45 protein-coding genes and 1 pseudogene are annotated in these 52,832 nt (G+C 70.4%); 29 read left to right on the forward strand and 17 right to left on the reverse strand.

Translation table 11 applies throughout. From position 1 onward, the window contains the following. The first annotated feature begins 94 nt into the window (after positions 1 to 94). The 3 genes from ACLQ24_RS11705 (at position 95) to ACLQ24_RS11715 (ending at position 3,892) form a co-directional block, all read left to right on the forward strand. A complete protein-coding gene (locus ACLQ24_RS11705; protein WP_425891195.1) occupies positions 95 to 1,816 on the forward strand; it encodes an RICIN domain-containing protein in 1,722 nt (573 codons plus the stop codon). Between the two features lie 193 nt (positions 1,817 to 2,009). Next, on the forward strand, positions 2,010 to 3,608 hold the full coding sequence (locus ACLQ24_RS11710) for an arabinofuranosidase catalytic domain-containing protein (protein ID WP_425891123.1): 1,599 nt from the start codon (positions 2,010 to 2,012) through the stop codon (positions 3,606 to 3,608). A 110-nt stretch (positions 3,609 to 3,718) separates the two neighbouring features. Further along, positions 3,719 to 3,892, forward strand: a complete 174-nt coding sequence (locus ACLQ24_RS11715) for a hypothetical protein (RefSeq protein ID WP_425891125.1) — start codon at positions 3,719 to 3,721, stop codon at positions 3,890 to 3,892. 157 nt (positions 3,893 to 4,049) lie between these two features. On the opposite strand, the gene ACLQ24_RS11720 is transcribed toward ACLQ24_RS11715, so the two are convergent. After that, positions 4,050 to 4,619, reverse strand: coding sequence for a hypothetical protein (locus ACLQ24_RS11720; RefSeq protein WP_425891127.1), 570 nt, complete (start codon positions 4,617 to 4,619; stop codon positions 4,050 to 4,052). Positions 4,620 to 4,908: 289 nt separating this feature from the next. Next, a complete protein-coding gene (locus ACLQ24_RS11725; RefSeq protein WP_425891129.1) occupies positions 4,909 to 6,405 on the reverse strand; it encodes an arabinofuranosidase catalytic domain-containing protein in 1,497 nt (498 codons plus the stop codon). A gap of 640 nt (positions 6,406 to 7,045) precedes the next feature. Here ACLQ24_RS11725 and ACLQ24_RS11730 point away from each other — a divergent pair. Both ACLQ24_RS11730 and eccCb read left to right on the forward strand, forming a co-directional pair. Further along, the gene (locus tag ACLQ24_RS11730; RefSeq protein ID WP_425891131.1) at positions 7,046 to 7,534 is read left to right on the forward strand and encodes a hypothetical protein; all 489 of its coding nucleotides are present in this window, start codon (positions 7,046 to 7,048) and stop codon (positions 7,532 to 7,534) included. A 3-nt stretch (positions 7,535 to 7,537) separates the two neighbouring features. After that, positions 7,538 to 11,884: a type VII secretion protein EccCb gene (gene eccCb / locus ACLQ24_RS11735; RefSeq protein WP_425891133.1), complete on the forward strand. Its 4,347-nt coding sequence runs from the start codon at positions 7,538 to 7,540 to the stop codon at positions 11,882 to 11,884. 13 nt (positions 11,885 to 11,897) lie between these two features. On the opposite strand, the gene ACLQ24_RS11740 is transcribed toward eccCb, so the two are convergent. Genes ACLQ24_RS11740 through ACLQ24_RS11750 form a run of 3 tightly spaced genes read right to left on the reverse strand, consistent with a single transcriptional unit; the run spans position 11,898 to position 13,000 of the window. After that, entirely contained in the window at positions 11,898 to 12,419 is a 522-nt protein-coding gene (locus ACLQ24_RS11740) for a hypothetical protein (protein WP_425891135.1), read from the reverse strand. Further along, a complete protein-coding gene (locus tag ACLQ24_RS11745; protein WP_425891137.1) occupies positions 12,416 to 12,682 on the reverse strand; it encodes a hypothetical protein in 267 nt (88 codons plus the stop codon). The genes ACLQ24_RS11740 and ACLQ24_RS11745 overlap by 4 nt, the downstream gene beginning before the upstream one ends. Positions 12,683 to 12,733: 51 nt before the next feature. Continuing rightward, positions 12,734 to 13,000, reverse strand: a complete 267-nt coding sequence (locus ACLQ24_RS11750; RefSeq protein WP_234582878.1) for a helix-turn-helix domain-containing protein — start codon at positions 12,998 to 13,000, stop codon at positions 12,734 to 12,736. Positions 13,001 to 13,101: 101 nt separating this feature from the next. On the opposite strand from ACLQ24_RS11750, the gene map reads away from it, so the two are divergent. Next, positions 13,102 to 13,920, forward strand: a complete 819-nt coding sequence (gene map, locus ACLQ24_RS11755) for a type I methionyl aminopeptidase (RefSeq protein WP_425891139.1) — start codon at positions 13,102 to 13,104, stop codon at positions 13,918 to 13,920. A 23-nt stretch (positions 13,921 to 13,943) separates the two neighbouring features. On the opposite strand, the gene ACLQ24_RS11760 is transcribed toward map, so the two are convergent. The 7 genes from ACLQ24_RS11760 to ACLQ24_RS11790 all read right to left on the reverse strand — a co-directional run bounded on the left by ACLQ24_RS11760 (position 13,944) and on the right by ACLQ24_RS11790 (position 20,305). Further along, positions 13,944 to 14,939 carry a sensor histidine kinase gene (locus ACLQ24_RS11760; RefSeq protein ID WP_425891140.1) on the reverse strand — a complete coding sequence of 332 codons (996 nt, stop codon included), beginning with the start codon at positions 14,937 to 14,939 and terminating at the stop codon, positions 13,944 to 13,946. Beyond that, positions 14,936 to 16,108, reverse strand: a complete 1,173-nt coding sequence (locus ACLQ24_RS11765; RefSeq protein WP_425891141.1) for a DUF418 domain-containing protein — start codon at positions 16,106 to 16,108, stop codon at positions 14,936 to 14,938. Before ACLQ24_RS11765 ends, ACLQ24_RS11760 begins: the two co-directional genes overlap by 4 nt. Positions 16,109 to 16,180: 72 nt before the next feature. Then, on the reverse strand, positions 16,181 to 16,825 hold the full coding sequence (locus ACLQ24_RS11770) for a LuxR C-terminal-related transcriptional regulator (RefSeq protein WP_425891143.1): 645 nt from the start codon (positions 16,823 to 16,825) through the stop codon (positions 16,181 to 16,183). Between the two features lie 41 nt (positions 16,826 to 16,866). After that, complete coding sequence (locus tag ACLQ24_RS11775) at positions 16,867 to 17,694, reverse strand: PIG-L family deacetylase (protein WP_425891145.1); 828 nt, start codon at positions 17,692 to 17,694, stop codon at positions 16,867 to 16,869. Further along, positions 17,676 to 18,419: an AbfB domain-containing protein gene (locus tag ACLQ24_RS11780; protein ID WP_425891146.1), complete on the reverse strand. Its 744-nt coding sequence runs from the start codon at positions 18,417 to 18,419 to the stop codon at positions 17,676 to 17,678. Before ACLQ24_RS11780 ends, ACLQ24_RS11775 begins: the two co-directional genes overlap by 19 nt. Positions 18,420 to 18,458: 39 nt before the next feature. Then, the gene (gene prfH, locus ACLQ24_RS11785; RefSeq protein WP_425891147.1) at positions 18,459 to 19,121 is read right to left on the reverse strand and encodes a peptide chain release factor H; all 663 of its coding nucleotides are present in this window, start codon (positions 19,119 to 19,121) and stop codon (positions 18,459 to 18,461) included. Beyond that, positions 19,118 to 20,305, reverse strand: coding sequence for an RNA ligase RtcB family protein (locus ACLQ24_RS11790; RefSeq protein ID WP_425891148.1), 1,188 nt, complete (start codon positions 20,303 to 20,305; stop codon positions 19,118 to 19,120). Before ACLQ24_RS11790 ends, prfH begins: the two co-directional genes overlap by 4 nt. A 558-nt stretch (positions 20,306 to 20,863) precedes the next feature. Between ACLQ24_RS11790 and ACLQ24_RS11795 the strand changes: the two are divergent. Beyond that, positions 20,864 to 20,989, forward strand: a pseudogene (locus tag ACLQ24_RS11795) (helix-turn-helix domain-containing protein); the annotation flags it as partial. 161 nt (positions 20,990 to 21,150) lie between these two features. Here ACLQ24_RS11795 and ACLQ24_RS11800 read toward each other — a convergent pair. Continuing rightward, positions 21,151 to 21,447 carry a hypothetical protein gene (locus ACLQ24_RS11800; protein WP_425891198.1) on the reverse strand — a complete coding sequence of 99 codons (297 nt, stop codon included), beginning with the start codon at positions 21,445 to 21,447 and terminating at the stop codon, positions 21,151 to 21,153. Between the two features lie 35 nt (positions 21,448 to 21,482). Here ACLQ24_RS11800 and ACLQ24_RS11805 point away from each other — a divergent pair, with 35 nt between their 5' ends. Further along, positions 21,483 to 21,671, forward strand: a complete 189-nt coding sequence (locus ACLQ24_RS11805) for a hypothetical protein (RefSeq protein ID WP_425891150.1) — start codon at positions 21,483 to 21,485, stop codon at positions 21,669 to 21,671. Between the two features lie 405 nt (positions 21,672 to 22,076). Here ACLQ24_RS11805 and ACLQ24_RS11810 read toward each other — a convergent pair whose 3' ends face one another. Next, complete coding sequence (locus ACLQ24_RS11810; RefSeq protein ID WP_425891152.1) at positions 22,077 to 23,171, reverse strand: ice-binding family protein; 1,095 nt, start codon at positions 23,169 to 23,171, stop codon at positions 22,077 to 22,079. Positions 23,172 to 23,718: 547 nt separating this feature from the next. Between ACLQ24_RS11810 and ACLQ24_RS11815 the strand changes: the two genes are divergently transcribed. From ACLQ24_RS11815 to mmsB, 17 genes are all read left to right on the forward strand, one after another. Next, positions 23,719 to 24,930 (forward strand): FUSC family protein, encoded by a 1,212-nt coding sequence (locus tag ACLQ24_RS11815; RefSeq protein WP_425891154.1) that lies wholly within the window; start codon positions 23,719 to 23,721, stop codon positions 24,928 to 24,930. A gap of 66 nt (positions 24,931 to 24,996) precedes the next feature. After that, positions 24,997 to 25,524: a hypothetical protein gene (locus ACLQ24_RS11820; protein WP_425891156.1), complete on the forward strand. Its 528-nt coding sequence runs from the start codon at positions 24,997 to 24,999 to the stop codon at positions 25,522 to 25,524. A gap of 58 nt (positions 25,525 to 25,582) precedes the next feature. Next, on the forward strand, positions 25,583 to 26,425 hold the full coding sequence (locus ACLQ24_RS11825; protein WP_425891158.1) for a DUF4097 family beta strand repeat-containing protein: 843 nt from the start codon (positions 25,583 to 25,585) through the stop codon (positions 26,423 to 26,425). Between the two features lie 35 nt (positions 26,426 to 26,460). Continuing rightward, positions 26,461 to 27,438 carry an ATP-binding cassette domain-containing protein gene (locus ACLQ24_RS11830; RefSeq protein ID WP_425891160.1) on the forward strand — a complete coding sequence of 326 codons (978 nt, stop codon included), beginning with the start codon at positions 26,461 to 26,463 and terminating at the stop codon, positions 27,436 to 27,438. Continuing rightward, on the forward strand, positions 27,435 to 28,223 hold the full coding sequence (locus ACLQ24_RS11835; protein WP_425891162.1) for an ABC transporter permease: 789 nt from the start codon (positions 27,435 to 27,437) through the stop codon (positions 28,221 to 28,223). The genes ACLQ24_RS11830 and ACLQ24_RS11835 overlap by 4 nt, the downstream gene beginning before the upstream one ends. A gap of 445 nt (positions 28,224 to 28,668) precedes the next feature. After that, positions 28,669 to 30,351, forward strand: coding sequence for a ribulokinase (araB, locus tag ACLQ24_RS11840; protein ID WP_425891164.1), 1,683 nt, complete (start codon positions 28,669 to 28,671; stop codon positions 30,349 to 30,351). After that, positions 30,348 to 31,040 carry an L-ribulose-5-phosphate 4-epimerase gene (locus tag ACLQ24_RS11845; protein WP_425891166.1) on the forward strand — a complete coding sequence of 231 codons (693 nt, stop codon included), beginning with the start codon at positions 30,348 to 30,350 and terminating at the stop codon, positions 31,038 to 31,040. Before araB ends, ACLQ24_RS11845 begins: the two co-directional genes overlap by 4 nt. Positions 31,041 to 31,169: 129 nt before the next feature. Continuing rightward, positions 31,170 to 32,159, forward strand: coding sequence for an ABC transporter substrate-binding protein (locus ACLQ24_RS11850; protein ID WP_425891168.1), 990 nt, complete (start codon positions 31,170 to 31,172; stop codon positions 32,157 to 32,159). A 191-nt stretch (positions 32,160 to 32,350) separates the two neighbouring features. After that, the gene (locus ACLQ24_RS11855; RefSeq protein ID WP_425891169.1) at positions 32,351 to 33,892 is read left to right on the forward strand and encodes a sugar ABC transporter ATP-binding protein; all 1,542 of its coding nucleotides are present in this window, start codon (positions 32,351 to 32,353) and stop codon (positions 33,890 to 33,892) included. Beyond that, positions 33,889 to 34,959, forward strand: coding sequence for an ABC transporter permease (locus ACLQ24_RS11860; protein ID WP_425891170.1), 1,071 nt, complete (start codon positions 33,889 to 33,891; stop codon positions 34,957 to 34,959). The genes ACLQ24_RS11855 and ACLQ24_RS11860 overlap by 4 nt, the downstream gene beginning before the upstream one ends. Beyond that, positions 34,956 to 35,948, forward strand: coding sequence for a galactofuranose ABC transporter, permease protein YjfF (yjfF, locus tag ACLQ24_RS11865; protein WP_425891172.1), 993 nt, complete (start codon positions 34,956 to 34,958; stop codon positions 35,946 to 35,948). The genes ACLQ24_RS11860 and yjfF overlap by 4 nt, the downstream gene beginning before the upstream one ends. Before the next feature lie 26 nt (positions 35,949 to 35,974). Continuing rightward, positions 35,975 to 37,477, forward strand: coding sequence for an L-arabinose isomerase (gene araA, locus ACLQ24_RS11870; protein ID WP_425891174.1), 1,503 nt, complete (start codon positions 35,975 to 35,977; stop codon positions 37,475 to 37,477). Between the two features lie 357 nt (positions 37,478 to 37,834). After that, on the forward strand, positions 37,835 to 39,985 hold the full coding sequence (locus tag ACLQ24_RS11875) for a family 43 glycosylhydrolase (protein ID WP_425891176.1): 2,151 nt from the start codon (positions 37,835 to 37,837) through the stop codon (positions 39,983 to 39,985). Between the two features lie 406 nt (positions 39,986 to 40,391). After that, positions 40,392 to 41,381, forward strand: a complete 990-nt coding sequence (locus ACLQ24_RS11880; protein WP_425891178.1) for a LacI family DNA-binding transcriptional regulator — start codon at positions 40,392 to 40,394, stop codon at positions 41,379 to 41,381. Positions 41,382 to 41,700: 319 nt separating this feature from the next. Next, positions 41,701 to 42,846: a multiple monosaccharide ABC transporter substrate-binding protein gene (gene chvE / locus ACLQ24_RS11885; protein WP_425891180.1), complete on the forward strand. Its 1,146-nt coding sequence runs from the start codon at positions 41,701 to 41,703 to the stop codon at positions 42,844 to 42,846. Positions 42,847 to 42,933: 87 nt separating this feature from the next. Then, on the forward strand, positions 42,934 to 44,472 hold the full coding sequence (gene mmsA / locus ACLQ24_RS11890) for a multiple monosaccharide ABC transporter ATP-binding protein (protein ID WP_425891181.1): 1,539 nt from the start codon (positions 42,934 to 42,936) through the stop codon (positions 44,470 to 44,472). Next, entirely contained in the window at positions 44,469 to 45,719 is a 1,251-nt protein-coding gene (gene mmsB, locus ACLQ24_RS11895; RefSeq protein WP_425891183.1) for a multiple monosaccharide ABC transporter permease, read from the forward strand. The genes mmsA and mmsB overlap by 4 nt, the downstream gene beginning before the upstream one ends. A gap of 324 nt (positions 45,720 to 46,043) precedes the next feature. On the opposite strand, the gene ACLQ24_RS11900 is transcribed toward mmsB, so the two are convergent. Then, positions 46,044 to 47,420, reverse strand: coding sequence for a DUF7594 domain-containing protein (locus ACLQ24_RS11900; RefSeq protein ID WP_425891185.1), 1,377 nt, complete (start codon positions 47,418 to 47,420; stop codon positions 46,044 to 46,046). Between the two features lie 223 nt (positions 47,421 to 47,643). Here ACLQ24_RS11900 and ACLQ24_RS11905 point away from each other — a divergent pair, with 223 nt between their 5' ends. Together ACLQ24_RS11905 and ACLQ24_RS11910 are read left to right on the forward strand one after the other, a co-directional pair. After that, complete coding sequence (locus ACLQ24_RS11905) at positions 47,644 to 48,918, forward strand: MFS transporter (protein ID WP_425891187.1); 1,275 nt, start codon at positions 47,644 to 47,646, stop codon at positions 48,916 to 48,918. Continuing rightward, positions 48,915 to 49,901 (forward strand): TolB family protein, encoded by a 987-nt coding sequence (locus ACLQ24_RS11910; protein ID WP_425891189.1) that lies wholly within the window; start codon positions 48,915 to 48,917, stop codon positions 49,899 to 49,901. The genes ACLQ24_RS11905 and ACLQ24_RS11910 overlap by 4 nt, the downstream gene beginning before the upstream one ends. 190 nt (positions 49,902 to 50,091) lie before the next feature. On the opposite strand, the gene ACLQ24_RS11915 is transcribed toward ACLQ24_RS11910, so the two are convergent. Together ACLQ24_RS11915 and ACLQ24_RS11920 are read right to left on the reverse strand one after the other, a co-directional pair. Then, positions 50,092 to 50,655, reverse strand: coding sequence for a TetR/AcrR family transcriptional regulator (locus tag ACLQ24_RS11915; RefSeq protein WP_425891190.1), 564 nt, complete (start codon positions 50,653 to 50,655; stop codon positions 50,092 to 50,094). Between the two features lie 13 nt (positions 50,656 to 50,668). Next, positions 50,669 to 51,328, reverse strand: coding sequence for a PH domain-containing protein (locus ACLQ24_RS11920; RefSeq protein WP_425891192.1), 660 nt, complete (start codon positions 51,326 to 51,328; stop codon positions 50,669 to 50,671). Between the two features lie 185 nt (positions 51,329 to 51,513). Here ACLQ24_RS11920 and ACLQ24_RS11925 point away from each other — a divergent pair, with 185 nt between their 5' ends. Both ACLQ24_RS11925 and ACLQ24_RS11930 read left to right on the forward strand, forming a co-directional pair. Beyond that, positions 51,514 to 52,176, forward strand: a complete 663-nt coding sequence (locus ACLQ24_RS11925) for a M23 family metallopeptidase (protein ID WP_425891196.1) — start codon at positions 51,514 to 51,516, stop codon at positions 52,174 to 52,176. A 72-nt stretch (positions 52,177 to 52,248) separates the two neighbouring features. Beyond that, on the forward strand, positions 52,249 to 52,479 hold the full coding sequence (locus ACLQ24_RS11930; RefSeq protein WP_425891194.1) for a DUF2188 domain-containing protein: 231 nt from the start codon (positions 52,249 to 52,251) through the stop codon (positions 52,477 to 52,479). Positions 52,480 to 52,832 lie beyond the last annotated feature (353 nt).

The raw sequence follows: 52,832 nt of genomic DNA on the forward strand, positions 1-52,832 counted from the left end.
CCGCCCGACGACGCAGATCCTCTTGCGCCGCCGGGGAAAGCCGCCGCGCATCACGTACCGCAACACCCATACACGGACAACGATCACGGCACCTTTGGGTTACTGGTCAATAAGCGTGAACTTCTCCACGACCACCGGCACGCCGACCTACCGTGCGTCCGGATGGATCTACGGCATGACCGAGAACGCCAGTGGCCCGCCCGACCACTTCTACCGTGACGTCAACTTCCGCTACATGCGCGCCGGTGGCGCCCAACTGCCCGGCAGCGGCTGGGTCGGCGGGAACTACGACCGCCGTTGGAGCGCCACCCTCGCCCAGGCACGCCGGACCGTCGCCCTGGGCGGGCAGTTCATCCTGTTGCCGCACGACCTGTGGGGCGCGGACGGCGCCGGTATCTCGCGCTTCCCCGGCAACAACGGCAACTGGACGGACTACGACAACTTCCTGACCCGCGTCATCGGCGACGTCCGGGCGTCCGGGCTGTCCGTGCAGTGGGACATCTGGAACGAACCCAACATCACCATCTTCTGGAACCGGCCGATCTCCCAGTACCTCGAACTCTGGCGGCGTACGTACCAGCGGCTTCGCACGGAGTTCCCCAACCAGCTCATCGTCGGGCCGAGCTGCGCCTGCGTGCCGTCGACCTCGCACGCGTTCTGGAACCAGTACCTGGACTTCGTACGCTCGACCAACACCGTGCCGGACATCGTCAGCTGGCACTCCCTGCCCGGCGACCCGGTCGCCAACGTCGCGGCCGCCAACGCCACCCTCGCCCCGCGCGGCATCCCGCATCCCCGCCCGTACCAGATCAACGAGTACGGGGCGTCCAACGAGCAGAATCCGGCCGACGGCGCCTGGTACATCTCGCGTCTGGAGCGGGCCGGGGCGGACGGTCTGCGGGCCAACTGGGCCAGCGCCGGCAACCTGCACAACGATCTCGGCAACTTGCTGGTCCGCAACTCGGCCGGTCAGCACCAGCCCAAGGGGGAGTGGTGGGTCTACCGCTACTACGCCTCCCAGGCCGGGGAGATCGTGGCGGTGACCGGCAGCCAGTCCTACGACGCGTACGCCACGAAGGCGAGCGGGGTGGCGAAGGTCCTTGTCGGCGGTGGTCGTACGACCGGGAACCTGGCCGTCAACCTGCAACGTCTCGACACGACGAGTGGCGTGGTGCAGAACAACCAGGTGCGGGTGCTCACGCAGCGCATCCCGTACAACGGCGGTGGCGCGGTGCAGGGGCCGGTCACGGTCTCGAACACCGTCGTCAACGTCTCCAACAACAACGTCACGGTGAACCTGCCGTACGGCAACCAAGACGACACGTACACGGTGACCCTGCTGCCGCCCTCCGACGCGGGCTTCCAGTCGGTGGCGGTGGCCCAGCACTCCCAGCAGTGCCTGGACAACACCGGCCTGAGCACCGTCGACGGCAACGCCCAGCAGCAGTTCTACTGCGAGGGTGGTGACCAGCAGCTCTGGAACTTCCGGCCGGTCGCCGGCGTGGCCAACACGTACACGGTGGTCAACCAGCAGAGCGGCAAGTGCCTCGACGTCAGCGGCGCTTCCACCGCCAACTCCGCCGCGGTGATCCAGCGGACCTGCCAGGACGGGACGAGCCAGCAGTTCGCTCTCCGGAAGGTGACCTACTCCGGCAATGACTCGCACGACTACCAGCTCGTGGCCCGGCACAGCGGCAAGTGCGTCGACGTCAACGGGGTCTCCACGGCGGCCCGCGCATCGGTCATCCAGTGGCCCTGCAACGCCGTTAGCCAGGGCAGCCCGCTGAACCAGACCTGGCGGATCTGGGGGCGGTAGGCAGCACGCGAGAGCCCCGGCGGTGGCCGCCGGCACGGGCGGCCACCGCCGGAATCCCGTCGACCGGGCTTTCATTGACACTGATCAAAACGCACTCATACGATCGCTACGAATCGATTCGCCCGCCCCGCCACCACCCCTGCGGCGCGTCGGCACACCCCGTGCGCTGCCACGACTCCGAGGAGCCACCCCCGTGCGTACCCCGTCCCCCACCGGGCCCGGCCTGGCCCGCGATCCCATCCCGAGACGTCGCCTCCCGCGCCTGGCCGGCCTGGCCGGCGCGGTGGCCGGCGCCCTCGCCCTCGCCCTCGCCCTCGTCGCCGTCGGCGCGACGGCCGGCGCCTCGACGTCCGCCGCGGAGGCCGCCGCCATCGCGGCGGCCATCGTCCCGGGGCAGAGCACCACCATCGTCGGCGTCCCGTCCGGTCGATGCGCCGAGGTCCCCAACTCCAGCACCACCAACGGCACCCAGACCCAGCTCTGGGACTGCAACGGCGCGGCCGGCCAGACCTGGACCTGGACGTCGAGCAAGCAGCTCTCGGTGTACGGCAACAAGTGCCTGGACGCCTCCGGCCGGGGTACCACCAACGGCACGCAGGCGATCATCTGGGACTGCAACGGCCAGACCAACCAGCAGTGGAACGTCAACAGCAACGGCACCATCACCGGTGTGCAGTCCGGGCTGTGCCTCGACGCCAACGGCGCGGCCACCGCGAACGGCACCAAGCTGATCCTCTGGGCCTGCAACGGCGGCGCCAACCAACAGTGGACCTCGCCGACCGCCCCGCCGACCACCACCCCGCCGCCCACGACCCCGCCGCCGGGCGGCGCGCGCCCGTGCGACATCTACGCCTCCGGCGGCACCCCGTGCGTGGCGGCCCACAGCACGACGCGAGCCCTCTACGAGACGTATGCGGGCAACCTCTACCAGGTCCGTCGCTCGTCGGACAACACCACCCGCAACATCGGCCTGACCGGCACGGGCGGCACCGCCAACGCGGCGACGCAGGACTCGTTCTGCTCCGGCACGTCGTGCGTGATCACGGTCGTCTTCGACCAGTCCGGGCACGGCAACGACCTCTGGTACCAGGGATCGAGCGTGGTCCCGGGCTCGCCGCAGAGCAGGCCGGCCACCGCGACCTCGGAGTCCCTGACGGTGGGCGGCGCCAAGGCGTACTCGCTCTACATCAACCCGGGTAACAGCTACTGGCGTGACGGGCACCTGACCGGTGTACCGACCGGCGCCGCGCCCGAGGGCATGTACATGGTGACCAGCGGCACGCACGTCAACAGCGGCTGCTGCTTCGACTACGGCAACAGCGAGACGACCCGCAAGGCCGACGCCGCCGGCGCGATGGACGCCATCAACTTCGGCAAGCAGTGCTGGTTCGGCGGTTGCTCCGGCAGCGGCCCGTGGGTGCAGGCGGACCTGGAGTGGGGTCTGTTCCCGGGTGGCAGCAGCTCGTGGAACCCGAACCAGCGGGCGTTCACCAGCAAGTTCGTCACGGCGACGTTGAAGAACAACGGCACGTCCCGCTTCGCCATGAAGGGCAGCGACGCACAGTCGGGCAGCCTCTACACGCTGTGGGACGGCTCGCTGCCGTCCGGCTACAGCCCGATGAAGAAGCAGGGCGCGATCATCCTGGGCAGCGGCGGCGACTGCTGCAAGCCCGACGGAGGCGCGAACCTGAGCGCCGGAACGTTCTACGAGGGTGCCATGGTCGCTGGCTACCCGTCCGACGCGACCGAGAACGCGGTCCAGGCCAACGTGGTGGGCGCCGGCTACCGCTGACGGCGATCAGGACGTCGAGTCCCCCGCCGGCTCTGCGGCCGGCGGGGGAGCGACCTCGGTGAGCGCGGTCCGCACGACCTCCAGCAGGTCGTCGCCCGGGTGGTCGCGGGGTGGTCGGCGTCATCGCCGCCCTCCTGCTCCGGCCGGTAACCCTGCGGACCAGCCTCGACCTGCCGGACGCGGCCACGTCGGCGGCGGTGGCTGCCGACGCGGTCGACGGGGCGCCCGCCTTCGACCAGGTCTCCACGGAGGCTGCGGCGAAGGGGGCACCCGAGCGGCGCTGACGTCCGAGCGCACCAACGGGCCGCCACCGTCACGGACGGTGGCGGCCCCTCCGCGACAGTGACTGAATCGAGACGCCTGTGGAGATCGCGGAGCTGGCAGCGCACCCGGCCAACGGCTACCACGCGTACGTGCCCTTTCCCGCCACCGAGAGGGAGATCAGCCCACCGGTACGCCGTACTCGCGCTCGGTGAACAGGTCGATGTCGCGCGGGCCAAGCTTGGCGACCCGACGGGCGTGCAGGGCGAGTTGTCGACGTGCCTCGCCGAGGCGGCGGCTGGCGATCGTCATCTCGTCGGACGCCTCGAACGGCTCCCTGCCGCTGGCCTGCAACGCGGCGGCCAGCACGGCGTTGAACGCGGTCATGAGCCCGTTGGCGAGCGCGATGCCGTCCTGATCCGCGCGCGTCCAGATCTCCGACCAGGCAGCCTCCACGGTGACCATGTCCCGGGCCAGCCAGTCGTGCAGCACCATCGGCCCCAGCGGCCTGTGCCCGCCGAGCAGGTCGTTGCCCGCCTCCGGTAGGCCCGAACGCCAGTACCTGGTCTGCCGCAACGCCTCGGCCTTGTGCGCGAGGCGTAACGCGCCGGACAGCACCAGGACGTACGCCCGCTGAAGCTCGGCCCGCTCGCGCTGCCGCCGCTTGACCCGGCTGTGCGTCCACACGACGAGAAGTGAGGCGCAGGCGGTGATCGCGGAGCCGAGCAGGGCGGCGAGGGTTGAGTTCACACCGCCATGATGCCTGCCGCCGGTTGGCGTTGCCGCGCGCGGGTTCACACCCGGACAGGTTGCGCCGTCCGGGAGCCCGTCGGCGAGTCGTCAGACGTCAAGGACCTGTCAGCAGCCGCCGGCGACGCGCGGCGGATGTCGTGCGCCCGAATGGACGTCGCCCCCGGACGACCGCTCCGGACGTCCTTTCCCGCGCGGCTCGGGACCGTTCCCGGCCGGGCCGGGCCAGGTGGCGCGTGCGGACCCGGTCGTGGCCGCCGCCGTGAGGCGGGGCGGCGGCCACGCACTCTCAGCGGTAGCCGGCGGCGACGACGTTCGCCTGCACCGCGTTCTCGGTCGCGTCGGACGGGTAGCCAGCGACCATGGCACCCTCGTAGAAGGTCCCAACGCTCTGGTTGGAGTTGTCGATGCAGCAGTCCCCGCCGCTGCCCAGGATGATCGCGCCCTGCTTCTTCATCGGGCTGTAGCCGGACGGCAGGGAGCCGTCCCACAGCGTGTAGAGGTTGCCGGACTGTGCGTTGCTGCCCTTGATGGCGAAGCGGGACGTGCCGTTGTTCTTGAGCGTCGCCGTGACGAACTTGCTGGTGAACGCCCGCTGGTTCGGGTTCCACGAGCTGCTGCCACCCGGGTAGAGACCCCACTCCAGGTCTGCCTGCACCCACGGGCCGCTGCCGGAGCAGCCACCGAACCAGCAGCTCGTGCCAAAGTAGATGGCGTCCATCGTGCCTCGACCGTCGGCGCGGCGGGTGGTCTCGCTGTTGCCGTAGTCGAAGCAGCAGCCGCTGTTGACGTGCGTGCCGCTGGTCACCATGTACATGCCCTCGGGCGCGGCGCCGGTCGGGATGCCGGTCAGGTGCCCGTCACGCCAGTAGCTGCTGTTGCCGTTGATGTAGAGCGAGTAGACCTTGCTCCCGCCGACCGTCAACGACTCCCGGGTCGCGACCGCGGGCTGTACCGCGCCACCGATGCCCCCGGCTCCCTGGTAGCCGAGGTTGTTGCCGCGCCCCGACTGGTCGTAGATCACCGTGATGACGCACGTGGTGTTCGCGCAGAAGCTGTCCTGGGTCGCGGAGTTGGCCCGCCCGCCCGCGCTGAGCACGCCGATGTTGCGGGTGGTGTTGTCCGACGAACGGCGCACCTGGTAGAGCGAACCGTTGTAGGAGGCGTACAGGGCGCGGGTGGTGCTGTGCGCCGCGACGCAGGGAGTGCCGCCGGCCGTGTAGATGTCGCAGGGCAGTGGCGTGGTCGGCGGCGGCAGGGTGGTGGGTGGCGGAGTCGTCGGCGGTGGCGTGGTGGGCGGTGGCGTCGTCGGAGGCGGGGTGGTGGGAGGTGGCGTGGTGGGCGGTGGCGTCGTCGGATCCACCACGTCGTTGCAGGTCGTGCCGTTGAGGACGAAGGAGGCCGGGGTCGGGTTGCTGTCGGTCCAACTGCCGTTGAAGCCGAAGCTCGTGCTGCCGTTGGTGGGGATGCCGGCGTTGTAGGAGGCGTTGGTGACGGTGAGCTGGCTGCCCGCCTGGGTGTAGCTGCCGTTCCAGAGCTGGGTGACGGTCTGGCCGGCGGCGAAGTTCCAGGTCAGCCGCCACCCGTTGACGGCGTCTCCCAGGTTGGTGATGGTGACGTTGGCGCCGAAGCCGCCCTGCCACTGGGAGCTGACCACGTAGGTGACCTGGCATCCGGCCGCGGCCGCCGAGGCGCCGGTCTGGATGGCAGCGGCACCGACGAGCACGAGTGTGGCGGCCACGGCGGCGAGCGCCGGACGCCGGTGGCGGAGTTTTCTGAGTCGCACGTGCTCTCCTTGACGGTGAGAGTTGACGGTGTGCTGGAACGCGACCCGCTCCCCCTGCTCGGGCCCGGACTCTGAGCAGGGGGAACGGCGGGCCAGGGCCCGGTCCGCGGGCGCGTACGGCGACGCCGGGGCCGTCCGGCGCCGGGCAGGCACGTGCGGACGGTGTGGTCGGTGGACCACGGGAGACGGGTACGCGGCGTTACGGTCGCCGCCCACGACCCGGCCCGGGGTCGCGGCGGCCGGCGGTGACGTTGGCTGTGGTGTGGAGCAGACGGGCGGAGGCCGATCGACGGCCACGGCTCCTGGCCGCAGAGGGTGATGCCGACCCGCGGGCGCCCGTGGTCAGGCATCCATCGTCCGGCCCTCGGCACGGGTCGCCCGGTGGTGATCTCGGGCCGTCCCGTGCCGGCCACGCTCCACCCGCCCGCGCCGCGAACGACGTCGACCGCGCAGCCAGGACCAGCAGGTAGCGGGCCCGGTGACGGTCGGTTATCGACGGCCGTCGTTACGTTAGCGTTAACAGGCCATCCTGTCCATAGATGTCAGTCGGTGGTCTCCCCGAACGCCGCCCGGGTCGCCGCGTCGCCGCGCCCCTGTTCGGGGAATGAGCGAGGTGTCGGCCTGGTGTTGAATGTGGAGGGTGAGCGGACGGGTGCCGGAAGGGGTGGCGGCGGTGGAGCTGACGATGGTCGTGGAACCGCAGCACCCGATGGCCGCCGAACGACTCGACACCCTCACCCAGGGATTCGCCGAGGACCTGCGGGCGGTTTCCCGGTTACGGGTGACCCCGGCATCCGGTCCCGCGCCCGGTCCGGGGACGAAGTCACCCGAGGCGTGGGAGCTGGGAATGCTGGTGGTGGGCGGCCTCTTCTCGGCCACCACGATGCGCGCGATCGTCCAGGTCGCGATCGCCTACACCGAACGGACCAGAGCACGGTCGATCACCGTACGCAGCGGAGAGACCGAGTTGGTGATCACGGGAAGCACCCGGATCGACGATCCGCTCCTCGTCGCCGAGCTGGCACGGATCATCCAGACGCCGCACCGGTCCGACGCGGCCCTCGCCCCGTCCGACCCCGACCAGGCCGCGATAGCCCCGGGCGAGCGCCCGGGCGGTGACCGGGGGTAGACGGTGGGACAGCGCCTGGCTCTGCTCATCGCCAACGACCGCTACATCGACGACTCGTTGGCCGACCTCTACGCGCCGCGGGAGGAGGCTCGTGACCTGCAGAGTCTGCTGGCCGACGCCAACATCGGGGCCTTCGACCGCACCGTGCTGCTGGAGAACGAGTCGAAGAGCTCGGTGGAGCGCACGATGGAGACGATGCTGCGCAGCGCCGGGCCGGAAGATCTGATCCTGCTCTACTTCTCCGGGCACGGTATCCGCCGCGGCAGGCGGGGCCGGCTCTACCTGGCGGTCGCCAACACCGAGGTCGACTGCCTGTCGTCGACGTCGATCTCCGCGTCCTTCGTGCACGAGTTGCTCGACGAGTCCGAGGCCGCCAGCTCGGTCCTCCTGCTCGACTGCTGCTACAGCGGCGCCTTCGACCAGGCCAAGTCTCCGGCGGATCTCGACCTCGACGGGGAGCTGAAGACCGGCGACGGCCGCTACGTCATCACCGCGACCAACGCCGTCGAGCGTGCCGTCGACGGGCAGCCGGCAACGGCTGCCACACCGCGGCAACGCTCCGCCTTCACCGAGACGATCATCGAGGGCCTGAGCACCGGCGCCGCCGACCTGACCGGCCGGGGCCGGATCACCCCCGAGGACCTGTGGCGGTACGTGCAGTTGGAGCTGCCGAAGCGGACGAGCGAGCAGTCTCCGTGCCAGTTCGGTCGCGCGAGCAGCGAGGTGCACATCGCGTTGTCCCGCGACGGCCATCACCGCCCACGCGATCCACGCGACCCTCGCGATCCGCGTCTCGGTGATCTGCTGGGCCCCTTGCGGGCCCGGGAGGACGTGAAGCTGTGCGCCGTCGAGTGGCGTCAGCGTGGACCGCTCAAGGTGCCGGTCGGCCTGCACCACCGCATCGACCAGCCGAGCGGGGAACCGGTCACGCTCGACCTCGCCTCGTCGGAGGGGCACCTGCTGATCGTGGGGCGTCCCGGAATGGGCAAGACCACCCTCCTCCGTACGATCATCAGTGGGCTCGCGCTCACCCACTCGGCCGACGAGGTCGTGTTCCACTGCCTCGAATCCGGTGGCAACTGGCTCGGCCCGATGCGGAAGCTGCCGCACGTCGAGACGGTCCTGGGTGACGACCAGGTGGTCGAGCTGGGCAAGCTGCTGAGCCAGCTCGAGGACGACGTGCTGCGACGCAAGCGCCTGTTCCGTGAGCACGAGTTGGAGTCGCCGGCCAGTCTCCGGGCGCGGCGCGGCAGCCTGGACGCCGGCCCGCAGCCGGACATCTTCCTCGTCGTGGACCGGTGGCAGGACTTCGTCGCGCTGCAACCCGACTTCACCGGGCGGGTCGTCGAGCTGGCCAACAAGGGCCTGGGGTACGGGTTCCACCTCGCGGTGGTCGAGCGCAGTTGGCGTTCCATTCCGCAGGAGCTGATCGAGCTGCCGCAGCTACGGATCGAGACTCGCCTGTCGGAACCACGGGAGTCGATGGTCGACCCGGACCATGCCGCCCGCCTGCCCCTGTCGATGCCCGGTTGGGCCATCCAGGGGCGGCGCACGTTCCGCATCGCCCTCCCCGAGTTGACCGTGACCGACGTCGACCCGGACCTCGGCGCGGAGTTCGGCGTCGCGGTCTCCGACGGCGCGACGCCGATGATCTCCATGATCGCCCAGGCGTGGGGGCTGCCGCCGGTGTCCCGATCCCACGGCGCGCGAGGCGCCTGGGAGTCCCGGGACGAGGCGTTGGAGATCCTCGGATTCGTCGACTACGCAGCGCTCGCGGCCTTCGAGGGCGCTGCCGCCGCCGTGAATTCTGAGCAGCACCTCCGGGTGCCCATCGGGTTCGAGCTGGACGGGCAGCCGGTCCTGCTGGACCTGAAGGAGTCGGCCCGGGCGGGGATGGGCCCGCACGGTCTGCTCATCGGCGCGACCGGTTCCGGCAAGAGCGAACTGCTGCGGACGATCGTCGCGGCGCTGGCGACGCGCCACCCGTCGGAGGAGCTGAACTTCGTCCTGGTGGACTTCAAGGGTGGCGCGACGTTCGCCTCGTTGGAGGCGTTGCCGCACACCAGTGCGGTGATCACGAACCTGGCCGACGAGTTGCCGTTGGTCGACCGTATGCGTGACGCGCTCGCGGGTGAGATGGTGCGCCGGCAGGAGTTGCTGCGGGCGGCGGGTAACTATGTCTCGCGGTTCGAGTACGAGAAGGCGCGGGCGGCGGGGGAGCCGTTGGCGCCGATGCCGAGCTTGTTGATCATTTGTGACGAGTTCAGCGAGTTGTTGGCGGCGAAGCCGGACTTCATCGACCTGTTCGTGATGATCGGTCGGTTGGGTCGGTCGCTGGGTGTGCACCTGTTGCTGGCCTCGCAGCGCCTGGAGGAGGGCAAGCTGCGCGGTCTGGACACGCACCTGTCGTACCGGATCGGGTTGCGGACCTTCTCGGCGGTGGAGAGCCGGATCGTGCTCGGCGTGCCGTACGCGCACGAGCTGCCCAACGCGCCGGGGCACGGCTACCTGAAGACCGAGAATTCCACGATGGTGCGGTTCCGGGCGGCCTACGTGTCCCGGCCGCCCAGCATGGGCGATGCCGACCCGAGCGCCGCCCTGGCGGAATCCGGTGTGACGGTGCTGGACCTGGTGGTGAATCGGCTACGTGGCCGTGGGCTCCCCGCGCACCAGGTCTGGCTGCCGCCGCTGGCCGAGCCGCCGACCCTGGGTGAACTGCTGCCACCCCTGAGCCTGCACCCGCGTTTCGGGCTGTGCACCGCGGAGTGGTCCAGCCGAGGTCGGCTGACCGTGCCGGTCGGCGTGGTGGACCGCCCCTACGAGCAGCGCCGTGAGCCGATGATGGTGGACCTCGCCGGGTCGGGCGGCAACGTGGTGATCGTGGGCGGCCTGCTCAGCGGCAAGAGCACCCTGCTGCGGTCGATGATCGCGGCACTCGCCCTCACCCACACCCCACGCGAGGTGCAGTTCTTCTGCCTGGACTTCGGCGGTGGCGCGCTACGCAGCCTGGCGGAGCTGCCGCACGTGGCCGGGGTGGCCGTGCGGCGGGACACCGAGCGGGTCCGCCGGACGGTGGCCGAGGTGGTCGCCGCGCTCGACGACCGGGAGACCCGTTTCGCGCGCGAGGGCGTCGACTCGGTGGCCGACTACCGGCGTCGGCGGGCGGCCGGCGAGTTCCCCGATGACCCGTTCGGTGACATCTTCCTGGTCGTCGACGGCTGGAACACCCTGCGTCAGGACTACGAGGAGCTGGAACAGACCATCACCAACCTGACCAACCGGGGGTTGGGTTTCGGCATCCACGTGGTGGTCACCGCCGTGCGTTGGGCAGAGATCAGGATCGCCATGCGCGATCTCCTCGGCACCAGACTCGAACTTCGACTCGGCGACGCCGCCGAGTCGGAGATCGATCGGCGCGCGGCGCAGAACGTGCCGGCCGGCTCGCCCGGTCGCGGCGTGACGCCCGACAAGCTGCACTTCCTTGCCGCGCTCTCGCGCATCGACGGGCGGCAGGACATCGAGGACCTCGGCGAGGCGTCGGTGGCGCTGGCGCGGCAGGTGGCGGCGAGTTGGCCGGGCCCTGCGGCCCCGAAGGTACGTCTGCTGCCGCAGAAGCTGACCGTCGCCGAGCTGGCCAAGGTCGTCGACAGGTCCATGCCGGGGCTGCCCATCGGGGTCAACGAGTCCGCGCTGGCGCCGGTCAACCTCGACTTCGCCGTCGAGCCGCACCTGACCGTCTTCGGCGACGCCGAGTGCGGAAAGAGCAATCTGTTGTGGCTGATCGCCCGGGGCATCGTGGAGCGGTACACGCCGGCCCAGGCCCGACTGGTGATCGCCGACTACCGGCGGAGCCTGTTGGGTGCGGTCGAGGGGGAGCACCTGCTCGACTACGCGGCGTCGAACAAGGTGTTCGGCGAGAGCATGATGTCCATTCGCGGCGCCCTGCAGCACCGGCTGCCCGGCCCGGAGGTGACCGCCGCCCAGCTTCGCGAGCGGAGCTGGTGGAAGGGGCCGGACCTCTTCGTCCTGATCGACGACTACGACCTGGTCGCCTCGGGCGGCAGCAACCCGGTCAGCGCCCTGCTCGAGCTGCTGCCCCAGGCCCGCGACATCGGCCTGCGTCTGATCGTCACGCGCCGGGTCGGTGGTGTGGCCCGCGCGCTCTACGAGCCGGTCCTGCAACGCCTGCGCGAACTCGACTCGCCTCTCCTGCTCATGTCTGGCAACCGGGAGGAGGGTGCCGTCGTGGGCAGCCTGCGGCCCAGTCCGCAGCCGCCGGGTCGTGGCACGCTCGTGCGCCGCAGCGACGGTCAGCAGCTCATCCAGACGGCGTTGGTCGGTCCGGGCTGACCACCGCTGCGGGTCAGCGGGGGCGAGGCGCGGGAATGTCCGCGTACTCCTCGGATGCGCGCCGCTCGGCGGCCGCCGCCTGGGCCGTCGCCTCGGCGATCCGGGCGGTCAGCCGGCTCGCGGTCGCACGCACCGCCATCGGCGCGGTGGCCGAATCCGATGCGGGAACGACCTCGCCCTCGCCGTTGACGACGAGACCCGCGAGGCGTGCCTCGGCGGCCGCCGCGAGAGCGAGCCGACGCGCCCGGGTCAGGTCGTCGTCGCGAGCCGTGACCGCGCTGGCGATCCGGGTGTACGCGTCGTGCGCCTCGTCGAGGTGGCGCACCAGCCATCGGAGGACCTCGTCGGTGTCCTGCTGGCCCGATCCGGCCCGCCAGTGACCGGCCAGCAGGCGATGCAGCCGCCGGAGATCGTCGGCTGCCTCGCCGAGCGCCTGCGCGGCCTGCCTCCATCGCTCGCCCCGGTCCGCGTCGCCCGTCGGCGGCGCGGCCACCAACCGCGCATAGGGCAGGGCCGCGGTGTCGTCGGTCGTCATCCGTCACCACGGCGAGCGAACCGGCGCGCCATCTCGTCGTCGGTGGCCGCTACCGAACCCACGACGGTACGGATGGCGTCGGCGGCCTGACGCAGCTCCTCGGTGATCCGCGGTAGCTCGTCGATCCACTCCACAACGGAGGCAGGGGACGTCTCGTCGGCGACCAGGGCTCGGACCGCGTGGAGGCGGTTCGCGACCGTGTCGATGTCGCGAGCGACATCACGGAGGTCCTCGGGATCCATGTCGAGGGCGCTGCTGCTCATCGGTCGCTCACCTCCCGCGGCAGAAGGCCACCCGCGTCTCCGATCGAGCGCTCAGGACGCCTCGCGGACGCGTAGGTCGGCGAGCCACACCTCGGCGAGGTCGCTGAGCGCGACACCGAGGACCTCGCTGAGGCAGACCACGGTGCCGAACGCGGGCGCCGGAAGCCGACCCACCTCGATCTTGCGCAGGGTCTCCGGTGAGATGCCGGCCGCTAGGGCGACCTCGACGAGACTGCGGCTGCCCCGCGCGACCCGGAGCGCCGCGCCGAGGCGTTGCCCCGCGGCGATCTGTTCCGGAGTGAGCGGTGGCCGAACCATGTGAGCAGGATAGTTCCGCCCTCGTGGACCGGCAATGTCGACCCGCTGGACTCTCGCGCCACGTGGTATAACTATACCGCATCGGATGGGGAGGATTGATCGTGATCGAGCTGAAGTCCGCCGCGGAGATCGATCGGATGGCCGTGACCGGCCAGTTCGTCGGTGAACTGCTGGCCGAGCTGCGGGGGGTGGCCGCCGTCGGCGTCAACCTGCTGGACATCGAGCACCACGCCCGCCGCCGTATCCGGGAGCGGGGCGCCGATTCCTGCTACTGGGACTACACGCCGTCGTTCGGTCGTGGGCCCTTCCGCAACGTCCTGTGCCTCTCGGTCAACGACGCCGTGCTGCACGGACTGCCGCACGACTACGTCCTGCGCGACGGTGATCTGCTGAGCATCGACATGGCGGTCCAGATCGACGGCTGGGCCGCCGACTCCGCGCTGTCCGTCGTCGTCGGCACCCCCGCCCCGGCCGACCTGAAGCTGATCGAGGCCACCGAGGTCGCGCTGGAGGCCGGCATCGACGCCGCGCGGCCGGGCAACCAGCTCGGCGACATCTCCGCCGCCATCGGCGAGGTCGCCCACCGCTACGGCTACCAGGTCAACAACGAGTTCGGTGGGCACGGCATCGGCCGGACCATGCACGAGGCCCCGCACGTGCCCAACAACGGCCGTCCCGGTCGGGGCATGAAACTCAAGCCCGGCCTGACGGTCGCGATCGAGCCGTGGTTCTGTCGCACCACCGACAAGATCAAGTTCGACCAGGACGGCTGGACGATCCGATCCGCGGACGGCTCGCGCTCGGCCCACTCCGAGCACACCGTCGCGGTCACCGAGGCCGGTCCCCGCGTGCTGACGCCTCGGCCGGGGCAGGTCGCAGGGACGGGCAGCCGCAGCGGACAGTCGGCCGTGTCGTCCTGACGCTCCGCGCGGGCCCGCGCCGATCACCCGGGCTCGATCGGAATCGTGACGGTGACCCGCGTCGGGCCGCCGACCGGGCTGTCGACCGACAGGCGGGCGTCGATGGCGTCGAGCCGGCCGGTGATGCCGCGTAGTCCGGTGCCAACGCTCGGGTCGGCGCCACCCGTACCGTTGTCGTCGACGTCGATCCGCACCACGTCGCGGACCTGACCGAAGGTCACGCACGCCTCCGTGGCGCCGCTGTGCTTCGCCACGTTGGCCAGGGCTTCGGCCACCGCGAAGTACGCCGCGGTCTGCACCGCCGGCGGCAGTCGCGCGGGCGGGTCGCCGATGACGGTGACGGGCACCGCGAGGTCGAGCGCCAGGGCGCGGACGGCGTCGCCGAGCCCGCGGTCGGCGAGGACCGGAGGGTGGATGCTCTGGGTGACGGTGCGAATGTCGTCGAGGGCGGCGGTCGCCGTGGCACGGGCCTCCGCCAGCAGGCGTGCGGCGCCGTCGACATCGCGGCGCAGCAGGTCCCCGGCCAGACCGAGGGTCAGCGCCAGGGACACCAGGCGGGCCTGGGCACCGTCGTGCAGGTCGCGCTCGATCCGTTTCAGCTCGGCCGCCTGCTGGTCCACCGCGCCGCGGCGGGAACGGGTCAACGTGGCGATGCGCTCGGTCAGCTCCCGTTCGCGGGCGCCGGGAGGGCGGCTGATGACCCACGCGTGCAGCCCGACGATCGTCACCAGGCCGAGCAGCGTCCAGGCCGGCCAGAAGTAGCCGCCGCCGGTGAGCACCCAGACGCTGAGATCGGCGCACCCGATCAGGGCGCAGGCGGCGGCGTCGAGGGCGAGCCAGAGACGCCGGCCCGGTGGCACCCGCAGTGCCCGCCGCAGCAGGAGCCGGCCGAGCAGGACCATGCCGACCCCGAAGTACACCCACCGGGGCCAGAACACGCCACGTCCGGTGACCAGCCAGGCGACCGTGGCCGCGACGCAGAGCGTCCCGGCCACGGTCCTGCGGATGGTGGCGGTCATCGGCGGGTGGTGCGGTAGGTGATGCGTCGCAGCAGCGTCTCCGCCGGCCCCCGGTGACCGGTGACACTCAGAGCCCAGGCGGCGGCCAGCGACACCAGCCAGGTGACGACTGCCACGCCGGTGGCTGCGTACGTGCCCTCCAGGTGCAGCGCCCACGGTGCGAACAGCGCCAGCCACACCGCGGACTGCAACAGGTACCCGCTCAGCGACCGTTGCCCGAGCGCGACCACCGGGGCGAGCAGGGCACGGCCGCGGCGGGCGCGGTCGAGTCGCAGCGCCAGCAGGCCGAACAACGCCACGTAGCCGGGCCCTCCGTACTCGCCGCTCACGGCGTGGACGAGTGCCATGGCCTTGACCGTAGCGGCGTCGACGTGCACGGCACCAGCGGCGATGAGCGCGTACGGGAGCGCGCCGACGACGGAGATGCCGAGGCAGCCGACGGCGACGCGGCGCAGCAGCGTGCGGTGCGCGGCAGGGTTCTCCAGGATGCGGTGCCGAGCCGCCCAGATGCCCAGCCACACGATGACGATGAACGGGAGCACGGTGGCGGTGTGGACCGGCCACTCGGCGAGGCGGTCGAGGACGGACTGGCCGTACGACGAGGCGGCGAGCGACGGGTTCGGCGTGTTGGTGAGGACGGCGTTGCCGCCGCGCGCGCCGACCAGCGCGGTCACCGCCAGGACGCCCGCGTACGCGGTCTGGATGCCCCAGAGCCACAGCACGATGCGGTGGAACCGGTCGCCGCGGCGCAGCAACAGCAGGGTGGCGACGATACCGACGATGCCGTACGCGCCGAGGAAGTCCCCGAAGTACAGCAGCGTCGCGTGGCACAGGCCGAAGACGATCAGTGCGGCGTTGCGCCGGAGCAGGATTCGCCGTCCGTCCTCGCCCTGTCGTCGGGCGATCTGCACGAGGCCGTACCCGAACATGACGGCGAAGACCGGGTAGGCGCGGCTGTCGACGAACGTCGCGAGGACGGCGTTGACGACCCGCTGCGCGCCGTGCGGCGTGCCGTCCAGGCCGGGCTGCCCGCCGAAGGCGGAGTTCGCGGCGTTTGCGAGCGCGATGAACAGCAGCATCGCGCCGCGGGCGAGGTCGGGGGCGAGGGCGCGGTCGGTGCGGGGGACGGGGCCCGGTTGGAGGGTCGTCGTGCCAACGGTTGCGGTCATGTTCTCAGGCTCGCCGCCGACGGGGTGTGTTTCGAGGAGCCTGGGACCCCTCCCGTGGTGGTGCCAGTACCCCTATGCGTCGAGGTAGGCGAGGACGGCCAGGACGCGGCGGTTGTCGTCCTCGGACGACTGCAACCCGAGCTTGGCGAAGATGCTGTTGGTGTGCTTGGCGACGGCCTTCTCCGTGATGAACAGGGCGGCCCCGATGGCGGCGTTGGACCGGCCCTGCGCCATCTGCGCCAGCACCTCCCGCTCACGCGGAGTCAACCGGTCCAGGGGCAGCACCCGCGTCCGGCTGTCGAGCAGCTTCGCCACCACTGTGGGGTCGAGCGCGGTGCCACCCGCGGCCACCCGGCGGACCGCGTCGACGAACTCACCGAGGTCGGAGACCCGGTCCTTGAGCAGGTAACCGATCCCGCCGTGGCCGTCGGCGAGCAGTTCCCGCGCGTACAGCCGCTCCACGTACGCCGAGAGCACCAGCACCGGAAGCCCCGGCACCTCGGCCCGCGCCGCGAGCGCGGCCCGCAGACCCTCGTCGGTGTACGTCGGAGGCAGCCGTACGTCGACCACGGCCACGTCGGGACGGCGGTTGACGAGTTCGGTCAGCAGGTCCGGCCCGGTGCCCACGGCGGCGACCACCTCGAAACCGTGTGCCTCCAACAGCCGGATCAACCCGTCCCGCAACAGCACCAGGTCTTCCGCCACCACCACCCGCACCCGGCAACGGTAGCGGGCCCGCCGCCGGGTGTGGGTACGCGTCAGCGTAGGCCGGCGAAGAGGTCGTCCTCGGGCACCGGCGCGTCGGTGGTGTCCCGTACCCGAACGAAGGTCTCGGTGCCCATCAGCTCGGTGAACCGATCCTGGCCGAGTTGGAGGAAGAAGATGCTCTCGGTCTGGCTGGCGTGCGCGGCCAGCGCCTCGAACTTCTGCGCACCGTAGCTGCGGGTGTCGACCCAGGTGGTGATCTCGTCGTCGGGCAGACCCAACTCGGGCATGTCCGACGACTCATCCGGCTCGGCCCACTCGATGCCGAGCTCCTTCATGATCCGGCCGAACTCCGCGAACGCCGTCCGCGGCACGGTGGTCCAGTAGACCTTCGCGGGGATGTCGGTCTGCGCGACGGCGGCCATGGTGATGCGGTGAGCCTGGATGTGATCCGGGTGTCCGTAGAACCCATTCTCGTCGTAGGTCACGATGACGTCCGGCTGGTAGCGGCGGATCAGGTCGGCGAGCCGGTCCGCAGCCTCGGCCACCGGCGTCGTCCAGAAGGAGCCGGGCTGGTCGTTCGTCGACCATCCCATCATCCCGGAGTCTGCGTAGCCGAGCGTCTCCAGGTGGGTGACCTTCAACGTGGCCGCGCTGGCCTCCAGCTCCGCCTGACGCATCGCCACGACGGTGGCCGGGTCGTGGCCGGGCTCACCGGGCTTGACCCCGCCGGGGCCGTCGCCGCACCGCCCGTCGGTGCAGGTCACGAGGACGGTGGTGACACCTTCGGCCGCGTACCGGGCGAGGACGCCACCGGTGCTCGTCGCCTCGTCGTCGGGGTGCGCGTGCACCGCCATCAGGGTCAGGGATCGCTCAGCCATGTCACCACCCTACGACCAGCGTCGCATCCGGTCAGGCGGCGACCGCATCCTAGCCACTCGCCGACCGGCCCTTTGGTCTGGAAGGTGGCGTCCTGCCGGTCCGTGGCGCTGGAACTGGCGCTCAGCGGGTCGATGCGCAGCAGGTAGTTGTAGTGACGGAGGTAGCGGGTCGGGAAGTTGTAGGAGCGGAACGAGGTCCAGGAGGCGTCGGCCAGTCCGGCGGTGCGGTAGAAGGTCGCGTCGGCCCGGAACACCGAACTGTAGTAGTCGTTGTTGACCGGGCTGTACGAGTCGCCCCACAGCCGCCAGCCGCTGCCGTCGACGGCCTTGACCAGCAGCGGCGCCTCGATGCCGCTGCCCTGTAGCAACCCCGAGGTGTACGTGGTGAAGCTGTTCGGCGCGCCGGTGCCGGACCGGGCGCCGTAGAGGTTCCCGTTGGCGAGGTTCTTGTAGTACAGGTAGGTGGTGCCGCCGTCGACGACGACGTCGCCGTCGAGGACACCGAAGCCCGGGCCGAAGAACACCTGCGGCGAGCTGACCGTGCGGAAGTCGCTGGTGTCGTTGACCAGGAACACGTCCTGGCCGTTGTTCGCCGAGTAGACGATGGCGTACTGCCCTCGGGCCGCATCCCAGAAGGCGGTCGGCGCCCACGTGTGGGTGTTCAGGGTGTGCATCCGGATCGGGCGGTAACCGGTGAAGCTGGTCAGGTCGGTCGAGTCCCACACGTGCAGGTACTGGCTGGTCTGGTTCCAGTGTGCCCGCCCTCAGCGGCCGGAGGCCGTCCGCCCGCGCCGCTGCCGATGCGGCGCGGACACTGGCTCCGGGCGTTCGATGCGGGTCGGATCGCCCCGCACGAGGTCGTCGTGGATGCGCCAACGGGCGGTCGTGACCGCGCGGCGGGCCGCCTCGTCGCCGCGCTCGACACGTTGGCGCAGCAGCTCGAGGGCGATGCGCCGGTTCAGACTGAACTGCCGTTCCTCGTCCACCACCACGACGAGGCCCGAGGGGCGGTGAGTGGCGCGTACCGCGGTGCTTGCCTTGTTCCGGTGCTGGCCGCCGGGACCGCCGGTGCGGCAGCCGACGATGTCGACGTCGGCCTCGGCGAACGTCGTCGGCGGCGCGTCGCTCGGCGGCGGTTGCGCGGTCACGTACCAGTTCTTTCGACCGGTGCCCGGGCGGTAGGGGCTGGGCGCCTGCCAGCACAGCGTCCCCGTCCAGGAGGCGGCGAACGCCTCGACGTCGACGCCGGACAGCCGGATCAGCACCGACCGGTAGGTGCCTGGACGGTCGCCGGGCACCGCATGGACCCGCTGGACCGTCACGCCCTGCCGGCTGGCGTCACCCTCCAGGCGGCGCAACAGGTGCGCCAGCGCCCACGCGCACTCCCGCGGCCCACGGCCGGCGGACAAGAGCAGGTGCGCGTTCACGACCGACCCCGCCCGCGACGCGTGTCGCGCCGATCCGACCGCGGCACGGCCCCGACATCCGGCGTCTTGTAGGTGACCAGGGGGATCGTGGTGGCCACCGGCGTGGCGAGCCGGTGCTCGACGAGATCGCCGATCACCCGCTCGATCCGCTTGTACGCCGTGGGCGCCTCCTCGAAGAGCAACTGGCGGTCGCCGCACACCACCAGCGAACCCACCGGGGTACGCCGCAGCTCCTCGACCGTGTGCTTGGCACGGCCCCGGCGCAGGGCGTCCGCGCGGGACATCTTCCGGCCCGCACCGTGCGCCACCGAGTGGTTGGCGTCCGCCCCGGCGTGGGCCGCCACGAGGTACGACGCGGTGCCCCGCGTACCGGCGACGAGCACGTCGCGACCGTCACCGGGTGCGGCCCCCTTGCGGTGCAGGTAGACGCCATCGCGCACCTCGACCAGGTTGTGGCACTGGTCGACGACCGGCTCGGTCGGCTCGGCCCCCAGGGCGTACGCGACCCGGGCGGCGAGCAGCCGCCGGTTGAGCGAGCCCCAGCGCACCGCCTCGTCGTGCCGGGCCAGGTACGCGGCCGGGTCGGGAGCGGGGCCCGCCCCGTGCGTCTCGGTGTGCGTCCGCAGGATCCGCTCACCCAGGCCCCGCGAGCCGCTGTGCACGACGAGGACGAGGTCACCCGTGGCCAGTCCGAGACGGTGCGCGTGCTCCGGTGCGAAGACGGTGTCGACGCGAGCCAGCTCGACGAAGTGGTTACCGCGGCCGACCGTACCGAGACCGTCCCGATGGCCGGCGGGAACGTCGCCCGCGAGGACGGCCCAGGCCGGATCGTCGGCCTCCCGGTCGGGGTCCAGCGCGCGGTCGAGGTCGGGGAACCGGGCGGCCAGCCGCTCGGTTACGACGCGTCGGAGGCGGATGGGGAACACGGCGATGCCGCAACCGATGTCCGAGCCCACGAGGAACGGGTACAGGACGGTCGACGCCATGGCCGCGCCGATGGGGGCGCCCTTGCCCGGGTGCAGGTCCGGCATGCCGGCGACGTGGACCATGCCGTCGAGGGCGGCCACCTGCCGGCACTGGTCCAGGGCGGCGGACTCGATCCAACTCGCGGGGGACGCGAACACGGCAACGGTGGCCGGGGCGGACCGGGACGAAGACTCCCGAGGGGAGTGTTGCTCAGACAACGACGCTCACTTCTCGCTGAATCGCAAGGGGACGGACGGCGGTACGGCGCCGAGCGGCGCGAAGCGGCCTCGGCGCGGTGCTCGGGTGGTGTCCGTCAGTACGTCATGGCATCACTCTGGCGACGCCCGTCGCGCGCGGCAAGTGATTATCGGCGAGGCCTCGACGCCTGGCCGCCTGGCCCCGCAACCGTCCGGTCAGGTACGTCGGCGGATGTCGCTCGCGCGGCGTCGACGTGTATCCGCCGCGTTGTTGGCCGGCGCGCGTCCAGGCCACCCCGCGCGGACCGCAGGCGGTGGCCAGCGCGCTCTGGGCGGTGCACGGCGGGCAACAGGTCGGGCCGCCGGAGCTGATCAGGTCCGCCGGCTTCTGCCTGTACGCCGGCCCGGCCGCCTCGGAGCAGTTGGCCCGTCGCGCCTGGCTCGAGGGTGGCGGAGCGCCGGCAGCGGTCGCGCTCCGCGCCGCCCTGATCGAGCAGGGACGCGCCGTCGGGCTGGCCGGACGCGACCCCACCGTGATTGGCGGTATTCGACGACCCCGCGAGGGTGGCGGGGCTGACCGTGCGGGAGAGGCAGATCGCCGGGTTCGCCGCCCGGGGCCTGTCCGACCGGGAGGTCGCCGAGGCGTTGGTGCTGTCGGTGCGTACCGTGCAGACACATCTGGGTCGGGCCTACCGCAAGCTGGCGGTGACCTCGCGCGGGACCTGTCGGACGCGTTACGGCCGGCCGGCTGACGCGGGTAGCCCGCCCGAGTCAGTGGTCGATCCGCATGTACAGCGCGGTGAGAAGGGTCGCTGGCTGACCCGCAATGCCGATGTACCCGGAAGCGGCATACCTCAGAGGCATATTCATACCTCTGAGGTATGCCGCTCACCACCGTGTCCGTCCCGACCGGGGGTGACCGACGCCTCACTCCCTGCGTGGACCCTGCCCGGCTGGCCGAAGAGCGCGATCCACCCGGCGACCACCGCGCCGATGATCACCACCGGGATCCACTTCAGGATGTTGCCGATCAGCTCGGCCACGTTCATCGTCACGCTCAGCCGGAAGTTCACGGTGGCGGTGCTGAGCTGATCCCAGTACTGCGCGATCCGTGGGTCCTGCCCGTGTTCGGCGAAGTCGTCGCTGCTGTGGTTGTCCGACACCTTGCCGCTCTTGGCGTCGACCCAGGCAGTACACCTTGCCGGCCAGGGCCAGCGGGCGACGCTGGTCGCTGTCCGGACGTCGGTCCAGCACGATCGCCGGGGCGAAGCTGCCGGCGCCGGAGACCACGCCGGCCACCGCGCTGTCGTACGGTTTGTCGGCCAGCTCCAACGCGCCGGTCTCGCCGATCACGAGCACCGCGCCCGGGATCGCCGACGGCAGGTGACCGGCCGCGACGTCGAACTCCTCGGCCAGGTCGGCGTTGCCGAGCGAGATGTCGCCGTGCGCGCCGTCGATGACCACGGTGTACGCCCGGCTGCCCGGGTTGGCGAAGGACATCGAACTCTGGTCACCTTGTCGTTCGCCAGGCTGATGGTGCTGGTGCCGCCGTTCATCCCGATCGTGTACGCGTGGGTGGTGAAGTTGGTGAGCACCAGGGCGTTGTCGGCGCCGTCGAGCACGACGGCCCGGGCGGCGACGGTGTCGGCGGTGATCGTCGTCGGCGGCGCCGCCTGGGCGTCGCACTTGGCCGTCGGCGTCGCCGTGGCGGGTGGTCCGTCGGCGCGCTGCCGCGAAGCTACCGACGCCGATCGAGGCCCGGCCGGCAGGTCACACCGGCCGGGCCCGTCGATCAGGACTCCAGCAGTCGTCGGCGGCTGGCGAGGAGGAACACGAGCACGCCCAGGGTGACGAGGGCACCTCCGACGCCCGTCAGAGCAGGCACCACGCCGCTGCCGGTGACCGGCAGGATGTCCTCGCCCGATCTCCCGGGTGCGCCCGGGCTGCCGGGTGCGCCTGGGCTGCCTGGTGCGCCGGGTGCTCCGGGGCTGCCTGGTGCGCCGGGTGCTCCGGGGCTGCCTGGTGCGCCGGGTGCTCCGGGGCTGCCGGGTGCGCCTGGGCTGCCGGGTGCGCCTGGGCTACCAGGGGCGCCGGGGCTACCGGGTGGGCCGGACGGCCCGGCTGGTCCGGTGGGTCCGGGTGGTCCGGTCGGCCCAGCGCAGACCGGAGCGGAGATGACGTTGGTGTCGAGGGTGACGGCGGCGGTGCGCGCCAACGCCCGGCCCTGCAGCGTCGCGCCCGTGGCCATCGTGATCGAGGCCTGGGCCATGATGGTGCCCACGAAGGTGGTGCCCGTGCCGATCGTCGCCGAGCTGCCGATCTGCCAGAACACGTTGCAGGCCGATGCTCCGTTGGTCAGGACGACGCTGCTGTTCGACGCCGTCGTCAGCGACGAGTCGACCTGGAAGATGAACACGGCGGCGGGATCGCCCTGACCGTTGAGTGTCAGTGCCCCGGTCAGCTGCGCGGCCCCGATCCGGTAGACGCCCGGATTGAGCGTGTTGCCGCCGAGTTCTGCGGGCAGGTTGGTGAACGGCGTCCGACCGGCGGCGTCATTGTAGGCGATGGTCAGGTCGCTCTGGGCCTGCAGCGCCACCGCATCACCAAGGTGGACCTCGCCACCGATGGTCGCGGTCCCGAAGCCCGACGCGGTGTTGCCGGGGAACCTGCCGAGGCTCTGGGCGAGGAAGCTCGGGCCGGTGTTGGTCGGTTCGGCGCCCGCCAGGACGGAGAAGTTGCCGGCCGTACCCAATCCCACCGGCGCATCCGCCGCGTTGGCGGCGGTCGAGCTGAAGAGAAGCAGGCTGGCGGCCACGGCGACGGCTGCGGATGCCCCAAGGGCCGGCAGGACCGCCCACCGCCAACGACGAATGGGTTTTGCTGTCAAGATCAACCTCCGTGCTGAAAGCTTGCAGGAGGCGTTGCGCATCCTGCTCGATTCGGCCGGATGGAACGGCCGAGTGCGCTGACCACCACATCACGCGATCGGGATCTACACACGCAAAATGGAGCAATAAAGGGCAAAAATGAGATAACGGGAAGCATTCTTCACGTCGGGGGGTTCCCTGCGCGGCACGTCCCGCTTACGGCCGGGCTGGACCTGCCGGCCGAGAAAGCCGAAGATCGCCCCGGTGTACGACCGGGGCAGGCCGGTGGCGATGCCCTCTCCGGTCGTCAGGTCGCGGTCGAGGCGGTGGACGGGATCACCGCCGCCGCCCTCAACACCAGGAGGTGGAGGTGCTTCCCGACGCCACCGACGGGGATGCGGACCATGCGGTCGACCCGGCGGCCGCGGACCAGCTCTGGGCGTACGCCGAGAAGGCGCTCGCCGCGCGCCGAGCGTGACCGCCGTCGGACGCCGGGCCGGGCACGGACCCGCGTGGTCGTGCCCGGCTGCCAGGATTGATCGGGGTACGGCGGGGTAGCCGCCCGCCATGGTCGCTGCCGGTCGGCCCGGTACGGACGGGGACGCGCCGGCACGCGCCGGCGCGGGAGCGCAGCACGGCCCGACGTCGACCGTCGCCCGCCTATGGGGCCGGCTGTCGGAGGCGCTGCGGGACCGGGGGCGGCGGGTTCGGGGCATCGGCGGTCTGGCCCTGCAGGCCGGCCTGGCCGCGGCGCTGTCCTGGCTGGTGGCGCACCAGGTGCTGCACGTCTCGCAGTCGGTGTTCGCGCCGATCTCCGCGGTCTCCACCCTCGCGGCGTCGCTCGGGCAACGCCTACGTCGCACCATCGAGCTCATCATCGGCGTCACCGTGGGGGTGCTGGTCGGTGACCTGCTGCTCGGGGTGATGGGCACCGGATGGTGGCAGCTCGCTCTGATGGTCGTGCTGGCGATCCTGGTCGCGTTGTTCCTCGCCGGCAGCGCGGCGGTGGTGGTCCAGGCCGGGGCCACGGCCGTGCTCGTCGCCACGTTGAGTCCGTCCGTGCGAGACCTGGAGATTCCCCGCTTCGTGGATGCCCTCATCGGGGGCGCTGTGGCGCTGCTGGTCACCGCCGTCCTGCTGCCGCTGAGCCCGCTGCGGGTGCTCAACCGGGCCGCGCGGCCGGCGCTGGACCTGCTCAGCGACCAGCTCGAGGCCACCGCTGGCGCATTGACCGACCGTGACATCGACCGCGCGCTGACCGCCCGGGCGAAGCTGCGGGAGAACAAGGCCGAGCTGAGCGCGCTCGTCGAGGCGACGCAGGGCGCCCGGGAGGCCAGCACCCTCTCGCCCGTGCACTGGCACCAGCGGCACGGGCCGGTGGCCCGGTATGCGCACACGGCGGAGCCGATCGACCGGGCGATGCGCAACACGGGAACGCTGATCCGCCGGGTGGTGACACTGATCGATGACGGCGAACCCGTCCCGGAACGAATGCCCACGGCCGTCGCCGACCTGGCCGAGGCGGTACGCCTGCTCAAGCGGCAGTTCGCCGCCGGTCAGGAACCTGTTCAGGCGCGGGAGCGGGCCCTGCGGGCGGTCTGCGCCGCCGGTGACGCCTATCGGGAGGGGGTCGGTTTCTCCGGTGCCGTCGTGGTGGCGCAGGTGCGGACGACCACCAGTGACCTGCTGGTGGCCACCGGGTTGAGCCAGGAGATCGCGAACCGGCTGGTCCGCCGCGCGTTCGGAGGGCCGGAATGCCCCGGTTACCTGCGACGATGACCGTCATGGCAGCAAAATGAGCCACGGGTGTTGCATGCTGAGCCAAAGTGGTGCCATCATGGTGCCATGGACTTGAGGCCGTACGTCGAGAACCTGCGTAACGAGTTCGCCGTGGCCGCCGAGGGCGTGGACCCGGAGGGCCGGGTGCTTGCCGAACGGCTCTTCACCCAGCTCGAAGCGGCGACCCACCTCACGCTGCTCGAGGCGCTGTCCGACGCGGCCGACGAGATCACCCGCGATCTCGCCCCCGGGTCGGTGCACGTCCGACTGCGTGGACGCGAGCCCGACTTCGTGGTGGCAACCGCCACCCCGCCCACGAACGGGCCGGGCGAGGTCAGCGAACCGCCTGCGGCCCCGGCGCCCCTGCTGCCGCCCGAGGGCGACGAGGGCGGCACGTCCCGGATCAACCTCCGCCTTCCCGACCACCTCAAGGCCAGCGTCGACGAGGCCGCGAGCCGCGCCGGGCTGTCCGTCAACGCCTGGCTGGTGCGCGCCGTCGCCGGTGCCGTCGGGGCCGGTAGCCCCGACCGCCAGCCGCCACGCCGGCCGGAACCCCCGAGGTCCGGCCAGCACGTCACCGGCTGGGCGCGCTGAAGCGCGCTCCTGCCCGCACCTCGTTCCGCCTCCGCTGACACCCTCCCGGGAGACCACCATGCCTGTTTTCGACACACCAGAACCGATCTCCGTCCAGGTCGAGCTGCCCATCGGGGACGCCTGGATCGCCGCGACCGACCGCACCGACACGGTGGTACAGGTGCGGCCCCGCGACCCGTCGAGCAAGTCCGACGTGAGCGCGGCGGAGCAGACCACCGTCGAGTTCGCCGCCGGGCAGCTGCGAATCAGGGTGCCGAAGAGTTGGCGCCGGTACGGCTTTGGCTCCGGGCCGTCCGTCGACGTGCTGATCGAGGTGCCGAGTGGCACCCGGCTGCACGCCGAGGCAGCGTGGGCGGCCTTCCGCGGCGAGGGCCGGCTCGGCGAGTGCCGCATCAAGACCGGGAGCACGATCCGGCTGGAGGAGACCGGCTCGCTGGAGATCGACAGCAGCCACGGCGAGGTCGCGGTGGAGCGTGTCACCGGTTCCGCCCGGGTGAAGGCATCGTCCGGCAAGGTGCGCCTCGGCGCGGTCGACGGCACCGCCGAGATCAAGAACTCATCCGGCGACTGCTGGATCGGCCGCGGCGGCGGTGACGTCCGGATCAACACCGCGTACGGCGACATCACCGTCGACGCGCCGACGGCGTCGGTGGTGGCACGGACCGCGTACGGCAACGTGCGGCTGGGCGAGGTCGTGCGCGGGTCGATCGAGTCGCAGACCTCCTACGGCGCGATCGAGGTCGGGGTCCGGCGCGGCACTGCCGCCTGGCTCGACGTCAGCTCCCGACACGGACGCGTACACAACGCCCTCGAAACGACCGACGGCCCGGCCGAGACCGACGAGACGGTCGAGATCCGAGCCAACACCTCGTACGGCGACATCACGATCCGCCGCGCCTGACCCGCCCCGACCCCCCCACCGCAAATGAGGAGACCATGACCGGCAGCAGGCAACCCGCGATCGTCACCACCGATCTGCGCAAGTCCTACGGCGACAAGGTCGTGCTCGACGGCATCGACCTGATGATCACCGAGGGAACGGTCTTCGCACTGCTCGGCCCCAACGGCGCCGGCAAGACCACCACCGTGCAGATCCTCTCCACCCTCCTCGCGGGGGACGGCGGCCACGCCCGCGTCCTCGGGCACGACGTGACCCGCGACCCGGACGCCGTACGCGAGCTGATCGGCGTCACCGGCCAGTTCTCCGCCGTGGACAACCTGCTCACCGGCCGGGAGAACCTGCACCTCATGGCCGACCTGTGTCACCTGGACCGCGAAGCGGGTCGCCGACGGATCGCCGACCTGCTCGAACAGTTCGATCTGACCGAAGCGGCGGACAAGCCGGCCGCGACGTACTCCGGAGGCATGCGCCGTCGACTCGACCTCGCGATGACGCTGGTCGGCGACCCCCGCGTCATCTTCCTCGACGAGCCGACGACCGGCCTCGATCCGCGAAGCCGCCGGGCCATGTGGCACATCATCAAGGCGCTCGCCGCCGAGGGCGTCACCATCCTGCTGACAACCCAGTACCTGGAGGAAGCCGACCAGCTCGCCGACCGCGTCGCCTTCCTCGACCACGGCCGACTGATCGCCGAGGGCACCCCGCACGAGCTGAAGCGGCTCATCCCGGGCGGTCACGTCGTCCTGCGGTTCGCCGACCAGGAGGGGCTCGACTCGGCGGCCCGTACGTTCACGGCGGCCACCCGGGACGACGCCGCGCTGACCCTCGAGGTGCCGAGCGACGGCGGGGTCGATTCGTTGCGGTCTCTCCTGGACGACCTCGACCGCGACTCCATCACCGTGGCCGGTCTCGCCGTGCACACCCCCGGCCTCGACGACGTCTTCCTCGCCCTCACCGGCCAACCCGACACCCGGGCCGGGCGGCTCGGACACGAAAGGGCTTCAGCGCGATGAGCACCCTCACCCTCGCCCTGCGCGACTCCAACACCATGCTGCGGCGCAACCTGCTGCACATGCGCCGCTACCCCTCGCTGACCCTCATGCTCATCGGCATCCCGGTCATCCTCCTGCTGCTCTTCGTCTACGTCTTCGGCGGCACACTCGGCGCCGGCCTCGGGCCTGCCGGCGGCCGGGCAGACTACGCCAACTACGTCACCCCGGGCATCCTGCTCATCACGGTGGCCAGCGCGGCGCAGGGCACCGCGATCTCGGTCGCGATGGACATGGCCGAGGGCATCATCGCCCGCTTCCGTACCATGGCGATTTTTCGACCGTCGGTTCTCACCGGCCATGTCCTGGGTAGCGTGCTCCAGACAATGGTCAGCCTCGCGGCCGTGACCGGCGCGGCGCTGCTCGTCGGATTCCGCCCCACCGCCAGTGCCGTCGAGTGGCTCGCCGCGATCGGTGTGCTGGCCATGGTCACCTTCGCCGTCACCTGGCTGTCGGTGGCTCTCGGCCTGGTCACCAAGAGCGTCGAGACGGCCAGCAACCTGCCCATGCCGCTGGTGCTGCTGCCGTTCCTCGGCAGCGGTTTCGTCCCCACCGACTCGATGCCGACGCCGGTACGCCTGTTCGCCGACTACCAGCCCTTCACCCCGGTCATGGAGACGCTCCGTGGCCTGCTGCTCGGCAGCGGAATCGGCGCCAACGGGCTCCTCGCGGTCGCCTGGTGCGCCGTCATCACGGTGGCCTGCTTCTGGTGGGCCAAGGCGCTCTACAGCCGTAGTCGGACGGCCTGACCCGACGTGCGATGGCCCGGCCCGGGCGGGCCGGGCCATCGGCGGTCCATAGGTCTGATCATGCGGGGGCGTCGGTGTTGTCGATGTTATCGCTGACATCCCGTTGGCGAGCCGATCGTCGTCGTGGGACGACACCGTCGCAGCCGCGCGAGGATGACGCCCTCCGTCACGCCCACTGTCTCCGCCCCCGCCGTCGCGTGCCCCCGGTGGCGGTGCCGCCGTCGCCGCGCCCCGACGGTTCCGGGTTGATCACCCAGCGGAATGTCGGCGCTTCCCTGCGACGCCTCGACGGTTGGAACCAGATCGAATGCTTTGCACCGGCCCGGTATCGACGTGCCCGAGTCGGTATGGACTCCGCGTTCCGTTACGGAGCTGTTGCAGGTAGATGTCTTGACGAGGCTGGATGTGAGCGTTAACACTATCCCCGTTAACGGTGGAGGTGAACATGGAGCGTGTGGGCGGAGCTGCCGAAAGCTACGTCGTGGGTGTCGACTTCGGCACTCTCTCCGGGCGGGCCGTTGTGGTCCGGGTTCGTGACGGTGCCGAGCTCGGGACCGCGGTGCACGAGTACGGCGACGGGGTCATCAGCGAGACGTTGCCCGGAGGTCGGTTACTGCCCCCGGACTGGGCACTGCAGAATCCGGACGACTACCGCGACGTGCTGCGGCACGCCGTTCCGGCGGCGGTCTCCGCCGCGGGGGTGGACCCCGCTGCGGTGGTCGGCATCGGTATCGACTTCACCGCCTGCACCGTCCTCCCGACGCGCGCCGACGGCACCCCGCTGTGCGAGGATCCCGAACTGCGCGACCGGCCGCACTCGTGGGTCAAGCTGTGGAAGCACCACGCCGCCCAGCCGCACGCCGACCGGATCAACGCGCTGGCCCACGAGCGGGCAGAGCCGTGGATCGGCCGCTACGGCGGCAAGATCTCCGCCGAGTGGCAGTACGCCAAGGGTCTGCAGATCCTGGAGGAGGACCCGGAGATCTACCACCGGGCCGAGCGGTTCATCGAGGCCGCCGACTGGATCGTCTGGCAGCTCAGCGGCACCGAGACCCGCAACGTCTGCACCGCCGGCTACAAGGGCATCCTGCAGGACGGGCAGTACCCGTCCGAGAGTTTCCTGACGGCGCTCAACCCCGACTTCGGCGACTTCGTGGCCAAGCTCGACGGCCCGCTGCTGCCGCTCGGCGCCCGGGCCGGCACGCTCACCGCCCGCGCCTCCGCCTGGACCGGCCTTCCGGAGGGGATCGCGGTAGCGGTCGGCAACGTCGACGCGCACGTCACCGCGGCCTCCGCGCAGGCCGTACAGCCGGGCCGGCTCGTGGCCATCATGGGCACGTCCACCTGTCACGTGGTCAACGGCGAGCACCCGGCCGAGGTCGCCGGCATGTGCGGCGTTGTCGACGGCGGCATCAGCCCCGGCGCGTGGGGCTACGAGGCCGGCCAGAGCGGTGTCGGCGACATCTTCGGCTGGTTCGTCGAGCACGGCGCCCCCGCCGGGCTCGACTCGCACGAGCGCCTCACCGAGTTGGCCGCCAGCCAGCCGGTCGGCGCGCACGGCCTGGTCGCGTTGGACTGGTGGAACGGCAACCGCTCGCTGCTGGTCAACCACGACCTGAGCGGGATGATCGTCGGGATGACCCTGGCCACCCGGCCGCAGGACATCTACCGCGCGCTCCTGGAGGCCACGGCGTACGGCACCAGGATGATCATCGACGCGTTCGTCGAGGCCGGCGTGCCCGTCGACGACCTGGTGATCGCCGGCGGTCTCACCAACAACAAGCTCCTGATGCAGATCTACGCCGACGTGACCAAGCGGCCGCTGAACATCATCGCGTCCGCGCAGGGGCCGGCGCTCGGCTCGGCGATCCACGCCGCCGTCGCCGCCGGGGCGTACCCGTCGATCCACGAGGCGTCCCAGGCGATGGGGCGGGTGCACGAGGCCGTCTACACGCCTGATCCCGAGCGGGCGCGCGCCTACGACGCGCTGTACGCCGAGTACCGGGCGCTGCACGACCACTTCGGTCGCGGCGGCAACGACGTCATGCTCCGCCTCCGGGCGATCCGCAACGCGGCGGTAGAGACCGCCGCGGCCACGCACGAGGCCCCGCTGGAGGTCGTCGCATGAACGCAGAGGTGAGCCGACAGATCGGTGAGCTGCGCGAGAGCGTTGCCCGCCTGCACACCGAGCTGACCCGGTACAACCTGGTCGCCTGGACGTCCGGCAACGTCTCCGCGCGGGTGCCCGGCCAGGATCTCATGGTCATCAAGCCGAGCGGCGTGGGCTACGACGACCTCACGGCCGACACGATGGTGGTCTGCGACCTCGACGGGGTCCTGGTCGAGGGCGACCTGGCGCCGTCCAGCGACACGGCCGCCCACGCCTACGTCTATCGCGCCATGCCCGAGGTCGGCGGCGTGGTGCACACACACAGCTCGTACGCGAGCGCCTGGGCCGCCTGCGGTGAGGCGATCCCCTGTCACCTCACCGCGCAAGCCGACGAGTTCGGCGGGGAGATCCCGCTGGGCCCGTTCGCGCTGATCGGCGGCGACGACATCGGCAAGGGCATCGTCGCCACGCTCGCCGGGCACCGCTCGCCCGCCGTGCTCATGCGCAACCACGGCGTCTTCACCATCGGCCGGGACGCCCGGGCGGCGGTCAAGGCGGCGGTCATGTGCGAGGACGTGGCCCGTACCTCGTACCTGGCGCGAACCCTCGGGCAGCCCGTGCCGATCGCGCAGGCCGACATCGACGCCCTCTACCACCGTTACCAGAACGTCTACGGCCAACAACCAGTCGCACCGGCGGGTTCCTGACCGTCTCCACCGGCCATCCGGCCCGCCGGTCTGCTCCACCGACGCACCAGCACGCACCATCCGCGTACGCCACCCTCTGCTCGTCGGCGGCTCGCGCGGTCACCCACCACACCGAGCCAAGGAGATCTGATGAGAAAGATGCGAACGCAGCGCGCTATCGCGGTACTCGCCAGTGTGCTGCTCGTCGGCGGCGTGGCGGCCTGCGGCAACAGCGACACCGGCGGCGGGTCCAAGGACGACGGCAAGATCACGATGGGCTTCTCCCAGGTCGGCGCCGAGAGCGCGTGGCGTACGGCGAACACCACCTCGATCAAGGAGTCCGCTGCCGCGGCGGGCGTCGAGCTGAAGTTCGACGACGCGCAGCAGAAGCAGGAGAACCAGATCAAGGCCATCCGTAACTACATCCAGCAGAAGGTGGACGTCATCGCCTTCTCGCCGGTCGTGGAATCCGGATGGGACACGGTGCTCAAGGAGGCCAAGGACGCCGGCATCCCGGTCATCCTGACCGACCGCTCGGTCGACTCGGCCGACAAGAGCCTCTACAAGACCTTCCTCGGCTCGGACTTCGTCAAGGAGGGCAAGCTCGCGGGCGAGTGGCTGGTCGAGCAGAAGAAGGGCGCCACCGGCCCGGTCAACATCGTCGAGCTGCAGGGCAACACCGGTGCGGCGCCGGCCAACGACCGCAAGAAGGGCTTCGGCGAGGCGATCGCCGCCAACCCGAACCTGAAGATCATCGCCTCTCAGCCGGGTGACTTCACCCGGGCGGGCGGCAAGCAGGTCATGGAGCAGTTCCTCAAGGCCAACCCGAAGATCGACGTGCTGTTCGCGCACAACGACGACATGGGTCTGGGCGCTCTCGAGGCCATCACCGCTGCCGGCAAGGTGCCCGGTAAGGACATCACCATCATCACGGTCGACGCCGTCAAGGACGGTATGCAGGCTCTCGCCGACGGGAAGTTCAACTTCATCGCGGAGTGCAGCCCGCTGCTCGGCCCACAGCTGATGGACCTGGCCAAGAAGGTCCACGCGGGTGAGACGGTGCCCGCTCGGATCGAGACCGAGGAGACCACCTTCACGCAGGAGCAGGCCAAGGAGGCTCTGCCCACCCGCAAGTACTGATCGACGCAGGAGGGTCGCCGCGCTGGCGTGGCGGCCCCGCCGTGTCGCCCCGTGAACCCGAACGGACCGGGCATGACCCGCGACGACCCGTGCCACGCCCGCCCGAGCCCCGGTTTGGGGCCGGGCGGGCGCGGTGGGAGCGCAACGGCCCATCCGCGTCGACAACCCCCCCCCAGAAGAGGTCTGATGGGATGACGGATAGCCGTCCGGTCCTGACGATGACCGGGATCAGCAAGTCCTTCCCCGGGGTGCGTGCACTCCACGACGTCAACTTCCGGCTCTTCCCCGGCGAGGTGCACGCCCTGATGGGCGAGAACGGCGCCGGGAAGTCGACCCTCATCAAGGCCCTGACCGGTGTCTACGACACCGACGAGGGCACGATCACCCTCGGCGATGAGCCGGTGTCCTTCAGCGGGCCGATGCAGGCGACGGCCGCCGGAGTGAGCACCGTCTACCAGGAGGTCAATCTCTGCACCAACCTCTCGGTGGCGGAGAACATCTTCATCGGACGTGAGCCGCGCCTGCTCGGCACCGTCCGCTGGGGCGAGGTCCGCCGCCGCGCCCGCGCGCTGCTGTCCCGCCTCGATCTCGACCTCGACGTCAGCGCGCCGCTGGGCTCGTACTCCCTCGCGATCCAGCAGATGGTCGCGATCGCCCGCGCGATCGACATCCAGGCCCGGGTGCTGATCCTGGACGAGCCGACGTCCAGCCTCGACGCGGGTGAGGTCGCGCAGCTGTTCCGCATCATGCGGCAACTGCGCGACGAGGGCATCGCGATCCTGTTCGTGACGCACTTCCTCGACCAGGTCTACGAGATCGCGGACCGCATCACCGTGCTGCGCAACGGCGGGCTCGTCGGCGAGTACCTGACCACCGAACTGCCCCAACTCGGCCTCGTCGAGAAGATGATCGGCAAGGAGCTCGACGTCCTCGAGGGGATCGAGGAGCACTCCCGACGCGACCTGGCCGCGCTCGAGGAGGGCACCCCCCTGGTGGCGGTGTCGAACCTCGGCCGGGCGGGCGCGGTCGAGCCGTTCAGCCTGACCATCCACCCCGGTGAGGTGGTGGGTCTCGCGGGCCTGCTGGGCTCGGGGCGTACCGAGGTGGCACGGTTGTTCTTCGGGGCCGACCGTGCCGACGGCGGGCAGGTCGCGATCGACGGCACGTCGAGCAGTCTGCGTACGCCCGCGCAGGCCATCGACCAGGGCGTCGGTTTCTGTTCGGAGAACCGCCGCGCCGAGGGCATCGTCCCGGACCTGTCGGTCCGCGAGAACATCATCCTCGCCATGCAGGCCGCCCGCGGCTGGCTGCGGCCCATCCCGCGCCGCCGCCAGGACGAGCTGGTCGACAGGTACGTCAAGGCGCTCAACATCCGTCCGGCGGACCCGGAGGTGCCGGTACGCAACCTCTCCGGCGGCAACCAGCAGAAGGTCCTCCTCGCCCGGTGGCTGATCACCGAGCCGCGGCTGCTGATCCTGGACGAACCGACCCGGGGCATCGACATCGGCGCGAAGACCGAGATCCAACGGCTCGTGGCGCAACTGTCCGACGGCGGGATGGCGGTGCTGTTCATCTCGGCCGAGTTGGAGGAGGTGCTGCGCCTCAGCCACAAGGTGGCCGTCATGCGGGACCGGCAGATGGTCGCGCAGCTCGCCAACAACGAGGGTCTCGACGCGGAGCGCATCATGCAGACGATCGCGAGTGGATCCCAGCGGGAGGAGGCGGACCGATGAACGAGACCACGAGCCGGTATCGGACGATGATCGGTCACCGGCTGTTCTGGCCCGTCGCCGTGCTGGTCGTCATGCTCGCGGCGAACACGATCTACCGTCCCGGGTTCCTGTCCATCGAGCTCAAGGACGGGCACCTGTACGGCACGCCGATCGACATCCTGCGGCTGAGCGCGCCACTGATCCTCGTGGCGCTGGGCATGACCCTGGTGATCTCGACCGGCGGCATCGACCTGTCGGTCGGCTCCCTCTGCGCGATCAGCGGCGCGGTCGCCTGCATGTACATCAGCAAGCAGCCCGACCAGAACAGCCTCGGCGTGGTGCTGACCGCCCTCGCGATGGCGTTCGGGCTCTCGCTGGTGCTCGGCGCCTGGAACGGGGTGCTGGTGGCCGTGATCGGTATCCAGCCGATCATCGCCACCCTGATCCTGATGGTGGCCGGTCGCGGCCTCGCCCAGCTGATCACGCAGGGTCAGATCATCACCATCAACTCGGGGCCGTTCCGGGCGATCGGGTTGGGTCACCTGCTGACCCTGCCGCTGGCCATCTTCATCGCGCTCGCCGCCGCCCTGCTCGTCGCCGCGTTCACCCGTCGCACCGCCCTCGGCATGATCGTCGAGTCGGTGGGCGGCAACGCCGAGGCGAGCCGGCTGGCGGGCATCCGGTCCAACCGCGTCATCTTCCTCGTGTACGTGCTCAGCGCCGCCTGCGCGGCGATCGCCGGGTTCATGATGACGGCCAACGTGTCCAGCGCCGACGGCAACGCCGTCGGCCTCTGGGTGGAGCTGGACGCCATCCTCGCGGTCGTCATCGGCGGTACGTCCCTCGCCGGTGGCCGGTTCTACCTCAGCGGCACCATCCTCGGCGCGCTGATCATCCAGACCCTGACCACCACGGTGTACGCCATGAACATCTCGCCGCAGACGTCGCTGCTGTTCAAAGCGGTGGTCGTCATCGCAGTCTGCCTCATCCAGGCGCCGGCCTTCCGAGCCCGGTTCAGCCGGCGCAAGAGAAGCGTCCCACCGCCGCGCCCCGTCGCCGACAAACCGAAGGAGCAGGTGCCGGCATGACCACCGGATCGCTCACCGTCCCCCGCCGCACCCGGTTCCGGCTGCCCCGGCGGCAGGTGCCGGTGCTGGCCACGCTCGCCCTGCTGCTGGTCATGTACGGCATCGGCGTGTCCCAGTACACGGCGTTCTCGAACGTGCAGGTCATCTTCAACGTCTTCATCGACAACGGCTTCCTGCTCGTCGTCGCGGTGGGCATGACCTTCGTCATCCTCACCGGTGGCATCGACCTGTCGGTCGGGTCCGTCGTCGCCATGACGGCGATGGTGTCGGCGGACCTGTTGGACAAGGGTCTGCCGGCGGGGCTCGTGCTCGTCGTCGCGTTGCTGATCGGCCCGACGCTCGGCCTGTTGATGGGGTGCGTCATCCACTTCTTCGACATCCAGCCGTTCATCGTCACGCTCGCCGGGATGTTCTTCGCCCGGGGGATGTGCACGTTCATCTCCGACTCGTCCATCCCGATCACGGACGGTTTCTGGACCAGGATGTCGCAGGAGCGGATCGGAGATCCTCGGGGGAACTTCGTCTCGATCAGCGTGCTGATCGCCTTCGCCGTGGTGCTCGTCGCCGCGTACGTGCTGGCCTACACCCGGCTGGGACGCAACGTGTACGCGATCGGCGGCAACCCGCAGTCGGCGCTGCTGATGGGCCTTCCGCTGGGGCGGACCCGGATCGCCGTCTACACGATCAGCGGGCTCTGCTCCGCGATCGCTGGGGTCCTGCTGTCCTTCTATACCCTCTCCGGCGCGCCGCTGATCGCCGTCGGCATGGAGCTGGACGTCATCGCCGCCGTCGTGATCGGCGGCACGGTGCTCACCGGCGGCGCGGGATACATTTTCGGCACCGTGCTCGGCGTGCTGGTCCTGGGCGTGATCCAGACCCTCATCACGTTCGACGGCAGCCTCAACTCCTGGTGGACCAAGATCGTGATTGGCGGCCTGCTCTTCGCGTTCATCCTCCTGCAGCGACTCATCGGAATCCGTTACAAGTGACCGCCCCTCTCGCGGAAGGCAACCCCATGGCACCACACCCCGAACCCGAGATCTGGTTCCTCACCGGCAGCCAAGGCATGTACGGCGAGGAGACGCTCCGGCAGGTCGCCGAGCAGTCCCGCCAGATCGCGGCCACGCTCGACGACTCGCCGCAGATTCCCGCCCGGGTGATCTGGAAGCCCGTCCTGACCAACAGCGGTGAGATCCTGCGGGTCTGCCGGGAGGCCGCCGCCCAGGGCGCGATCGGGGTCATCGCGTGGATGCACACGTTCTCGCCGGCGAAGATGTGGATCGCCGGGCTGGACGCCCTGCAGACGCCGCTGCTGCACCTGCACACCCAGGCGAACGTCCTGCTGCCGTGGGACGACATCGACATGGACTTCATGAACCTGAACCAGGCCGCGCACGGCGACCGTGAGTTCGGGTACATCCAGACCCGGCTCGGTGTGGCCCGCAAGACGGTCGCCGGGCACGTCAGCGACCCGCGGGTGACCGCCCGGGTCGGCGCCTGGGCCCGCGCGGCGACCGGTTGGTCGGCGATGCGGTCGCTGCGCCTGGCCCGCTTCGGCGACAACATGCGCGACGTCGCGGTGACCGAGGGCGACAAGGTCGAGGCGGAGCTGCGCTTCGGGGTGTCGGTCAACACCTACGGGGTCAACGACCTGGTCGAGGTGGTCGGCGAGGTCGCCGACGCCGACGTGGACGAGCTGGTCAAGGAGTACGGCGACAGCTACCGCGTGGGCGCCGAGCTGCTCCCGGGGGGCGAGCGGCACGACTCGCTGCGCTATGCCGCCCGCCTGGAGTTGGGCATGCGCGCCTTCCTGGACGCCGGTGGCTTCCGGGCGTTCACCACGAACTTCGAGGACCTCGGCGGTCTGCGTCAGCTCCCCGGCATCGCCGTGCAGCGGCTGATGGCCGACGGCTACGGCTTCGGCGGCGAGGGCGACTGGAAGACGTCGGTCCTGGTGCACACCATCAAGGCGATGTCCGTGGGAGTCCAGGGCGGCACGTCGTTCATGGAGGACTACACCTACGACCTCACCCCGGGCCAGGAGCTGGTGCTCGGCGCGCACATGCTCGAGGTCTGTCCGACCATCGCGTCGGACATGCCCAACGTCGAGATCCACCCGCTGAGCATCGGTGGGCGGGAGGATCCGGTACGGCTTGTGTTCGACGCCGCACCCGGTCCGGCGGTGGTGCTGGGGCTGGCCGACATGGGGGAGCGGTTCCGGCTCGTGGCCAACGAGATCGACGTCGTGCCGCCGCCGCAGCCGCTACGCCGACTGCCGGTGGCCCGCGCCGTCTGGCGACCGCGACCGGACCTGCCCGTCTCCGCCGAGTCCTGGATCACCGCCGGGGCCCCCCACCACACCGTGCTGTCGCAGGCGGTGGGCACCGAGGAGCTGCACGACCTGGCCGAGATGAGCCGGACCGAGCTCGTCGTCATCGACGCCGACACCGACCCGCGCCGCTTCGCGGACGAGATCCGGTGGAACCAGGCCTACTACCGGCTGGCCCGCGGCTTCTGACAGGCGTCCGGATCGTCCTGTGAAACGGGTGGTCCACCCCTGCCTGCGGGCCGGGGTGGACCACCCGTTCGTGCCTGTGCACGGGCTCTGCCGCGCGTCCTAGCAGGCCCGCGAGCCGATCGTGTTACGCCTTGACTAAGAGCATGTTATCGCTCACAGTCTATAGCGAAGGTGGTCGATGTCATTGCCTGGTCCGGCCGTACTCGCGTCCTAACCCCTCGTCTTCGGCATCGTGCTGCCGCGACGCTCGGGGAGTGCTGTTAGCGATCACATGGCCGGGCGTGGTCAGCTCGGTGCCCCGCCCGGTGCCGCGGACGCCGGCCCAGACCGCACGGTTCGCGTCAGCAGAGGAGGATCATGCTTTCCATCGGTCGGGTTCCCCGGGGTGCGCCACGCCGGCGCAGTTGGCTGTCGAGAGTCGCCATCGCGGCGGCGGCGCTGGTGGTCGGTGGCGCGGCCGCGGCGGTGGCTGCGGCGCCCGCGTCGGCGGCCACGGTCGACACGAGCGCGTGGTACGTGTTGGTGAACCGCAACAGTGGCAAGGCGTTGGATGTGTACAACCTGGCCACGAACGATGGTGCGCGGATCACGCAGTGGACGCGTAACAACGGTAACCAGCAGCAGTGGCAGTTCGTGGATTCCGGGAGTGGTTACTTCCGGCTCAAGTCGAGGTTGTCCGGCAAGGTGCTGGACGTGTACAACCGTTCGACGGCCAACGGTGCGGCGATCGTGCAGTGGTCGGACAACAACGGGACCAACCAGCAGTTCCGCCTGGCCGATTCCGACGGCGGTTATGTGCGGTTGGTCAACCGGAACAGCAACCGGGTCATGGAGGTGCAGGGCGCCTCGACGGCCGATGGTGGCAACATCGTGCAGTACGACGACTGGAACGGCACCAACCAGCAGTGGCAGCTCGTGCGCGTCGATGGCGGGGGCGACCCCACCACGCCACCGCCCACCACACCACCGCCCACCACGCCACCGCCCACCACGCCACCCCCGTCGAACGGCACGTACTCGAACCCGGTGGTGTGGCAGGACTTCGCCGACGTCGACATCATCCGGGTGGACAACGTCTACTACATGTCGGCCTCCACCATGCACTACTCACCGGGCGCGCCGGTGCTGCGCTCGTACGACCTGGTGAACTGGGAGTACGCCGGGCACTCCGTACCCCGGTTGGACTTCGGTTCGAAGTACGACATGAGCGGTGGTAACGCGTACGTCGACGGGATCTGGGCCTCGACGTTGAACTACCGGCCGAGCAACCGCACGTACTACTGGGCCGGGTGCATCGACTTCTCGCAGACGCACATCTACACCGCGTCCGCGGTCGACGGCACCTGGACCAAGCACACCACCATCCCCAACTGCTACTACGACGCTGGCATGCTGATCGACGACAACGACACCATGTACGTGGCGTACGGCAACACCACGATCAGCGTCGCCCAACTGTCCGCCGACGGGAAATCCCAGGTACGCGCCCAGCAGGTGTACCAGACCCCATCGAGCATCGGCACCCTGGAGGGCGCGCGGTTCTACAAGCGCAACGGGGCCTACTACATCTGGCTCACCCGACCGGCCAACGGCCAGTACGTGCTGAAGTCGACCAACGGCCCGTTCGGCCCGTACGAGCAGCGTCAGGTGCTGCTCGACCTGCCCGGTCCGATCTCGGGCGGCGGCGTTCCGCACCAGGGTGGCCTGGTGCAGACCCAGAACGGCGACTGGTACTACATGTCGTTCGTCGACGCGTACCCCGGTGGTCGCATGCCGGCCATGGCGCCGATCACCTGGACCAGCGACGGCTGGCCGGTGCTGCAGACGGTCAACGGCGCGTGGGGCAGCTCCTACCCGAAGCCGAACCTGCCCGCGCCGCCGCGTGCGGTGAAGCCACTGACGGGCACCGACACGTTCGCCGGCACCACCCTCGGCCCGCAGTGGGAGTGGAACCACAACCCGGACAACAATCGATGGTCGGTCAACAACGGGCTGAACCTGCAGACCGCCACCGTGACCGGTGACCTCTACGCGGCGCGCAACACGCTGACGCACCGGATCCAGGGCCCCACCTCCACCGCCACCATCGAGCTGGACTACTCCACGATGCGCGACGGCGACCGCACCGGTCTGGCGGTGCTGCGCAACTCGTCCGCCTGGATCGGCATCAAGCGGGACAACGGATCCACCCGTCTGGTGATGCAGAACGGTCTCACGATGGACGGCAACTGGAACACCACCAGCACCGGCAGCGAGGTGGCGAGCACCGCCGTCTCCGGTGGCCGGATCTGGTTGCGCGCCAACGCCGACATCAGACCGGGCTCCGGTCGACAGGCACGCTTCTCGTACAGCACGGACGGCGTCAACTTCACGTCGTTCGGCAACGCCCTGACGTTGGCGAACAACTGGCAGTTCTTCATGGGCTACCGGTTCGCCATCTTCAACCACGCCACCCAGGCGCTCGGCGGCGCGGTCACCGTCCGCCGTTTCGACCTGACCACACCATGACGCCCGTCACCCGACGAGTAATGTGACTGCGGCGCGACCGCACCACCCGTGCCCCTGCGGGAGGTGCCGCGCCGCCGGACAGACCGACCGCCGCCCTGTTCCCCGCTCTGTCCAGGAGCGTGGAGCGGGGCGGCGGCCCGTTGCGGACCACCTCCGGTCGGGGGTGACGGTGTGAGCGGCCGCCGGCACAACCTGGCACCCGCCGCGTTGTTCGCGCTCAGCCGTACCGTGTTCGAGGGGACGGCTGGCGTAGACTGTCGGCGATCCAGCGCTGGTCACCTGCGATTCAGCACCGGCGTGGTGGCTGAGCGAGGGGGGGGATCGGGCCGGGCCGCTCCAGTCAACGTCGACGGGCCGCGGGTCGGGTGGAGGCGGGGGGAGTGAAATGGCCGTGCACGGTCCCGCGATGACGGATGTCGCTCGTCTGGCCGGTGTCTCCCATCAGACGGTGTCGAGGGTGCTCAACGGGCATCCCAACGTGCGTGAGCAGACCCGGTTGCGGGTGCGGGCGGCGATCGCCGAGCTCGGCTACCGCCCGAACGGCGCCGCGCGTGCCCTGGTGACCGGCCGGTCCCAGGTCATCGGCGTGGTGGCACAGAACACGACCCTCTACGGTCCGGCGTCGCTGCTGGCCGCCCTGGAGCAGACCGCCGCGGCGGAGGGCTTCGCGGTCAGCGTCGGCAGCGTACGGGACCTGGACCACCGTTCCATCTCGGCCGCTGTCGAGCGGCACCTGGCGCACCGGGTCGCCGGCATCGTGGTCATCGCGCCGGTCGAGTCGGCCGGCGAGGCGTTGGAGCGGCTACCCAAGGACGTTCCACTGGTGACGGTCGACGGCGACCCCCACCGTCCGGTGCCGTTGGTGACGGTCGACCAGGTGTCGGGCGCGCGGGCCGTGACACGGCATCTCCTCGACGCGGGGCACCGCACCGTGTGGCACGTGTCGGGGCCGTCGGACTGGTTCGACAGCGCCGGTCGTATCGAGGGCTGGCGGGAGGCGCTGCTGGCCGTGGGGATCGACCCACCGCCCCTGATGCACGGGGACTGGTCGGCGGCGTCGGGCTACCGGTGCGGGCAGATGCTCGCCCGGATGCCGGAGGTGACCGCGATCTTCACGGCGAACGACCACCTCGCCCTGGGCGTACTGCGGGCGCTGCACGAGTTCGGGCGGCGGGTGCCGGCCGAGATCAGCGTCGTGGGGTTCGACGACGTGCCGGAAGCGGCCTACTTCATCCCGCCGCTGACCACCGTGCGACCGGACTTCGACGCGGTGGCGCGGGCGAGCCTGCAGATGCTGCTGACCCAGATCGAGTCGGGCAACGGCGGGGGCGCCCTGCGCCAGACGATCGCCCCGACTCTGGTCGTCCGCGACAGCGTCGCCCCGCCGCGCCGTTGATAGGCCGCCGCCCGGGCCCCGGTGCGCCGCTGACCCGTCGGCGGCTGTCACCCCGCCGTCCACACGCCCGTCGTCCATCGGTCACCACCCGGCTGGCCTCGTCGTTTGGGCGTGCTGTCCCGATTGCGGACCGCCGGTATCCGATCGACCGCCGGCAGGGGTTGCGCGAGGTCGTGTGGGTGGGGAAGTCTCCGTTACGAGACCGTGACACCGGTATTTCGGATCAAGTGTTGACGTGCTCTATGTGAGCGCTAACACTACCCGAAAGATGACAGGTGGCCCCGGCGGTCGGCGGGGGGAATCGGGAGAGGAGAAGCCCGTGAGCAGGAAAATCCTGGTCGCTCTCGGTAGCGCGGCGCTGGCGCTGAGCCTGGCAGCGTGCAGTGGTGGAGGTGCCGGCAGCGGCGGCGACACCAGCGACAAGAAGCCGGGGGACCTGACGATCGGCGTCTCGATGCCGACGCAGACGTCGGAGCGGTGGATCGCCGACGGCAACGCGGTGAAGTCGAAGCTGGAGTCCAAGGGCTACAAGGTCGACCTGCAGTACGCGGGCGACGACATCCCGACCCAGTCGCAGCAGGTCGACCAGATGATCACCCAGGGTGCGGACGTCCTGGTCATCGCCGCCATCGACGGTACGGCGCTCAGCAGCCAACTGCAGGCCGCCGCCGCCGCGAAGATTCCGGTCATCTCGTACGACCGGCTGATCCGCGGCAGCAAGGACGTCGCCTTCTACGTCAGCTTCGACAACTACAAGGTCGGCGTCGCGCAGGGCACCGCGCTCCTGGTCGGTCTCGGTCTGCTGAACAAGGACGGCTCGAAGGGCACGGCCAAGGGCCCGTTCAACATCGAGCTGTTCGCCGGCTCGCTGGACGACAACAACACGCAGTACTTCTTCGGCGGCGCGATGGACACGCTGAAGCCGTTCATCGACGCGGGCACGCTGAAGGTCAAGTCGAAGCAGACCGCCAAGGAGCAGGTGGCCACCCTGCGCTGGCAGCAGGAGACCGCGCAGAAGCGGATGGAGGACCTGTTGACCTCCAGCTACAACGACGGCTCGGTCGTCAACGGGGTCCTGTCGCCGTACGACGGCATCTCCCGGGGCATCATCACCGCCCTGCAGAACGCGGGCTACGGCGGTGCGGGCAAGAAGAAGCTCCCGGTCGTGACCGGTCAGGACGCGGAGATCGCCTCGATCAAGCTGATCAACGACGGCGTGCAGAACTCGACCGTCTTCAAGGACACCCGCCTGCTGGCCGACCAGGCCGCCAACGCCGCTGAGGCGTTCCTGCAGGACAAGCAGCCGCAGGCGAACGACACCGAGACGTACAACAACGGCGTCAAGGTCGTCCCGTCCTACCTGCTGCCGATCGCGACCGTCTACAAGGACGACATCAAGGCGACGCTGATCGACTCCGGCTACTGGACGGCGGAAGAGGTCGCCGCCGGTCAGGCCAAGAAGTAGTCACCTCGTCGGGGGGGGGGGGGGGCCCCCCCCCCCCCCCCCGACGCCGTGACGGAGCAACGTCCAGACTGACAGAGGACAGTGACCATGGACGACACCATCCTCGAGATGCGTCGTATCACGAAGACCTTCCCCGGAGTGACCGCGCTGGAGGACGTCAACCTCGCGGTACGTCGGGGAGAGATCCACGCCATCTGCGGCGAGAACGGCGCCGGGAAGTCCACCCTGATGAAGGTGCTCTCCGGCGTCCACCCCAGCGGCTCGTACGACGGCGAGATCCTCTTCGACGGCAAGCCGATGCAGTTCCGGGGCATCCGGGACAGCGAGGCCAATGGCATCGTCATCATCCATCAGGAACTCGCGCTGGTGCCCTACCTGTCGATCGCCGAGAACCTCTTCCTGGGCAACGAGCGGCGGGGCCGCAGCGGCCTGATCGACTGGAACCGGGCCAACGCCGAAGCGGCGAAGCTGCTGGCGTCCGTCGGGCTGCACGAGAACCCGGTCACCCCGGTCATCCAGCTCGGTGTGGGCAAGCAGCAACTCGTGGAGATCGCCAAGGCGCTGTCCAAGAAGGTGCGCCTGCTCATCCTGGACGAGCCGACGGCCGCCCTCAACGACGTCGACTCGGCGCACCTGCTCGGCCTGCTCCGGCAGCTCAAGGAGCAGGGCATCATTTGCATCATGATCTCGCACAAGCTCAACGAGATCACCGCGATCGCCGACTCGACCACCGTCATCCGGGACGGTCGTACGGTGGAGACCCTGGACATGCGCGCCGAGGACGTGAGCCAGCAGCGCATCATCCGGGGCATGGTCGGCCGCGACATCGAGAGCTTCTACCCCGACCGCGAATCGTCGCCCGGCGAGGAGGTGCTGCGGATCGAGGACTGGTCGGTGCGGCACCCGACCCAGGAGCGGATGGTCGTCGAGGGCGTCAACCTGTCGGTGCGCGCCGGTGAGGTCGTCGGCATCGCGGGGCTGATGGGCGCCGGCCGGACGGAGCTGGCGATGAGCGTCTTCGGTCGCTCCTACGGCCGCGACATCAGTGGCAAGCTCTTCATGCACGGGCGGGAGGTCAACGCCCGTAGCGTCGCGGAGGCCATCGACAACGGCATCGCGTACGTGACCGAGGACCGGAAGCGGTACGGCCTCAACCTCATCGACGACGTCCGGCGCAACGTCTCCGCCGCCGCCCTGGACCGGCTGGCCCGATTCGGCTGGGTGAACGGCAACGAGGAGATCAAGGTCGCCGAGACGAGCCGGCGGGACATGAACATCAAGACGACCAGCGTGATGGCGGTCGTCGGCAAACTCTCCGGTGGCAACCAGCAGAAGGTCGTGCTGTCGAAGTGGCTCTTCACCGACCCGGACGTGCTGATCCTGGACGAGCCCACGCGTGGGATCGACGTCGGAGCCAAGTTCGAGATCTACACGATCATCAACCGGCTGGTGGCCGAGGGCAAGGCGGTGATCGTCATCTCCTCCGAGCTGCCGGAGCTGCTGGGGATGTGTGACCGCATCTACGCCCTCGCCGCAGGCCGGATCACCGGTGAGAAGCCGGTAGGCGAGGCGACCCAGGAGAGCCTCATGGAGCTGATGACAAAGGACAAGGAGCTCGTCGGATGACCAGCATCAAAACCCCTTCGACGGAGCGCCCGACACCGTCGGACCCCGCGCCGGCCGCCGCTCTGCACACGGGGACGAGCGACCTGCGTGCCCTGGTGCTGAACAACCTCCGGCAGAGCGGGATCTACGTCGCACTGGTCGTCATCGTGGCGCTCTTCGCGGTCCTGACCGACGGCGTGTCACTGAGCCCCGGCAACATCACCAACATCGTCCTCCAGTACTCGTACATCCTGGTCCTCGCGATCGGAATGGTCATCCTGATCATCGGCGGGCACATCGACCTGTCGGTGGGTTCGGTGGTCGCGCTGACCGGCGCGGTATCCGCCGTCCTGGTGATCCAGCAGGGCCACCCGTGGTGGCTGGGCGTTCTCGCGGCTCTGGCCGTCGGCATCGCGGTCGGCGCCTGGCACGGCTTCTGGGTGGCGTACGCCGGCATCCCGGCGTTCATCGTGACCCTGGCCGGCATGCTGCTGTTCCGCGGCCTCACCCTGCGGGTGCTCGACAACATCTCGCTGTCGCCGTTCCCGGCCGAGTACCAGAAGGTCGCGGCGGGCTTCCTCAACGGCCTGCTCGGCGGGAACGGGTTCGACGCCTTCACGTTGCTGATCGGCGCGATCGCCGTGGCCGGCTACGCGGTGAGCGGTTTCCGCACCCGCCTGGCGCGTATCCGCTACCAGCAGCCCGTCGAGTCGTTCCCGCTGTTCATCGCCCGGGTCGTCCTGGTGGGCGCCGTGATCATGTACTTCGCCTGGCAGCTGGCGCACGCCCGAGGTCTGCCGATCGTACTGATCATCCTGGCGGTTTTGGTGCTGGTCTACGGTCTGCTCACCCGGCGGACGGTCTTCGGCCGTCAGGTCTACGCGATCGGTGGCAACCTCTCGGCGGCGGCGCTGTCGGGCGTGAAGGTCCGCACCGTCAACTTCTGGATGTTCGTCAACATGGGCTTCCTGGCGGCGGTGGCGGGTGTCATCTACTCGTCGCGGTCCAACGGCGCGCAGCCGGCGGCCGGCAACATGTTCGAGCTGGACGCGATCGCGGCGGCCTTCATCGGTGGCGCGGCGGTCACCGGCGGTGTGGGCACCGTGGTCGGCGCGATGGTCGGTGGTTTGATCATGGCGGTGATGAGCAACGGCATGCAGCTGATGGGCGTCGACCAGTCGACGCAGTCGGTGGTGAAGGGCCTGGTCCTGCTCGTCGCCGTCGCGTTCGACGTCTACAACAAGCGCCGGGCGGCCGGCACCCGCTGAGGCCCTGACGGGCACGCACGTGTGCCCCTGCCCGTTCCACGGGCAGGGGCACAACTGCGTGCGGGAGTGGCGCGGCGCGGCGTGGCGCGGCACGGCACGGCGCGGCGCGGCACGGCGCGGCGCGGCACGGCGCGGCGTGGCGCGGTGCGGTGCGGCGCGGCGCGGCGCGGTGCGGGTGCGGTGCGGCGCGGTGCGGGTCGGTGCGGGTCGGTGCGGCGCGGTGCGGTGCGGCGTGGCGCGGTGCGGTGCGGGGCGGGGCGGGGCGGGGCGGCAGAGGATCCCGCTGCGCCGCGCGGGTGGGCACGGCGCAGCGGGATCAGGCCGTCAGTGGCAGTTGCCGGTGCCGCTGTCGGAGTAGGTCTGGCCGGCGACCGGTACGAACTGCCAGTCGTAGCTGCCGGAGCGCAGGGTGAACTTCAGGACCCCCCACGCGGAGCTGTTGCGTGCCTCGCTGTTGGGCTGGACGGTGCCGAAGCCGTAGTGGTCCGCGCCGCCCATCCCGGCGACGAAGCTGCGCATGCCCCGGCTGGCGTCGTACCCACCGGACGGGTTCATCGGGCCGAACCGCTCGTACACGTGGTTGTGACCCCAGACCACGACGTCGGCGTTGTAGTCGTAGAGCGCCTGGTACAGCGGGCGGGTCGACGTCGACGGCGCGTGGTCGGAGCTGGACGTGAAGAGCGGGTGGTGCCAGTACGCGAGCGTGCACGGCTTGGTGCTGGCCGCCAGGTCGGCGCGCAGCCACTGCTCCTGAGTGGAGCCGGCCGACATGCTGATGTTCGAGTTCAGCGACACGACGTGCCAGTTGCCGAGGTCGTAGGAGTAGTAGCCCCGCCCGCTCGGGCCGGCGGTCGTGCCGAAGTAGTCGTAGTAGCCGGTGGCGCCCGACGTGTTGTAGTCGTGGTTGCCCGGCGACGGTCGGGTGCGGCTCTTGTGCCGGCCCCAGGTGGGCTCGTAGTAGCTGGCGAACTGCGAGGCGGTGCCGCTGTCGTAGACGTTGTCGCCGGTCGTGAAGACGGTGCCGGGGATGCCGTCGAGCAGCGCCGCGGTGGCGGAGTCACCGGAGCCGGAGGTGGCGATGTCGCCGGCCCCGACGAGGACCGGGTCTCCGGACGGCGGTGTCGTGGTGCCGGTCGTGACCACCAGCTGCGGAGCGTCGCCTCCGCCCTCGCGGGTGTCGTAGTACGCGCCGTCACCACTGGTCGAGGTGGCGCCGAAGCTGTACGTGCCGTTGCCGGTGACCGCGGAGGTGACGTCGACCTCGTACCAGGTGTCGCCGGAGACCGCGCCGAGCGACCCGAGGGTGGCCCCGTCGATGGCCGGCTGGTTGTTCCAGGTGGTGCCGGTCTCCGACCAGGTGGTGCTCGACATCGCCCGGATGGTGCCACCGGCCTCGCTGCCGCTGTTGCCGCTGATCGTGCGCAACCGCAGTTTGGCGCTGGTCACCGTGCCACTGACGCCGCTCACGGTGAAGCGCAGAAACATGCGCCGCGTGGGCGAGCTGTCGACCACGACCTGCGTGGACGTGCCGTAGTTGGTGGATGCGGTGTCGTTCTGGACGTAGGTGTCGGCGACCGGCGTGAACGTCACGCTCGCCGCGGAGGCCGTGCCCGAGCCGGTCAGGATGACGGCGGCGGTGGCGGCGACGAGCACCGCGACCGTCCCGACCGTCACCGGTGGGCGGGCGATTCGAATGTCCATCCAGGACCCCTTCGTTGCGGGTACAGAGCGCAAGGAACGTAGGAAGGTCGATGAACCGGTGCACTGCCGCCAGGTGAACAGTACGCTCAGAAAGCGAAACATCTCGATGTTTGTGCGATGTTCACCCACCGCACGCCTGCCCGCCGCCGACACTCTCTTGTGGCCTCTCGGGCCGGGTCGTCACGATGGCTGACCGTCGCCCACCGATGCCCAGGAGAGGCGTGTGTACCTGTCGACCGTCTTCCGCCCGGTCACCGACCCACCCGGCCGACGACGCCGGCGGCTCGCGCTGGTCAGCGGCAATGTGGTCGCGCTCGGCACGGTCAGCCTGATCACCGACGTCTCGGCGGAGATGGTGGCCGCCGTCCTGCCGCTCTACCTGGTGCTGGGCCTGCAACTCAGTCCGGTGGCCTTCGGTGTGCTCGACGGCGTCCACACGGGCGCCACCGCGCTGCTGCGGGTCGTCGGCGGTTTCGTCGCCGACCGGTTCCGACGGCGCAAGCTGGTCGCCGGCGTCGGCTACGCGCTCTCGGCGGTCGCCAAGCTCGGCCTGTTGCTCGCCGGCCGGTCGGTCACCGCCATCGGCGCGGTCATCGCCGTCGACCGGCTGGGCAAGGGCGTCCGCAGCGCGCCTCGCGACGCGCTGATCACGCTCTCCGCCCCACCCGAGGCTCTGGGCAGGGCGTTCGGGGTGCACCGGGCCATGGACAGCGTCGGCGCGTTCCTCGGGCCGCTCGTCGCGTTCGCCGTCCTGCTGGCCGTCGGGCAGTCGTACGACGCGGTCTTCGTCACCAGCTTCTGCGTCGCCGCCCTGGCCGTGGTCGTGCTCGTGCTGTTCGTGCGGGAGCGCCCGAGCAACGAGGCGGCCGATGCTCCGGGTGAGCCCCGGGTCTCCGTCGGCGAGGCATGGGGCCTGTTGCGCAGCCGGTCCGTACGTCGGCTGTTGCTGGCCGCGACGATGCTCGGCCTGGCCACCATCGGCGACGGCTTCGTCTACCTGGTGCTGCAACGCCGCGAGGACCTGGGGCTGCGGTGGTTCCCGCTGCTGGCGGTGGGCACCAGCCTCGCGTACCTGCTGCTCGCCGCCCCACTCGGTGTGCTCGCCGACCGAATCGGGAGGCTGCCGGTGGTGGTGGGCGGCTACGTCGCCCTCGGCGCGACGTACCTGCTGCTGTCCGGACCGTCGCACGGCTGGCCGGCGCTCGTGCTGACGCTCACCCTGTACGGCACGTTCTACGCGGCCACCGACGGCGTGCTCATCGCGCTCGCCGGTCCGGTCCTGCCACCGCGACTGCGCACCACCGGGATCGCGCTGGTGCAGACCGGGCAGGCACTCGCGTACCTCGTCTCCTCGGTTCTGTTCGGTCTCGCCTGGCAGGCGTGGGGGCCGCAGGCGGCGGTCCGGGCGGCGGCCGTGACCGTCGTCGGCGTCCTGGTCGTCACCGTGCTCCTACTGGCCTTTCCGTCCCGTCTGATCCTCCGGAGGGTGTCCCCGTGACCGCATTGTCGACCCGGGCGAAGCTCGGTGTGGTGGCCGCCTCGGTGGTGCTGTTGGGCAGTGGGGCCGTGGGCTACGCGGCCATCGCCGCGGAGCCGTCCCGGACCCCGCGGCCGGCTGCCGCCGGGGACCAGGCGGTCACGCTGACGCCGGGTCCGCGCCTGCTGGCCGTCACCGACCGGTACGTCTCCAGCGTCAGCATCGCCGACCCCGCCGGGCCGCGTACCGTCTCAAGTCTGGAATGCCTGCGGGTGTACGCGGCGGCCGGCACCGGTGTCTGCCTGCGGCCTGCGACCGCGTGGTCGTACCAGGTGGTGGTGCTCGACGCGGCGCTGCGCCAGAAGCGGACGCTCAGCGTGCCCGGCCTGCCCAACCGGGCCCGGGTCTCGGCGTCGGGCCGGATGGTCTCCTGGACGACGTTCGTCGGGGGCGACTCCTACACGGCGAGCGGCTTCTCCACCCGCACCGGCATCCTCGACACGGTCACCGGTGCCACCGTGGCGTCGCTGGAGGAGTTCGCCGTCAGGCGGGACGGCCGCGCCTACCGCAGCCCGGACGTCAACTACTGGGGCGTCACCTTCACCGCCGACGACAACCGCTTCTACGGGACCATGTCGACCGGTGGCAAGCGCTACCTGGTGCGCGGCGACGTGGCCGCCCGGACCGTCGAGATGCTGCGGGAGAACGTCGAGTGTCCGTCGCTGTCGCCCGACGGCACCCGGATAGCCTTCAAGCAGGCGATCGACGCCGACCCCACGAAGGGCTGGCGACTGTCGGTGCTGGACCTGGCGTCGGGGCGGATCACCGCGACGGCGGAGCAGACCAGCGTCGACGACCAGGCGGCCTGGCTCGACGACGCGACGCTGGCCTACACGCTGCGCCAGAGTGACGGCCGGCCGGACGTCTTCGCCGTCCCCGCCGACGGGTCCGGCACGCCGAGGCTGCTGATCCCCGGTGCCGAGTCACCGTCGCCGCTGACCTGACGGCTCGGCCGTTGAGCCAGGACACCTGACCGCCTTGGCGCGGCCAACGTCGGCGACGAACTCCACCTGGCTGATGACCGCCGAGGAGTTGCGTCAGCGCAAGGCGCGGGCTGCCGCTCGGGTGGGCTGAGCGGATCGCGGGGGACGGGCCGTGACTCGACGTCGGGTCGCGGCCGTCCGCCGTGCGGGGTCAGCCGAAGAGCAGGTCGAGCTGGGCGTCCAGGGCGTCCAGCGCCTGCTCGGCGGTGTACTGCCCACCCAGCAGGTAGACGCCCAGCCCTTCCATCAGCCCCAGCAGGCCGGCCGCTGCGGCCGCGTCGTTGCTGGGCAGGATGCTGGCGACGAACGCGGTGAGCTGCGCGGTGTCCTCGCGCAGGCTCGGCGCGGCGGACGGTCGCACCGCCGTGTACGCGAGAAACGCGAGCGCCACCCGACCGTCGTCGCGGGTGTGCTCGTCGAGCGGCAGGAGCGCGGCGATCATCGTGCGCAGCAGCAGCCGGGGCGAAGGATTGTCGCCCAGGCCCGCCAACGCCTCGGTGACCCGGATCTGACTGCGCTCGCGGACCACGCTCAACGCGAACGCCATCATCTCGTCCTTGGTGCGGAAGTAGTGCTGGACCATCCCGGCGGAGACGCCCGCCTCGGTGGCCACGTGGCGGAGGCTGACCGCCTCCAGGCCCTGGTCCGCGGCGACCCTCATCAACGCGTCCGCGATGAGGGTGCGTCGCTGCTGGTGATCGACCTTCTTGGGCATGGCCTCGATCGTTTCACAGTGGGTGGCCGGGAGCCGCCGTCGTACGGCGGTCAGCCTCCGGCGCGGGCGTTCCCCGGGCACTGCGCAGCAGACCGTCGGGGTCGTCGGCGTACAGCCGCAGCTCGTCCATCGGCGCGGACCGGCCCGTGGGCAGGTCGAAGGTCGTCGGCCGGCGTAGCAGGACGTCGATGCTCGTCTGGCTGCCGACCGAGAGGTGCAGGATCTGGCGTTCACCCTCCTGCTCGATCTGGACGGATCTGCTCGACGGCAGTGAGCGGTGGCGTTTGCGCAGCGCGGCGACGTCTGGCCAGGGGATCCAGATGTCGATGCCCGAGCTGAGGCGTACCCGCAGCCCGGTGTCGGCGACGACGTGGGGGTGGAGGGTCATGTTGGCCCACAGGCCGACCATCCAGAGCAGACCCCAGATGCCGAGGCCGAGCACGATCCAGCGGGCCGGCCGCCAGGGGACCACGTGGGTGACGATCAGGTCGAAGATCGGAATCTCGACGGCCGACAGGGCGATGAAGATCCCGAGGATCGGCTTGACCACGCCGAGGTAGCCGAACGGCTCGTCGCCCGGGCCGAGCGGCAGGGGACGGCGACGCGCCCACAGGTAGAGACTGCGCCACATCGCGGCCTCGGTCACGACCGCCCGGCGCAGCAGCGGTCCCACCCTCGGTGGTGATCGTCCGGGTGGCGTCCGGCACGCAGATGACGGCGGGGATGCCGTACTCCCGGGCCACCGTGGGGCCGTACCCCCCCAGATGCAATACGAATGCATTGCATCCACCGTAACGCCTTTACGATGCGACTGCAACGCAAAGGCGGCCCGGGGTCGGTGGATTGCCGCCGTCTGCCATGCTCGGGCCGGTGACGACCGGCCACCCCACCAAAGTCCGCACCCATCGCCGCCCCCGTCGACGTACCCTCGTCGTTCTGCTCGCGCTCGTCGCGGCGGCGGCGGCCGTCGTCGGCGTCGCCGTGTTCGTCGTGCCGATGCTGCGACCCGCGGGCCCACGGCCGCTCTTCCAGATGCCCGTCGCCTGCGGGGAGACCTGGCAGCTCAGCACCTATCCCGGCCACGACGACTACGATGTCGACCTGTTCCCCATCGAGGGTGAGGCGTGGGGACGTCCCGTCCTCGCGTCCTACGCCGGCACGGTCACGGTGGCCGGCGTCAACGGGTCGCTGGGTGGTCGTACGCCGGACAATCCGGAAGGTCCGCGCGGCCGCGGCGGCGGCTACTGGGTGAAGATCGATCACGGTGGCACGTGGGAGACGCAGTACCTGCACATGCTCGAACCGCCGCTGGTCAAGGCCGGTCAGAAGGTCGCCCAGGGTGAGCGGATCGGGCGGCTCGGCAGCACCGGCAACTCCGGTGCGCCGCACCTGCACTACGAGCAGCGCCGCGGCCGGGACAAGGTGGAGACCCACTTCGACGGCACGCCGTCGGGCATCACGACCGACGACCGCGAACAGATCCTGCGCCGGGTGAGCAACAACTGTCCGGCCGTCTCCTGAGGACGGCGGTTTGCCCGCCACCGCTCGGGGCACTGAACAACTGACAGTGCAGACGAAGGGGAGGAGCTGACGATGACCAAGGGCGACGTCGACACCTACCAGGAGAACGGGCAGTGGAAGAACCGTCCGGAGGGCAACGGCCGGGCCAGCAGCACCCATGACTCCAAGGCCGACGCCCAGGCGCAGGGCCGCGAGATGGCGGCCGACCGGGGTGTCGAGCATGTGATCAAGAAGCAGGACGGCACGATCGGCGAGAAGAACACGTACCCGCGCAGCCGGGACCCGCGTGACATCGCGGGCTGACCGCCCACTGCCTGCGGACCGACCCCTCGGCCACGCCGAGGGGTCGGTCCGCTTTCGGGTGAACGTCGTCGGCTTTCCCGTATGCGACTGTCGGGGAACTTTGGCGACGGCTGGCGCCGCCGAGACCCCGAGCGCCACGAGGGCGACGGAGGTCAGCAGCACCAGCCGGCCGAGCGGCTTAGAGCGACCGGCAATAGGTCCAAGATCCGGACATGCGGGTACCTGCGGGAAGGAAGCAGGCACGGGTCCATTGATCATCGGAGTTGTTGACGCTTCGTGACCGATGGAGTTCCCGTGCCTGCGCTGCCATCATCGTTGCTCGAACCCGTGTGGGTCCAGTTCGCCGCGTTGTG

The sequence above is a fragment of the Micromonospora sp. DT4 genome, assembly GCF_049841675.1.
GTDB lineage: Bacteria > Actinomycetota > Actinomycetes > Mycobacteriales > Micromonosporaceae > Micromonospora.

What these genes read in the sequence shown, in the direction of transcription:
- ACLQ24_RS11880 (WP_425891178.1), top strand. Translation starts at nt 40,392, where the DNA reads ATGACGGATGTCGCTCGTCTGGCCGGTGTCTCCCATCAGACGGTGTCG.
- ACLQ24_RS11760 (WP_425891140.1), bottom strand. Translation starts at nt 14,939, where the DNA reads ATGACCGCCACCATCCGCAGGACCGTGGCCGGGACGCTCTGCGTCGCG.
- yjfF (WP_425891172.1), top strand. Translation starts at nt 34,956, where the DNA reads ATGACCACCGGATCGCTCACCGTCCCCCGCCGCACCCGGTTCCGGCTG.
- ACLQ24_RS11830 (WP_425891160.1), top strand. Translation starts at nt 26,461, where the DNA reads ATGACCGGCAGCAGGCAACCCGCGATCGTCACCACCGATCTGCGCAAG.
- ACLQ24_RS11900 (WP_425891185.1), bottom strand. Translation starts at nt 47,420, where the DNA reads ATGGACATTCGAATCGCCCGCCCACCGGTGACGGTCGGGACGGTCGCG.
- ACLQ24_RS11845 (WP_425891166.1), top strand. Translation starts at nt 30,348, where the DNA reads ATGAACGCAGAGGTGAGCCGACAGATCGGTGAGCTGCGCGAGAGCGTT.
- araB (WP_425891164.1), top strand. Translation starts at nt 28,669, where the DNA reads ATGGAGCGTGTGGGCGGAGCTGCCGAAAGCTACGTCGTGGGTGTCGAC.
- ACLQ24_RS11775 (WP_425891145.1), bottom strand. Translation starts at nt 17,694, where the DNA reads ATGGCTGAGCGATCCCTGACCCTGATGGCGGTGCACGCGCACCCCGAC.
- ACLQ24_RS11745 (WP_425891137.1), bottom strand. Translation starts at nt 12,682, where the DNA reads ATGAGCAGCAGCGCCCTCGACATGGATCCCGAGGACCTCCGTGATGTC.
- ACLQ24_RS11875 (WP_425891176.1), top strand. Translation starts at nt 37,835, where the DNA reads ATGCTTTCCATCGGTCGGGTTCCCCGGGGTGCGCCACGCCGGCGCAGT.
- araA (WP_425891174.1), top strand. Translation starts at nt 35,975, where the DNA reads ATGGCACCACACCCCGAACCCGAGATCTGGTTCCTCACCGGCAGCCAA.
- ACLQ24_RS11930 (WP_425891194.1), top strand. Translation starts at nt 52,249, where the DNA reads ATGACCAAGGGCGACGTCGACACCTACCAGGAGAACGGGCAGTGGAAG.
- ACLQ24_RS11860 (WP_425891170.1), top strand. Translation starts at nt 33,889, where the DNA reads ATGAACGAGACCACGAGCCGGTATCGGACGATGATCGGTCACCGGCTG.
- ACLQ24_RS11820 (WP_425891156.1), top strand. Translation starts at nt 24,997, where the DNA reads ATGGACTTGAGGCCGTACGTCGAGAACCTGCGTAACGAGTTCGCCGTG.
- ACLQ24_RS11815 (WP_425891154.1), top strand. Translation starts at nt 23,719, where the DNA reads ATGGTCGCTGCCGGTCGGCCCGGTACGGACGGGGACGCGCCGGCACGC.
- ACLQ24_RS11835 (WP_425891162.1), top strand. Translation starts at nt 27,435, where the DNA reads ATGAGCACCCTCACCCTCGCCCTGCGCGACTCCAACACCATGCTGCGG.
- ACLQ24_RS11925 (WP_425891196.1), top strand. Translation starts at nt 51,514, where the DNA reads ATGCTCGGGCCGGTGACGACCGGCCACCCCACCAAAGTCCGCACCCAT.
- ACLQ24_RS11740 (WP_425891135.1), bottom strand. Translation starts at nt 12,419, where the DNA reads ATGACGACCGACGACACCGCGGCCCTGCCCTATGCGCGGTTGGTGGCC.
- ACLQ24_RS11750 (WP_234582878.1), bottom strand. Translation starts at nt 13,000, where the DNA reads ATGGTTCGGCCACCGCTCACTCCGGAACAGATCGCCGCGGGGCAACGC.
- ACLQ24_RS11765 (WP_425891141.1), bottom strand. Translation starts at nt 16,108, where the DNA reads ATGACCGCAACCGTTGGCACGACGACCCTCCAACCGGGCCCCGTCCCC.
- ACLQ24_RS11915 (WP_425891190.1), bottom strand. Translation starts at nt 50,655, where the DNA reads ATGCCCAAGAAGGTCGATCACCAGCAGCGACGCACCCTCATCGCGGAC.
- ACLQ24_RS11825 (WP_425891158.1), top strand. Translation starts at nt 25,583, where the DNA reads ATGCCTGTTTTCGACACACCAGAACCGATCTCCGTCCAGGTCGAGCTG.
- ACLQ24_RS11850 (WP_425891168.1), top strand. Translation starts at nt 31,170, where the DNA reads ATGAGAAAGATGCGAACGCAGCGCGCTATCGCGGTACTCGCCAGTGTG.
- mmsB (WP_425891183.1), top strand. Translation starts at nt 44,469, where the DNA reads ATGACCAGCATCAAAACCCCTTCGACGGAGCGCCCGACACCGTCGGAC.
- ACLQ24_RS11855 (WP_425891169.1), top strand. Translation starts at nt 32,351, where the DNA reads ATGACGGATAGCCGTCCGGTCCTGACGATGACCGGGATCAGCAAGTCC.
- mmsA (WP_425891181.1), top strand. Translation starts at nt 42,934, where the DNA reads ATGGACGACACCATCCTCGAGATGCGTCGTATCACGAAGACCTTCCCC.